44 protein-coding genes and 2 pseudogenes (2 of these 46 running past the window's edge) are annotated in these 57,671 nt (G+C 37.9%); 12 read left to right on the top strand and 34 right to left on the bottom strand.

All coding sequences use genetic code 11. The features are described from left to right. Positions 1-834 carry the 3' portion of a peptide chain release factor 1 gene (prfA, locus tag ACFIKY_RS03070; protein WP_375644642.1) on the top strand. The gene continues 243 nt to the left of window position 1, outside the view, so the window shows 834 of its 1,077 coding nt (coding positions 244-1,077); its start codon lies off the left edge, out of view; its stop codon occupies positions 832-834. Continuing rightward, positions 831-1,697: a peptide chain release factor N(5)-glutamine methyltransferase gene (gene prmC, locus ACFIKY_RS03075; RefSeq protein ID WP_375661396.1), complete on the top strand. Its 867-nt coding sequence runs from the start codon at positions 831-833 to the stop codon at positions 1,695-1,697. Before prfA ends, prmC begins: the two co-directional genes overlap by 4 nt. Here the strand turns inward: prmC and nrdF are convergent. Genes nrdF through nrdH form a run of 4 tightly spaced genes read right to left on the bottom strand, consistent with a single transcriptional unit; the run spans position 1,694 to position 5,434 of the window. Further along, positions 1,694-2,668: a class 1b ribonucleoside-diphosphate reductase subunit beta gene (gene nrdF / locus ACFIKY_RS03080; protein ID WP_375652621.1), complete on the bottom strand. Its 975-nt coding sequence runs from the start codon at positions 2,666-2,668 to the stop codon at positions 1,694-1,696. The genes prmC and nrdF overlap by 4 nt on opposite strands. A gap of 11 nt (positions 2,669-2,679) precedes the next feature. After that, on the bottom strand, positions 2,680-4,830 hold the full coding sequence (nrdE, locus tag ACFIKY_RS03085; RefSeq protein ID WP_375636004.1) for a class 1b ribonucleoside-diphosphate reductase subunit alpha: 2,151 nt from the start codon (positions 4,828-4,830) through the stop codon (positions 2,680-2,682). Beyond that, positions 4,812-5,210 (bottom strand): class Ib ribonucleoside-diphosphate reductase assembly flavoprotein NrdI, encoded by a 399-nt coding sequence (gene nrdI, locus ACFIKY_RS03090; protein ID WP_375636005.1) that lies wholly within the window; start codon positions 5,208-5,210, stop codon positions 4,812-4,814. Before nrdI ends, nrdE begins: the two co-directional genes overlap by 19 nt. Continuing rightward, positions 5,210-5,434 (bottom strand): glutaredoxin-like protein NrdH, encoded by a 225-nt coding sequence (gene nrdH / locus ACFIKY_RS03095; RefSeq protein WP_375644644.1) that lies wholly within the window; start codon positions 5,432-5,434, stop codon positions 5,210-5,212. Before nrdH ends, nrdI begins: the two co-directional genes overlap by 1 nt. 679 nt (positions 5,435-6,113) lie before the next feature. Between nrdH and ACFIKY_RS03100 the strand changes: the two genes are divergently transcribed. From ACFIKY_RS03100 to ACFIKY_RS03110, 3 genes are read left to right on the top strand one after another with little or no spacing between them, the layout of a single operon-like run. Next, entirely contained in the window at positions 6,114-6,866 is a 753-nt protein-coding gene (locus ACFIKY_RS03100) for an ABC transporter ATP-binding protein (RefSeq protein WP_375636007.1), read from the top strand. A gap of 3 nt (positions 6,867-6,869) precedes the next feature. After that, complete coding sequence (locus tag ACFIKY_RS03105; RefSeq protein ID WP_375636008.1) at positions 6,870-7,739, top strand: metal ABC transporter permease; 870 nt, start codon at positions 6,870-6,872, stop codon at positions 7,737-7,739. Positions 7,740-7,748: 9 nt separating this feature from the next. Then, the gene (locus tag ACFIKY_RS03110; protein ID WP_375636009.1) at positions 7,749-8,666 is read left to right on the top strand and encodes a metal ABC transporter solute-binding protein, Zn/Mn family; all 918 of its coding nucleotides are present in this window, start codon (positions 7,749-7,751) and stop codon (positions 8,664-8,666) included. A 911-nt stretch (positions 8,667-9,577) separates the two neighbouring features. Here ACFIKY_RS03110 and ACFIKY_RS03115 read toward each other — a convergent pair. The 7 genes from ACFIKY_RS03115 to ACFIKY_RS03145 form a co-directional block, all read right to left on the bottom strand. Continuing rightward, positions 9,578-10,624 carry a sn-glycerol-3-phosphate import ATP-binding protein UgpC gene (locus ACFIKY_RS03115; RefSeq protein ID WP_375636010.1) on the bottom strand — a complete coding sequence of 349 codons (1,047 nt, stop codon included), beginning with the start codon at positions 10,622-10,624 and terminating at the stop codon, positions 9,578-9,580. 2 nt (positions 10,625-10,626) lie between these two features. After that, entirely contained in the window at positions 10,627-11,478 is an 852-nt protein-coding gene (ugpE, locus tag ACFIKY_RS03120; protein ID WP_375636011.1) for a sn-glycerol-3-phosphate ABC transporter permease UgpE, read from the bottom strand. Between the two features lie 10 nt (positions 11,479-11,488). Continuing rightward, a complete protein-coding gene (ugpA, locus tag ACFIKY_RS03125) occupies positions 11,489-12,373 on the bottom strand; it encodes a sn-glycerol-3-phosphate ABC transporter permease UgpA (protein ID WP_012754601.1) in 885 nt (294 codons plus the stop codon). 95 nt (positions 12,374-12,468) lie between these two features. Then, complete coding sequence (gene ugpB / locus ACFIKY_RS03130) at positions 12,469-13,803, bottom strand: sn-glycerol-3-phosphate ABC transporter substrate-binding protein UgpB (protein ID WP_375661397.1); 1,335 nt, start codon at positions 13,801-13,803, stop codon at positions 12,469-12,471. A 928-nt stretch (positions 13,804-14,731) separates the two neighbouring features. Continuing rightward, complete coding sequence (locus ACFIKY_RS03135) at positions 14,732-15,454, bottom strand: glycerophosphodiester phosphodiesterase (RefSeq protein ID WP_375636013.1); 723 nt, start codon at positions 15,452-15,454, stop codon at positions 14,732-14,734. 76 nt (positions 15,455-15,530) lie between these two features. Next, positions 15,531-17,087, bottom strand: coding sequence for a glutamine-hydrolyzing GMP synthase (gene guaA, locus ACFIKY_RS03140; protein WP_208438601.1), 1,557 nt, complete (start codon positions 17,085-17,087; stop codon positions 15,531-15,533). Between the two features lie 132 nt (positions 17,088-17,219). Then, positions 17,220-18,506: an RsmB/NOP family class I SAM-dependent RNA methyltransferase gene (locus tag ACFIKY_RS03145; protein WP_375636014.1), complete on the bottom strand. Its 1,287-nt coding sequence runs from the start codon at positions 18,504-18,506 to the stop codon at positions 17,220-17,222. A 495-nt stretch (positions 18,507-19,001) separates the two neighbouring features. Here ACFIKY_RS03145 and ACFIKY_RS03150 point away from each other — a divergent pair, with 495 nt between their 5' ends. Further along, positions 19,002-19,148 (top strand): hypothetical protein, encoded by a 147-nt coding sequence (locus ACFIKY_RS03150; protein ID WP_273722522.1) that lies wholly within the window; start codon positions 19,002-19,004, stop codon positions 19,146-19,148. A gap of 189 nt (positions 19,149-19,337) precedes the next feature. Here ACFIKY_RS03150 and guaB read toward each other — a convergent pair whose 3' ends face one another. The 3 genes from guaB to ACFIKY_RS03165 all read right to left on the bottom strand — a co-directional run bounded on the left by guaB (position 19,338) and on the right by ACFIKY_RS03165 (position 24,341). Further along, on the bottom strand, positions 19,338-20,837 hold the full coding sequence (gene guaB, locus ACFIKY_RS03155) for an IMP dehydrogenase (protein ID WP_375636015.1): 1,500 nt from the start codon (positions 20,835-20,837) through the stop codon (positions 19,338-19,340). A gap of 144 nt (positions 20,838-20,981) precedes the next feature. Beyond that, positions 20,982-22,553: a phospholipase D family protein gene (locus ACFIKY_RS03160; RefSeq protein WP_375636016.1), complete on the bottom strand. Its 1,572-nt coding sequence runs from the start codon at positions 22,551-22,553 to the stop codon at positions 20,982-20,984. Between the two features lie 402 nt (positions 22,554-22,955). Next, complete coding sequence (locus tag ACFIKY_RS03165) at positions 22,956-24,341, bottom strand: sigma-54-dependent transcriptional regulator (protein WP_375636017.1); 1,386 nt, start codon at positions 24,339-24,341, stop codon at positions 22,956-22,958. Positions 24,342-24,594: 253 nt separating this feature from the next. Here ACFIKY_RS03165 and ACFIKY_RS03170 point away from each other — a divergent pair, with 253 nt between their 5' ends. Next, positions 24,595-24,954: a hypothetical protein gene (locus tag ACFIKY_RS03170; RefSeq protein WP_375661398.1), complete on the top strand. Its 360-nt coding sequence runs from the start codon at positions 24,595-24,597 to the stop codon at positions 24,952-24,954. A 268-nt stretch (positions 24,955-25,222) separates the two neighbouring features. On the opposite strand, the gene ACFIKY_RS03175 is transcribed toward ACFIKY_RS03170, so the two are convergent. Together ACFIKY_RS03175 and ACFIKY_RS03180 are read right to left on the bottom strand one after the other, a co-directional pair. Further along, positions 25,223-26,215, bottom strand: a complete 993-nt coding sequence (locus ACFIKY_RS03175; RefSeq protein ID WP_375636019.1) for an SIS domain-containing protein — start codon at positions 26,213-26,215, stop codon at positions 25,223-25,225. Positions 26,216-26,254: 39 nt separating this feature from the next. After that, positions 26,255-27,145 (bottom strand): UTP--glucose-1-phosphate uridylyltransferase, encoded by an 891-nt coding sequence (locus ACFIKY_RS03180; protein WP_375636020.1) that lies wholly within the window; start codon positions 27,143-27,145, stop codon positions 26,255-26,257. Positions 27,146-27,410: 265 nt separating this feature from the next. On the opposite strand from ACFIKY_RS03180, the gene ACFIKY_RS03185 reads away from it, so the two are divergent. Beyond that, a complete protein-coding gene (locus tag ACFIKY_RS03185) occupies positions 27,411-28,667 on the top strand; it encodes a lytic murein transglycosylase (RefSeq protein WP_375652619.1) in 1,257 nt (418 codons plus the stop codon). 14 nt (positions 28,668-28,681) lie between these two features. Next, complete coding sequence (locus ACFIKY_RS03190; RefSeq protein WP_375636022.1) at positions 28,682-29,758, top strand: SGNH family hydrolase; 1,077 nt, start codon at positions 28,682-28,684, stop codon at positions 29,756-29,758. A gap of 162 nt (positions 29,759-29,920) precedes the next feature. Here the strand turns inward: ACFIKY_RS03190 and ACFIKY_RS03195 are convergent, their stop codons facing one another. After that, on the bottom strand, positions 29,921-31,945 hold the full coding sequence (locus tag ACFIKY_RS03195; RefSeq protein WP_375661399.1) for a M3 family metallopeptidase: 2,025 nt from the start codon (positions 31,943-31,945) through the stop codon (positions 29,921-29,923). A gap of 542 nt (positions 31,946-32,487) precedes the next feature. On the opposite strand from ACFIKY_RS03195, the gene mgtE reads away from it, so the two are divergent. The 3 genes from mgtE to ppa all read left to right on the top strand — a co-directional run bounded on the left by mgtE (position 32,488) and on the right by ppa (position 37,578). Beyond that, positions 32,488-33,864 carry a magnesium transporter gene (gene mgtE, locus ACFIKY_RS03200; RefSeq protein ID WP_012754587.1) on the top strand — a complete coding sequence of 459 codons (1,377 nt, stop codon included), beginning with the start codon at positions 32,488-32,490 and terminating at the stop codon, positions 33,862-33,864. 1,277 nt (positions 33,865-35,141) lie between these two features. Continuing rightward, a complete protein-coding gene (gene typA, locus ACFIKY_RS03205; protein WP_375644652.1) occupies positions 35,142-36,968 on the top strand; it encodes a translational GTPase TypA in 1,827 nt (608 codons plus the stop codon). A 79-nt stretch (positions 36,969-37,047) separates the two neighbouring features. Further along, on the top strand, positions 37,048-37,578 hold the full coding sequence (ppa, locus tag ACFIKY_RS03210) for an inorganic diphosphatase (protein WP_375644653.1): 531 nt from the start codon (positions 37,048-37,050) through the stop codon (positions 37,576-37,578). A 54-nt stretch (positions 37,579-37,632) separates the two neighbouring features. Here ppa and ACFIKY_RS03215 read toward each other — a convergent pair whose 3' ends face one another. From ACFIKY_RS03215 to ACFIKY_RS03290, 17 genes and pseudogenes are all read right to left on the bottom strand, one after another. Further along, on the bottom strand, positions 37,633-37,947 hold the full coding sequence (locus ACFIKY_RS03215) for a DUF167 domain-containing protein (RefSeq protein ID WP_012754584.1): 315 nt from the start codon (positions 37,945-37,947) through the stop codon (positions 37,633-37,635). Positions 37,948-37,969: 22 nt separating this feature from the next. Beyond that, a complete protein-coding gene (locus ACFIKY_RS03220; RefSeq protein WP_375636026.1) occupies positions 37,970-38,263 on the bottom strand; it encodes a YggT family protein in 294 nt (97 codons plus the stop codon). 333 nt (positions 38,264-38,596) lie between these two features. Then, positions 38,597-39,157, bottom strand: a complete 561-nt coding sequence (locus ACFIKY_RS03225) for an invasion associated locus B family protein (RefSeq protein WP_012754582.1) — start codon at positions 39,155-39,157, stop codon at positions 38,597-38,599. Positions 39,158-39,256: 99 nt separating this feature from the next. Further along, positions 39,257-39,778, bottom strand: coding sequence for an RNA pyrophosphohydrolase (locus ACFIKY_RS03230; protein ID WP_375636027.1), 522 nt, complete (start codon positions 39,776-39,778; stop codon positions 39,257-39,259). Positions 39,779-39,817: 39 nt separating this feature from the next. Further along, a complete protein-coding gene (locus ACFIKY_RS03235; RefSeq protein ID WP_375644656.1) occupies positions 39,818-41,128 on the bottom strand; it encodes a S41 family peptidase in 1,311 nt (436 codons plus the stop codon). After that, the gene (locus tag ACFIKY_RS03240; protein WP_375636029.1) at positions 41,118-42,398 is read right to left on the bottom strand and encodes a murein hydrolase activator EnvC family protein; all 1,281 of its coding nucleotides are present in this window, start codon (positions 42,396-42,398) and stop codon (positions 41,118-41,120) included. The genes ACFIKY_RS03235 and ACFIKY_RS03240 overlap by 11 nt, the downstream gene beginning before the upstream one ends. A 96-nt stretch (positions 42,399-42,494) precedes the next feature. Then, complete coding sequence (gene rlmH / locus ACFIKY_RS03245) at positions 42,495-42,977, bottom strand: 23S rRNA (pseudouridine(1915)-N(3))-methyltransferase RlmH (protein ID WP_375636030.1); 483 nt, start codon at positions 42,975-42,977, stop codon at positions 42,495-42,497. Between the two features lies 1 nt (position 42,978). Then, complete coding sequence (rsfS, locus tag ACFIKY_RS03250; RefSeq protein ID WP_375636031.1) at positions 42,979-43,422, bottom strand: ribosome silencing factor; 444 nt, start codon at positions 43,420-43,422, stop codon at positions 42,979-42,981. Positions 43,423-43,475: 53 nt separating this feature from the next. Continuing rightward, complete coding sequence (locus tag ACFIKY_RS03255; protein ID WP_012754576.1) at positions 43,476-44,069, bottom strand: nicotinate-nucleotide adenylyltransferase; 594 nt, start codon at positions 44,067-44,069, stop codon at positions 43,476-43,478. A 29-nt stretch (positions 44,070-44,098) separates the two neighbouring features. Beyond that, positions 44,099-45,355, bottom strand: coding sequence for a glutamate-5-semialdehyde dehydrogenase (locus tag ACFIKY_RS03260; protein WP_375636032.1), 1,257 nt, complete (start codon positions 45,353-45,355; stop codon positions 44,099-44,101). A 45-nt stretch (positions 45,356-45,400) separates the two neighbouring features. Continuing rightward, positions 45,401-46,540 (bottom strand): glutamate 5-kinase, encoded by a 1,140-nt coding sequence (proB, locus tag ACFIKY_RS03265; protein ID WP_375636033.1) that lies wholly within the window; start codon positions 46,538-46,540, stop codon positions 45,401-45,403. A gap of 1 nt (position 46,541) precedes the next feature. Further along, positions 46,542-47,567 carry a GTPase ObgE gene (gene obgE / locus ACFIKY_RS03270; protein ID WP_375636034.1) on the bottom strand — a complete coding sequence of 342 codons (1,026 nt, stop codon included), beginning with the start codon at positions 47,565-47,567 and terminating at the stop codon, positions 46,542-46,544. A 172-nt stretch (positions 47,568-47,739) separates the two neighbouring features. Beyond that, the gene (locus ACFIKY_RS03275) at positions 47,740-48,468 is read right to left on the bottom strand and encodes an RlmE family RNA methyltransferase (protein ID WP_273790641.1); all 729 of its coding nucleotides are present in this window, start codon (positions 48,466-48,468) and stop codon (positions 47,740-47,742) included. 29 nt (positions 48,469-48,497) lie between these two features. Then, on the bottom strand, positions 48,498-49,808 hold the full coding sequence (locus ACFIKY_RS03280; protein WP_375636035.1) for a Ppx/GppA phosphatase family protein: 1,311 nt from the start codon (positions 49,806-49,808) through the stop codon (positions 48,498-48,500). A 947-nt stretch (positions 49,809-50,755) separates the two neighbouring features. Beyond that, positions 50,756-51,358, bottom strand: coding sequence for an invasion associated locus B family protein (locus tag ACFIKY_RS03285; RefSeq protein ID WP_375636036.1), 603 nt, complete (start codon positions 51,356-51,358; stop codon positions 50,756-50,758). Then, positions 51,355-52,614 (bottom strand): annotated as a pseudogene (locus ACFIKY_RS09390) (Vomp family autotransporter); the annotation flags it as partial. The gene ACFIKY_RS03285 and the pseudogene ACFIKY_RS09390, both read right to left, overlap by 4 nt. 30 nt (positions 52,615-52,644) lie before the next feature. Next, positions 52,645-57,671: pseudogene (locus tag ACFIKY_RS03290) on the bottom strand (hypothetical protein); its annotated part runs 3,823 nt beyond the window's last position; the annotation flags it as partial.

Raw genomic sequence — 57,671 nt, forward strand, 5'->3', positions numbered from 1 at the left:
GAGCTACCATTGTTATATAAAAAAGTAGAGCAATTTGAAAAAGAACTCCAGATTCTGCTTTTGCCTAAAGATGTTGCTGATGAAAAAAACGCTATTGTTGAAATTCGAGCAGGAACGGGTGGATCAGAAGCAGCACTTTTTTCCGGTGATCTTTTCCGTATGTATGAACGTTATGCCCATGCTCACCATTGGACAGTAGAAGTTATTTCACTCAGTGAGGGAGAAGTTGGCGGATATAAAGAGATTATTGCTACTATCTCAGGAAAAGGTGTCTTTTCTAAATTGAAATATGAATCAGGGGTTCACCGTGTGCAACGCATCCCCGAAACAGAAACCGGTGGACGTATCCATACATCTGCTGCTACCGTTGCAGTCCTTCCGGAGGCTGAAGAAATTGATATTGATATTCGCCCTGAAGATATTCGTATTGACACAATGCGTGCATCTGGAGCAGGAGGACAGCATGTTAATACAACGGATTCAGCTGTTCGTATCACGCATATTCCAACAGGAATTATGGTCGTACAAGCAGAAAAATCACAACATCAAAACCGAGCACGAGCCCTTCAAATTTTACGGGCACGCTTATTCGATATCGAACGACAAAAAGCGGAAAGTGAACGTTCAGCTTCTCGTAAAAGCCAAGTTGGTTCTGGTGATCGTTCAGAACGTATTCGTACCTATAATTTTCCACAAGGACGTGTCACGGATCACCGTATTAATCTAACCTTGTATAAGCTTGATCGCATTCTAGAGGGAGATCTTGATGAGCTTCTTCATGCACTCATCTCAGATCATCAAACAACACTGCTTATGGAAATGGATAATAATTGAGCGAATATTCTTTCAAGAATGTCATCCAACGAATGCAAGAAAAATTGCGCACGAAAGGAATTGCTGAAGCCGATCTCGATGCGAAAATACTCGTTGAATGGATAACAGGAATAAATGCTGCTGAAAGAATTTCTAAACCAGATATGCATCTGTCTTCTGAGCATATTATACAAATAGAACAGGCTCTACAACGGCGTATTGCAGGAGAACCTGTCTACCGTATTATAGGAGCACGAGAATTTTATGGTATATCTTTTGCATTGTCTCAAGAGACGTTAGAACCTCGTCCTGATACAGAAGCGCTAATAGATCTTGTTCTCCCTTTTCTCCAAAAACAGGTCGAAAATTCGAGAAGAACAAGATTCCTTGATATGGGAACAGGAAGTGGCGCCATTGCCATTACACTCCTTAAACAAATTCCCCAATCCTATGCGGTGGCAGTCGATATTTCTGAAGATGCCCTTAAAACAGCGAAAAAAAATGCAAAAAACGCTGAAGTAGCACACCGCTTCACACCTCTTCTTAGCGACTGGTTTGATGCGGTCGCAGATCGCTTTGATTTCATTGTTTCCAATCCACCTTATATTCCCGCACAAGATATCGAAAAACTTGCAAAAGAAGTGCGCTTACATGACCCATTACGCGCCCTGATAGGAGGGGAAGATGGACTTGATTTTTATCGAAAACTCGCCCATGAATCAGCCCACTACTTAAAAGAAAACGGCTATGTCGCTGTTGAAATTGGTTACTCTCAAGAAAATGAAGTCTGTAATTTATTTGAAAAAAATGGTTTTCAATGTTTAGAAGTGCGTAAAGATCTAAGTGGAATACCCCGCGCACTTCTATTTGCATGCAAACATTAAAATTCCCAATCATCATCCGTGGTAGCAACCGCCTTGCCAATGACATAAGAAGAACCTGCCCCTGAAAAAAAGTCATGATTTTCATCAGAGTTTGGTGATAAAGCTGCCAAAATAGCGGGATTAACACGACAAACCTCAGGGGGAAAAAGAGCTTCAAAACCTAAATTCATTAAAGCCTTGTTAGCATTATAATGAAGAAAAATTTTAACATCTTCTGTCAATCCAAGTGCATCATAAAGATCTTCAGTATATTTGCACTCGATATTATAAAGATCAAAGAGCAGGTTAAAAGCAAAATCTTTAATTTCTTTCTTTTTGGCTTCATCAAGCTTTGCAAAGCCCAATTGGAATTTATAACCTATATAATAACCATGGACTGCTTCATCACGAATGATTAATCGAATGAGATCTGCTGTATTGGTCAACTTAGCGCGACTGGCCCAATACATGGGCAAATAAAAACCAGAATAAAATAAAAAGCTTTCCAGCAAAGTCGAAGCAATTTTTTTCTTAAGTGGATCATTTGCTTCATAACGCTCAAGTACTAATCTAGCCTTTTTCTGCAAATGAATATTTTCTTCTGACCATCTAAACGCATCATCAACTTCTACCGTCGAACAAAGGGTTGAAAAAATAGAGGAATAAGAACGTGCATGAACCGCTTCCATGAAAGCAATATTCGTCAACACTGCCTCCTCATGCTCTGTTATTGCATCAGCCAGAAGCGAAATGGCTCCAACAGTATTTTGAATTGTATCTAAAAGCGTTAGTCCTGTAAAAACACGAATTGTTAATTTACGTTCTTCATCTGTTAAGCTTGACCATGAGGGAATATCATTGGAAAGTGGAACCTTCTCAGGTAACCAAAAGTTCCCAGTTAAGCGGTTCCATACTTCAAGATCTTTCTCATCATGTAATCTATTCCAATTAACAGCGCACACAACAGGATTTTTGGTTGCAATCTTTGTCATATGATGATCTCCTATAAACTGCACGAAACACAGCCATCAACTTCTGTTCCACTTAATGCTACTTGCCGTAATCGTACATAGTAAATACTCTTTATACCCTTTTTCCAGGCATAAATTTGTGCGCGGTTAATATCACGTGTGGTAGCGGTATCAGGAAAAAATAATGTCAATGAAAGACCTTGATCAACATGCTGTGTTGCTGCAGCATAGGTATCTATAATTTTTTCAGGACCAATCTCATAAGCATCTTGGTAAAAATTCAAATTCGTATTATCCATATAAGGAGCGGGATAATAAACGCGTCCAATTTTTCCTTCTTTGCGAATTTCAATTTTTGAAGCAATTGGATGAATAGAAGAAGTGGCATGATTAATATAGGAAATAGATCCCGTAGGTGGAACTGCCTGCAAATTACGGTTATAAAGCCCATACTCAATGACTAATTTTTTGAGTTCCTGCCAATCCTTTTGATCTGGGATAACAATATTGTTCCGTGCAAAAAGCTCTTGCACAAGCGCAAATTGCGGTTTCCATTCTTTTTCAATATATTTTTCGAAAAAACGTCCATCTGCATAAGCTGATTTTTCAAACCCTGCAAACATTTCTTGACGTTCACGTGCAATCAAATTGGAAGCCCGTATGGCGTGATATGTCACAATATAAAAATATATATTGGTAAAATCTATCGCTTCTGGAGATCCATAATAGATCTGTTCACGCGCTAGAAACCCGTGCAAATTCATTTGTCCCAAACCAATCGCATGACTTTCAGCATTGCCTTTCGCAATGGAAGGCACACAGGCAATATTGCTCATATCCGAAACCGCAGTAAGGGCACGAACAGCAGATTCCACGGTCTGTCCGAAATCAGGACTTTCCATTGCTTTGGCAATATTCATGGATCCAAGATTACAGGATATATCACTTCCAATCGTGCGATAAGTTAAATCTGTCTCCAGTTCACTTGCCTCACTCACCTGCAAAATTTCTGAACATAAATTGCTCATACTTATGCGCCCAGCTATTGGGTTCGATCGATTAGCAGTATCCTCAAATAAAATATAGGGATAACCCGACTCAAATTGAATTTCCGCTAATGTCTGGAAAAAAACGCGTGCACTTATTTTCTTTTTACGAATCTTTGCATTATCAACAAAAGAACGATAATGCTCCGTTAAAGAAATATCGCTAAAGGGCTTACCTGTCACACGCTCGATATCATAAGATGAGAAGAGATACATATCCTCATTATTCCGTGCAAGCTCAAAAGTAATATCAGGAATAACGACACCAAGCGAAAGCGTTTTGATTCTAACTTTTTCATCAGCATTTTCACGCTTTGTATCCAAAAACTTCATAATATCTAAATGGTGAGCATGCAAATAAACAGCTCCAGCCCCCTGTCTTGCCCCAAGCTGATTGGCGTAAGAAAAAGAATCTTCCAAGAGTTTCATCACCGGTAAGACTCCTGAGGACTGATTTTCTATTTGCTTAATTGGTGCCCCAGCTTCCCGCAAATTCGTTAAACAAAGCGCCACACCTCCACCACGTTTTGAAAGCTGCAAAGCCGAATTAACCGAACGACCTATCGATTCCATATTATCTTCAACACGTAGCAAAAAACACGAAACCAATTCACCACGTTGTTTTTTCCCAGCATTTAAAAATGTCGGTGTTGCCGGCTGAAAACGTCCTGTAATAATTTCATCCACAAAACTTTCAGCAAGAGCTTTATTCCCTTGTGCCAAATATAAAGCTACAAGACAAACACGATCTTCATAACGTTCAAGATAACGTTTCCCATCAAAAGTCTTTAATGTATAGCTGGTATAGTACTTAAATGCGCCTAAAAAGGTAGGAAAACGAAACTTAAATGCATAAGCACGTTTAAAAAGCTTTTTAATAAAAGAAAAATCATAAAGCCCAAATAAAGCTTTTTCATAATAACCTTCTTCTATTAAGTAGTCTATTTTTTCCTTCAGGTTATGAAAAAAAACTGTATTTTGATTAACATGCTGAAGAAAATATTGCCGTGCGGCAAGCCTATCCATATCAAATTGAATATGACCATTTTCATCATAAAGATTAAGCATTGCATTCAGCGCATGATAATCAGTAATCTGATCCGATTTCTGCGATTGCCCTATACCAATTGTTTCCAAAATCTTTCCAATCCCTTTTTTACATAAATAACGTCTTCATCAGTTCCACGCAGCTCAAAACGATAAAGGCAAGGTACACAACATTTTTCAGCAATGATTTTACTTGCTAAATTATAATAACAACCAAAATTACGATTCCCACCACCAATGACACCACGAATTAATTTTCGGTTCTCAGCTTCATTAAGAAAATGGATAACGGCTTTCGGCACTGCTCCTCTTCCTTCACCATCTGCATATGTAGGAACAACCAGTACATAAGGTTCACCAACCAATGCAGAAGGCTTTCTTTTATCAATTTTGAAGAGTCGTTGACCAAGTTGCGAGACAAAATGTTCTGTATTACCCGTTGCACTCGAATAATAAACAATAAGCCCCATTAAGCACAAAGACCACTAATCATATCTGGTCTAAAACCAGACCAATGATTTTCACCACAAACAACGACAGGAACCTGACGATACCCCAGAGATTGAACAAAATTGTATGCTTGTTCATCACAAGAAATATCAACAACACGATAATGAATGCCTTTTGCATCAAAAGCGCGGCGTGTAGCATCACATTGGACACAAGATGGTTTGCTATAAATAGTGATCGACATTTTCTTCAACTTTCACAATTCCAAACAATCAACCCTAAAAGGTCAATCTAATAATTTTATAAGTACTCAAGAATAACAAAAAACAGAAATTGTACGCAAAACATGTGGTTACTTTCAAATAGTACACAGCTTCTTGAACATAACAGAATTCCTCATCAAATAACTTCAAAGACTATGATGAGAATAAGCGATTATTCTATAACTTAAATGGCAAAGCCCCCCAGTTATAAAACAATCTTTTGCTTGCATTACAATTCCCTCCTGCTGTCTAAAAACTAACGTTCTAAACTACCGTTTTTCAAGAGCTCTGTTTTACTCTTTTACGGCAAAAATCAATTACAAAAACGAAAGGAATCCTTCCAAAAGAGATCCTTCAGCAAAAACACTGCTATGCCCTTGGTCAATAAACTCTTTACAATAATGGAAATAACTTAGATACCAAACGAAACACACTAACACCCTCTCTTGTGCTTATTTAGAATCACCAATCATTTTGATACTATATATAGTATATACTCTCTCTCTTTCGTCAAGGTGAATTCAATTATTATTTTTAATTTTCCACGATCTTCACACTAAAATTTTCAGTCCTCAAAACTATGTAATAATATAACATTTTATTGACAAACGTTATATTATTACATAGTTTTCAAAATAATAAGCAACGATGGTAAAAAATATGGATCTGCACTTCAATAAGACAACATTAGGCTATGGAAATAGAATAGCAATAAAGAACTTTTCAGCAAAGTTAAAAGCTGGTTCATTGGTCGCAATAACAGGCGATAATGGCGCTGGAAAATCGACACTGCTAAAAGCCATCGCCGGATTGATTAAACCTCTTAAGGGAAAAATTACAAAACCAAAAAAAAGCCGTATTGCTTATCTTTCTCAGCAATGTGATGTAGATCAAACATTTCCAATTGATGTGAAAACGCTTGTAAAAACAGGACTGTGGTCTTTTTGTGGATTATGGAAAAGCCAGCGCCTTTATGATTCTAAGATTCAAAATGCGCTTGAAACGGTTGGGCTTACAGAACTAGCACCCCGTTCGCTTGAAACATTATCAGGCGGGCAATTACAACGCGCTCTTTTTGCACGTATCATTGTGCAAGATGCCAATATTATTTTGCTTGATGAACCTTTCAATGGTGTAGATCATAATACCCAAAAAGACCTTCTTACACTGATCACATACTGGCAACAGCAAGGACGCACAGTTCTCGCAGCACTCCATAACCCTCTCATCGTGCAAGAATTTTTCCCCCAAATGATTCAAATTAATCAACAAAACGCCTTTTATGGAAAAACAACACAGTTTTTTAACAACACTATTCATCACGTTATGCCACCTCTCACATCCAATTCTTTTCCTATTAGCGCACAAAAACAAAATCTTCCCATCAATGATCCTCTCTTTCTTAGGTTATAAGACGTGTATGCATTTTTTCTTGCCCCCTTTGTTGATTTCCAATTTATGCAAAACGCCCTTATCGGTTCTATTTTCCTGTCTATTAGCGCTTGTCCTGTTGGTGTATTTTTGATGCTCCGTGGAATGAGCTTGATAGGAGATGCTATCTCTCATGCCATTCTTCCTGGTGTTGCAACTGCTTTTCTGATTTGTGGCTTTTCCCTCATATCTATGACACTTGGTGGCATCTTCGCTGGTATTATTGTTGCTTTAGCAACCATTTTAATTTCACGAAATAGCTTTCAGAAAGAAGATGCATCCATGACCGTCTTTTATCTTATTGCACTCGCGGCAGGTGTCATTATTATCTCACTAAAAGACTCAACAATTGAGCTGCTTCATCTCTTATTCGGATCGGTTCTTGCACTTGATGCACAAGCCCTTTGGTTAATCACTATTATAATGCTGATTACACTATGCAGCCTTTGTATTTTTTGGCGTGCACTTGTTTTAGAAAGCTTTGACCCCCTCTTTTTTAAATCACTCTCTCCGTTGAGTAAATATATTCATATTTCATTGCTTGGACTTGTGGTGTTGAATCTGGTTGGAGGCTTTCAATCACTAGGAACATTACTTTCCGTTGGCATTATGATGATTCCAGCTATTACAGCCCGTTTTTGGTTTTCACGGCTAGGCCCTATTTGCGCGCTTTCCACTCTTTTTGGAATCATTTCTAGCGTATGTGGTCTCCTGCTTTCTTTTCATCTTTCTCTTCCCTCCGGCCCTGCTATCATCATTGCCGCAGGATTTATTTATCTTTTTTCCTGCTTGATAAGTCCACGTGGCTTTATTGTAACATGGTTTCCCCACCTCTTTTATACCTCCTCACTTTAAGGAAAAAATGTGCCTAAGTTTACTCAAAAATTTGTTCTTCTTGGAGCTTTATTGCTTTCCCTTTCTCCATTTTCTGCTTCTGCAAACAATAAAATCAAAGTTGTTGCGAGCTTTTCTATTCTCGCAGATCTCGTAAAAAATGTAGGAGACAACCATATCTCTATGACCACTTTTGTAGGTCCCAATGCGAATACCCACACTTATGAACCTACCCCCCATGATGCTCAAGCTCTTAGAAATGCTCAAATTATTTTCATCAACGGACTTCATTTAGAAGGATTCATTGATCGCCTCATTACAGCAAGCGGTACAAAAGCACTTCTTGTCAAAGTTAGCGCTAACATTCCCTCCCTCAAAATGAAAAATCAAGAACATAATGCCCATCACCACCATAGCGTTATTGATCCACACGCTTGGCAAACAATTCCCAATGTCAAAATCTATGTGAAGAATATCGCTGCTGCTTTTTGTAAAATCGATCCACAATCCTGCACCAGCTACAAAAAAAATGCCGAAACCTACATCCAAAAACTTAAAATAGCACAAGATACCCTGAAAACAAAAATTGCTACCATCCCTAAAGATAAACGTATCATTATCACATCTCATAACGCCTTTGGCTATTTTGCCAAAGAATATGGTTTTACTATCCTTGCTCCCCAAAATGCTTCAACAGAAGCTGAAGCAACCGCAGCCGATGTTGCTAAACTTATCAAACAAATTAAGGCGAATAAAGCAGCTGCACTATTCGTTGAAAATATCTCTAATCCTCGGCTCATAAAACAGATTGCAAAAGAAACAGGTTTAAAAATTGGTGGGACTCTTTATTCTGATGCATTGTCAAATAAAAATGGCCCTGCAGCAACTTATCTCGATATGATGGAACATAATGTGAATACCATCATTGATGCCATCACAAAACATTAAGATTTTCTACAAAAGAGATAAAAAAGCGTTCATAAAATCGTAAGTCTATGATTATATTACTAATGATACCCAACATCTATAATTGATAATATTGATATAAAATAAAGTTACTTTTACAGAGAAATTTATACTCAATAGATGCTAAGATAGATAAAGTAAGTGGATTTATTGCCTCATGATGCCCAGATCGTCAGCGGCATCATTCTATTTTCCAACGCTTCTTTTACAATAACTCTCGACACTTGAAACGATTCATAAGAAGCATTTGGGGTCTCTTTCTTAAAGTATTTTTATCTACCCAACTCCATTTATAACATACAAGTAGAATGAGTGTATGAATAAAAACCACTTGAAGAAAAAATGCCTCTTATAGGATCTCTGAAACCATTTAAGATCATATAGTCAGCAGTAAAATAGAATATGCCTATTCTCGTACAGACTATTTAGAACAGCGTCGTATTTTTTGGATCAAATAGACTTCTTATGTTAGGGATCAAAGCTACGATATGGGGCGCATCCCCTCTCATCTGTGAATTATTGTTTCCCTCTATTTCTCTCATTTACTTTTTATAAGTTACATAAATTATTACATCAAGAAACACATGATAATATATTGTTTTTTATGAGCAAAATATGGTTAATCAATGGTTATTTTATATTGATATTTTTTTATAGTGAAAATGATTTTATTATGTTTGAGATTTGAAAATAATATTCTTCTCACAGACCGTGAAAATGCATATTTTCTTCATATAAATGTTTTGACATTCTCAGCGCCATGGGACAATGGATCATTACCAAAACTTTTAAAATTTTGTTTTTAATCCCATCGGTTACAACCTGATTTTGTAAATGCAATCGAGAAAATCGAAACGCAACATAAAAGAAAGTCGTGTCACATCAATTAATGCTTACTTACTATTTGTACGCTTTCCAGTGTTTTTGTTAAAAGTATGAAAATTCTGATGAGCGACAGTGAAACTTAGTTTTTGCCCATAGTCGTGTGTCAAGCGTTCTTTTATTTCAATCGTAAAGATGATATTATTCCAACGCGTTAAAACATGGCAACCTGTTCCGATAGGCTTGATAAGCTCAATTTTTGTGTGAAAGACAGGTCCTTTATCTGGATGTTCGCCCAATAAGATTATTTCAGGTCTGAATGCTAAAAGATCAGTTTCTTCGCCATAAGAAAATGAATGCCCTAAATGTTGTTCTAAGACATGGCGATCAAGAAAATTCATAGGAGGAGAACCAATAAAATCAGCAACAAATGTTGTTGCTGGAGTGTCGTAAATTTCCATTGGTGTTCCAATTTGCTCGATAGCTCCTTTATTCAAAACGACTATTCTATCAGCTAATGTCATAGCTTCTAGTTGATCATGGGTAACATAGAGGCTGGTCGTTCCTAATGAACGCTGTAGTGTTTTTATTTCAATACACATTTGCGCCCGCAATTTTGCATCAAGATTTGAAAGAGGTTCATCAAAGAGAAAAACACGGGGTTGACGTACAATCACACGCCCCATTGCAACACGCTGACGTTGTCCTCCTGATAATTGTCGTGGCTTACGATCAAGAAATGATTCTATCTCCAAAAGTTTTGCAGCATGTGCGATGCGTTTTTTAATTTCTTCTTTAGGAGTTTTACGATTTTTAAGACCATATTCTAAGTTTCCACGAACTGTCATATGGGGATAAAGAGCATAATTTTGAAAAACCATAGCAATATCACGATCAGCTGGTTCACGATCATTGATACGTTCGTTATCAATACATAATTCACCTGAGGTAACTTGTTCAAGTCCTGCTATAATACGCAATAAGGTTGATTTTCCGCACCCTGAAGGACCGACAAGAACAAGAAGTTCTTTATCAGCAACAGTTAAGTTTAAATCATCAATGACCAGAATGCCGTTGTCATACCGTTTTTTTATATTTGATAACTGGATTATGGCCATAATTACTTCTCCGTTTCAATAAGGCCTTTGATAAAAAGCCGTTGCATGAAGATAACAACAAGAACAGGGGGAACCATGGCAACAACCGATACTGCCATGAGTATATTCCATTGAGGATCATGTTGAAGTGATTCGACAATAAGCTGTTTTAAAATAATAAGGATCGTTTGATGATTTTGATCCGTTGTGATGATAAGAGGCCAAAGATATTGTATCCATCCATAAATAAACATAATGATAAATAAAGCAGCGATATTGCTTTTACTAAGAGGAAGAAGAATATCCTTAAAAAATTTAACTGGACCTGCACCATCAACACGTGCCGCCTCTAAGAGTTCATCTGGAATAGTCAAAAAAAACTGGCGAAATAAAAATGTAGCGGTTGCAGATGCAATAAGTGGAATAATCATTCCACTATAGGTGTCGATCATCCCCAATTTCGCAACAACCTCATAGGTTGGAAGAATACGAACTTCGACAGGGAGCATCAATGTAACAAAAATAAGAACAAAAGCAGTTTTTCGGAAAGGAAAACGCATATAAACAATTGCATAAGCAGATAAAAGTGAAATAATAATTTTTCCAATACTAATCCCTAGAGCCATAATGAGTGAATTCATTAAGAGTGGCCAGAGGTTGGGAAGACCGAGTTGTGCAAGGCCATCACCAAAGATTGTTTTATAATTTTCCAAAGCATATTTCCCAGGTAAAAGAGGAAGTGTTCCCGAGTTGAATGCTGCTGAACTATGGGTTGATGCAATGATAGCAACGTAAACTGGAAAGCAAATAATGATAATGCCAATAATGAGAGTAATATGGGTTAGAAATTTCAAAATAGGGCGATTTTCAACCATAATTTACTTCCTAATATTGTACACGACGCTCAATCCAGCGAAACTGAATAAAGGTTAAGACAATAACCATCAACATCAATATTGTTGACTGTGCTGCTGATGCACCGATTATTTGATTTCTAAAGCCATCGTCATATACTTTATAGACGAGGATGCTCGTTGCACGCGCAGGACCTCCAGAAGTTGTATTATCAATAATACCAAAGGTATCAAACATAACATAATTGACATTGACAATAAGAAGGAAAAACGTCGTTGGTGAAATTTGCGGGAAGACTACAGTCCAAAATCGTTTAAAGGGACCAGCACCATCAATGGCGGCTGCTTCTATTTGAGAACGCGGAACAGACTGAAGACCTGTAAGAAAAAAGAGAAAATTGTAAGAAATTTGTTTCCAACTAGCCGCTATGACAATAAGAATCATTGCTTGAGTGCCATTAATACGATAATTCCATAGCACCCCTATTTTCTCGAGAAGAAAAGGGATAATTCCGATGGTGGGATGAAAGATAAACAGCCATAATATACCTGCCAATACTGGAGCAACAGCATAGGGCCAGAGCAAAAGCATTGTATAAGCCTTTTTTGCACGGATGACACGATCAACACAGACAGCTAAGAGAAGTGATATTGTCATTGAAGCGACAGTAACTGAGATGGAAAATACTGCGGTTGTAAGAAGTGATTGCAGATAAGTAGGATCAGAAAGAACGGTTAGATAATTTTCAAAACCAATAAAGGTTGTTGTAAAGCCAAAAGGGTCTTCACGCTCAAAAGATGATTTTATTGCTTGAGCAGCAGGCCAAAAGAAAAACAAAAAAGTCACAAGAAGCTGAGGGAAAAGCAGTCCGTAAGAAAGTAGACTATTTTTAAAATATGCATGTTTTTCTTGCATTCGTAGGGCTCTTTAAATGTAGAGACTTTAAAAAGATAAACAAAAAGAACTCAACTGTTTTTGTTGAGTCTTTAATGTTTAACAATAAAACGAGATTAATGATTAGATTTTTCAAATTCACGCAAGAGTTTATTTCCACGTTCAACGGTCTCATCTAAACCATCTTTCGGTGTTTTTGAACCACTAAGAACAGCTTCCAACTCTTGATCAAGAATGGCACGGATTTGTGGTAAATTACCAAATCTTATCCCTTTCGAGTTAACTGTTGGTGGATTAAGATTAATCTGTTTGATAGCTATATCCGCACCTGGCGTTTTTTCATAGAAATGTTGTTTTTTGCTCAATTCATAAGTCGCTTTTGTGGTTGGAAGATAACCTGTTTCCTGATGCCATTTTGCTTGGTTTTCTGTTTTTGAAAGAAATTTAAGAAAAGCGGCTGCCCCTGCATATTCCTTTGGGGTATGTCCCTTAAACGCCCAAATAGAAGCTCCCCCAATAACTGAATTTTGTGGTGTTCCTTCTGCATCCTTATAATACGGTAGCATACCAACTCCCACATCAAACTGAGCTTCCGAAACAATTCCAGCACGTGATCCTGAAGATTGCATAAAAATTGCACAATTTTGTGCCATAAACATTGGTGTTGAATCTAATGCACCTGCTGGACCACCATAACGGAAAATACCTTGATCAGACCACTTTTTCAGGTCAGTCCACATACGCACTTGTAAAGGTCCATTAAATGTAAGTTCTGAATCAAGTCCTTTAAAGCCATTTTCCTTCGTTCCAAAAGGAACATTATGCAACGCTGAAAAATTTTCTATACCAATCCATTGAGCAGCATAAGCCATCGTAAAACCGCAAGTTGCCGCTTTAGTCTCAAGAATTTTTTTGGAAAAGTCTTCTATATCTTGCCACGTTTTAGGAGGATGTTCCGGATCAAGCCCTGCTTTTTTAAAGATATCTTTGTTATAATAAAGAATGGGAGTTGAAATATTAAATGGCATAGAGATGATACGTCCCTGTTCATCGGAGTAATAACCACTAATAGCAGGGAAATAATCTGTAGGATCAAATTCTTGTTTTGTATCAGCCATAAGTTGATAAAATGGATAGATTGCGCCTTTTGCAGCCATCATAGTTCCAGTACCAACGTCATAAATTTGGGCAAGCACTGGTTGTTTCTTTCCACGAAATGCTGCAATGAGTGAAATCAACCCCTCTTCATATTCGCCGCGAAATGAAGGAACAACTTTATACTCTGATTGACTTGCATTAAAATCGTTAATGAGACTTTCAGTTTGCTTTCCTAATTCACCACTCATAGAATGCCAAAAGCTGATTTTTGTCTGCGCAAAACTTGCTGTTATTCCCGCTGTAGACATTATGATAGCAACCGTGGCCGCTATGGAAAGATAAAAACGACTCATGGCTCACCCTTTCTGAAGTGATGGAATACAAACTACCCCTAAATTTATAGTATTACACATGAACATGCTATGACAGTTTTATTTCAGAAATATATTCTCTCATTTAAACAGGAACCACCAAAAGGTCAAATGAATTTGTTTAAATTTATTCGTTTTCTTTTATAAGCTTTCTTATGTATTAACGAGATACGCGTTTGTAACTATCTGAAAAAAGTGAGATGGCTTAAATAAGCAAAGTCAATTGGTAAAAAGATATAGATCGTAAATGTCATTCAATGACTATTCTAATATCTGGATTTACTTTTTTTAAAAAGAATTATTTATTCTTTTGCTATTTGTCTTATAACTTTCGGCTTATAACTTTAACACGATGTTGCTACTGAATTTAACGAAGAGACAAATAGAATTTTTCTTAAAACTACGAAAATCATTTTGAAACGCTTAATAGTTCCTTTCCTGTAGTGAGATCACGCTCCTCACGCAAAACAAAATGACATTGTATTACCAATTTCCATGCTGTTAAAAAATCTTTCAATACATCTACATTTCATGATAGCTCCTATAAAATAAGCCATAAAGCCTCTCCACTAAATTATATAAGACTTTTTGTATGCCATCATATGAGCCCCTAATGCTTCAACAAGTCTTGCATTTGAAATACGTTAAATAAATATTTTTATTCTTTTCTCAATAATTTTTTATCCACACACCAACCCTGCTTGTAATGTGTAAACGAATGATTTTGATTGATTCATTGTAAAAAGATTTGAAATAAGAAAATCTTACGTATTAAGATCTCTTATTCATATGAATAAACCATTAATTATCATTATAAATCAATGTATTATTGTTATATATTAGATAATTTTTCTTCTTTCATTACGCTAGCTTTATGAGGATATATAGTTCCCTTTGTATTGATGTATTTTTACCTTTGTGCACGCAATTGCAATGCGAGATCGGGTTGATCTGTCGTAATATAATGTACAGGCATGTCAAGCCAATGTGATAACCGAGCTTTTCCATTAATTGTCCATACCCCTACAGTAAAACCAGCCTCAAGAGCTGATTCAATAAAGTCCTGTGAAACAATGGAGCCATCTAAACTTAGATCAGAATAACCTAATTGCTTCCATACAGAAAAATGACGGTACATATCACCTTCAAGATTATCAACACATGGACCAGATGGTATTCCTGCTTCAATAAAAGGACGAAGGATCAAAGGATCAAAACTAATTGCAGAAACCCGTTCTGATAAATTTCGGCTTTTTATTAGCGCAAGCGCTTTTTGGGATAATATTGTTTCACGCTCCACTTCACCACATGTCTTGATTTCAAGATGCAATGCAATATTCGTTGGTGCTAAAAGATCAAGCACCTCTTCTAATAAGGGAGGTGCTTCTTGGCTTCCTTTTACGCAGAGTTGTTTGCGTGTTTCATTATCAATGTCGTGAATATACCCCTTTTTTCCAACCAATTGGTCTAGACGGAAGTCGTGAAAGACAACCACTTCACCGCTTTTCAGCAAATGAACGTCGCATTCAACTTCATCAACACCTAACGCTATAGCATTATTAAATGCCGAAAGAGTATTTTCAGGATAAAGATGAGCTCCGCCACGGTGTGCAACAATTTTTTTCTCAGACATGCAAAATTCCACACTTCTCAATTTTAAACGATATTAGCGTACAGATTGCCAGATAAAGGCTTATCCTTCATTTTAATTATTCCCATTCAATAGTACTAGGAGGCTTTGAGGTTACATCATATACAACACGATTAATCCCTCTAACTTCGTTAATAATACGTGCTGCCGTCTTACCTAAAAACGCCATATCATAGGGATAAAAATCAGCAGTCATTCCATCTACAGATGTGACGGCACGAAGAGCACAAACAAATTCATAAGTGCGACCATCCCCCATCACGCCAACAGTTTGAACAGGAAGAAGAACAGCAAAAGCTTGCCAAATTTCGTCATAAAGACCGGCTTTACGGATTTCCTCAAGATAAATAGCATCTGCTTCACGTAAAATTTCTAATTTTTCACGGGTCACAGTACCTGGACAGCGAATTGCAAGACCTGGACCTGGAAAAGGATGGCGACCAATAAACTGCTCTGGTAATCCTAACTCTCGCCCTAGCAAGCGAACCTCATCCTTAAAGAGCTCACGCAACGGTTCTACAAGTTGCATATTCATCTGTTCTGGCAGCCCACCCACATTATGATGGCTTTTAATGGTTACCGTTTTACCAATAGCAGACACACTCTCAATAACATCTGGATAAAGTGTTCCTTGTGCTAAGAACTCTGCACCTCCTATTTTTTTAGTTTCTTCTTCAAAAACTTCAATAAAAAGGCGACCAATCGTTTTGCGCTTTTTTTCTGGATCTGTCTCACCCTCTAAAGCATTAAGAAATATATCGGCAGCATTAACGTGAATAAGCTCTATATTATAATGATCACGAAAGAGCGTGAGAACTTCTTCAGCTTCATTCTTGCGCATCAGTCCATGGTCTACCAAAATGCATGTCAGTTGATCTCCTATGGCTTCATGAAGGAGTACCGCTACAACAGATGAATCCACCCCCCCTGAAAGACCACAAATCACACGACTTTTCCCAACTTTTTGTCGTATCGTAGCAATTGCCTGCTCACGATAAGAAGCCATTGACCAACCACCTTTAATAGCAGAGATTTTATGAATAAAGTTTTGCAAAAGTTTTGTACCATCTGGTGTATGGATAACTTCAGGATGAAACTGTACTGCATAAAAATGTCTTTTTTCATCAGCAATAGCCGCATAGGGAGCTCCGTTTGAGGTCCCTATGACACGAAAACCTTCTGGTAAAGCTGCCACACGGTCACCATGGCTCATCCATACTTGATAACGAGAACCTTTTTCCCACACTCCATCAAAAAGAGCACTCTCTTCTTGCACTTCCAAAAAAGCACGCCCAAATTCACGCTCATGTCCAGCTTCAACCTTTCCTCCAAGCTGAACACACATGACTTGTTCACCATAGCAAATACCCAGAATCGGAATACCCGCCTCAAAAATTTCCATTGGAGCACGCGGAGAGCCCTCATCAATAACGGAATAAGGACTCCCTGATAAAATAATAGCTTTAGGATTTATGCGGCGCACAGCTTCTAAAGCCAATTGAAAAGGAGCAATTTCACAATATACCCCCATTGCTCGTACCCGTCGTGCAATAAGTTGTGTAACTTGTGAACCAAAGTCAATAATAAGAACCGTGTCTGGATGTGATATGCTCATAGAAAACCAATCAACAATTGTAAAAGAAAACTCATGCGAGTTATGATTCAATCTTTCTTTTTTCACAAGCCTATTTTCTTAAGAAAAAGATTATTCTCGTAAAATTTATGATAAAAAATGCAAAAATATGGATCAATGTTTTTTTTGCAACACAGATAAAAAGAACCCATCTGTTTGTGTTGTGGCCGTCGACAAAGTAAGTCCATAATTTGAAAAAACTGGTTGCACAGGAGAAAAACTAAAATGTTTCTGCCAAAGCGCTGGCATATCTATTGGAGCAAAATGAGAATGTTGTTGAAGGAAACGGGAAATTTGTTCCTCATTTTCATCTGTAAAGAGAGAACAGGTAATATAGACTAGGCGCCCATTTGGCTTAAGATAAGCTATCGCTTCATTCAAAATAGATCTCTGTTCTGTTTGGCGTTGTTTCACCTGTTCTAATGTTAAACGCCATTTCGCATCTGGACGACGACGCCATGTTCCTGTCCCACTACATGGTGCATCTAGTAGAACTCTATCCATCTGACCTGTTAATGGTTTTAATTCTTCTCTTTGCACTCGTATTTGTACATTACGAACACCAGCGCGTCGAAGACGATCAAAAATAGGAGCCAAACGAGCTTTGTCTGAATCATAAGCATAAATTTGCCCACGATTGTTCATATCGGAAGCTAAAGCTAATGTTTTACCCCCAGCACCTGCGCAATAATCTAATACCTGCATGCTTTCTCGCGCTTCCACAAGGTGAGCAACAATTTGAGATCCTAAATCCTGTATTTCAAAGTGTCCTTTTTGAAAAGCTGGTTCCACTTGAACATTAGGATGACGGTTAAACTTTTCAATCGGTGCAATTCTCAAAGCTTGCTCAAACCATGGCAAAGATTTAAGTTTGGTTTTTGCTAATTCTTTCAACACCTTTTCTGGTGTTGCCTTTAAGTTATTTACCCGTAGGTCTAAAGAAGGACGCGTTGCTAACGCAGCCGCTTCAGTGATCCAATTATCACCAAATAAAGGACGCAGATGCGCTTGACACCATTGCGGAATATCACCACGAATATAGTCTGGAGCATCCACTAATTGCTGACCTTGCCACGATTTACGCTGTTTAGCTCCTAATAACTGCGGCGCAAACCGATCTTCTGCTAACTCACCGTCAATTTGCTCCAGCGTCATTTTTCCAGAATCTAATAAGGCACCAAAAACGATATCTCGGATATCATCACTCTCCATACGCCATTGTAAAGAATAGCGTCGTCTTAAAACATCATAAACGATTGTGCCAATAGCTGCGCGATCACCTGCTCCAGCAAAGCGATGAGAAAGCCCCCAATCCTTTAAAGCTTCTCCTACTGGGCGATGCTTCATTTCTATCTCTTTGAGAACATCTATTGCTGCTTGCAAACGCCCACCTAATCGCATTCATTTCTCCCATTAAAATAATAAAATCTTAAATCATCTAAAAAAATAATATTATCTTCTTCTTGCCAATAAAACCTTCTCAAAACCATTAAAATGATCTGATCATACTTTTTATAAGATCCAATATTAGAGTATCTAGATTTTTCCTTTCATCTTCTGCCCATTCACTTTTTATCCCTCTACCTCTTATACTAAAAGATACGCAGCCATCCATAAAGAACTTATTTCCGCCATGCATTACGAAAAAACAAACTCCTTAATTATTGCGTAAAATAAAATTTACGAGGATTATCTGAATAACAGAAAAAATCAAATATCTCCCATCTTTTTAGGGCTATCCATCTGAAAAAATAGAAAAAATCTTCTCATAAAATTAAACACGTCCATCTTACGTTCACCAAAAAATTAACTTTTTAGAAAATGCTTGGAACCACTATTTGGCATGACCGTTTTTACTCTACTGGCAACTGCCAGACAATTTAAAAGGAGAAAATAATGACTTATAATAATGGAAAAACAACTTCATCTAAAAGCCGTCATAACACAATGCCCTCAAACAACGGAAAGAAATCCGTCCAAAGTGATCAGACAAACACTCGCCAACGTGCGTCAAAGACAGGACGGAAGACTACAAAAAGTTAATTCTAATTTTATATAACTTATTTCATATAGTCTTAACAGAAAGAATTAGAGTTTTGACCTCTAATTCTTTCCTTTTTGGGATTATTACACCAAATCACAAACAGAAAAAAGCGCAGTCTCTCTTTCTTGTTCTCGGAAGATTTTATATTTATGCGATATGACATTATGCTCTTATATCTTTAAATATCTTTAAACTGGCCCACGATAGTTTGGACTCTCCCGTGTGATAGAAACATCATGCGTATGACTTTCATGGAGTCCCGCATTCGTAATACGTACAAACATTGCTTTTTCACGAAACTCTACGAGATCTTTTGCTCCAACATACCCCATTGAAGCACGAAGTCCACCAGCAAGCTGATGTAGAACTGATGCTATAGGCCCTTTATAAGCCACCTGCCCCTCCACACCTTCAGGAACCAACTTAAGTTCATCACGAACATCATCTTGAAAATAGCGATCTGCCGATCCTCGTGCCATAGCACCAACAGATCCCATACCACGATAGGCTTTAAAAGATCGACCTTGATAAAGATAAACTTCACCAGGACTTTCTTCTGTACCTGCTAAAAGAGATCCAATCATCGCTGCACAAGCCCCACCAGCTAAAGCTTTAGCAAAATCACCTGATGCTTTGATTCCACCATCTGCAATAATGGGAATGCCCGCTTTTTCAGCAACTTCTGCGGCATTCATAATGGCTGCAAGTTGAGGAACACCGACACCAGCAACTATACGCGTTGTGCAAATAGAGCCAGGACCAATACCAACTTTTACCGCATCTGCACCACTGTCAATCAATGCCTGCGTTGCTTGAGCGGTTGCTACGTTCCCAGCAATAACAGCTGGAGAGGAAGCCATCTTTTTAATTCGTTCAACAGTTTCTAGCACATGTTGAGAATGTCCATGCGCTGTATCAATGACCAACACATCAACACCCGCGTCTATGAGGCGTTCAGCACGCTCAATCCCTCCATTCCCAACACTACTGGCCGCTGCAGCACGCAAGCGCCCTTGAGAATCTTTAGCAGCATTTGGATTTAATTTTGCTTTTTCAATATCCTTAACTGTTATCAGTCCGACACAACGATTTTGTTCATCCACAACTAATAATTTTTCAATACGATGATGATGTAAAAGATATTTTGCTTCATTAAGTTGGACATTTTCACGCACTGTGATCAAATTTTCATGCGTCATTAATTCATAAATTTTTTGTTTTGGATCTGATGCGAAACGGACATCTCTATTGGTCAAAATGCCAACAAGTCGTCCCGCTGTCTCACCTTTAACACTATTTTCAACAACCGGAATACCTGAAATGCCATGAGAGCGCATCAAAGATTTCGCTTCTTCAAGTGTTGCATCTGGTCCAATTGTGACTGGATTAACAACCATACCAGATTCAAACTTTTTTACTTGGCGGACTTCTTCTGCCTGTTCTGCAGGAGACATATTACGATGAATAACCCCAAGACCTCCAGCTTGAGCCATAGCAATTGCCAAACGCGATTCTGTTACCGTATCCATTGCAGCAGAAAGCAATGGCAAATTGAGCTTAATATCCGCTGCAATGCGCGTACTGAGATCCACTTGACTAGGCATAACAAGAGAATGACCGGGCTGTAAAAGTACATCATCAAAAGTCAGTGCCAATGCACCTGTCCCCGTTTCAACAATCTTTGCCATAGCAAAATTCCTTTTATAATAAAACACCGCAAGGAGCTTTAAAATACAACTGCGGTTCTCATACATGGTAGATTGGCAAAAAATTATGCCATGCTACAAACAAAATGAAAAGAAAAATAAATATTTTTTTTGGTTTATAAAAATTTACAATTGTGATTCAATAGGTAACCAACTTATTATTTTTGCAAATGCGCGACGCCAAAAACTGCTTTCTGGCTCATGGTCAATGCTATATTTTTTTTCATTTTCAATAAAATCCCAATAAATACGATTATTATTACCAAGACGCAGATGATAGCTCATTTCCCCTGTGGTTTCTTCAGAAAACAACAAATCTAATCTTGCTGTAATGGGAGCACATTCAAAAAGAATGCCCATTTCTGTATTTAATGATGCTGATCTTGGATCAAAATTTAAAGATCCAATAAAAGCTGTTTTACGATCAATTAAAAAAGCTTTGGCATGTAAACTTGCCTTACTCGATCGAAACAACCGTAACCCATGGGTGTTGCCCTCCGCTTTTAATTCATAAAGCTTAACACCACTTTTCAACAACGCCTTACGATACGATACATAACCACCATGCACCAATGCTACATCAGTAGCTGCTAAAGAATTCGTCAGAATTTTGACATCAACACCCTTTGAAACCAAATTACTAAAATTCTGCGTTCCAACCTTACCAGGAACAAAATAAGGTGACGTAATCTGAACCGTTTTTTGGGCATTTCCAATAACCTTTGAAAGTGCCTTCATAAGCCAATTGCTTGCTTTTTTACGCAATGCTTTTTCTGGAGGGTCAGAAAGAACAACAACTTTGTCTGCTAAAAATAACCGCCTTCCTGTTTGAATAAAACAATCAAAATTAATGTGCTCTTTGACATAATCTAAATAAACCTTTGCAACCTTGGAATCCCGAAATTTTTGTAATTTATCCTTCCAATAGCTAAGATCACTTGCGCTTTTAGGAACAACCAAAGTATGAATTGGCAAAACAACAGCACTATTCCAAAAATCATCAAAAATACTTTCCACCTTTTTAACAGAAGGTCCGATTAACATCAAATCTAAATCTCGAAAATGGGATTCTTCACCAGCATCAAAATAAGAATCTGCAAGATTACGTCCTCCTACAAAAGCGATTCTACCATCAACAATAAAAGCTTTATTATGCATTCTACGTGTAACAGTAATCGCCCGTAATATAATCTCTAAACCACGACGTAATCCACCTTTACGCGATCGTCCTGGATTAAACACTCTCACCTCGATATGAGGATGTTTATCTAGCGCAATATAAGCTGGATCACGTGCTTGAGCATTAATATCATCCAAAAGAAGCCGTACCCGAACACCCCGATCCGCTGCCTTAACTATTTCACTTAATAATAGACGCCCTGTTAAATCATCATCCCAAATATAATACATCAGATCAAGGCTACGCCCAGCCTCTGCAGCTCCTATTGCACGAACACAAAACGCATCCAAATTGCTGATAATGAGGGAAAGGGCATCTTTATCAATCCCCAATCCATTTTCTTCCTCAGCTAATTGACTAATGATACGATCAAGCTTAGTTTCATCTTTCTGAATAGGTAGCGCATAAGAACATTGCCCCCTAGCATTTTTCATAAAACGCCCATAGGTGTAGATTGCCAACATAGATGCAATAAAAAAAAAGAGGACAAAACCAATAACAATATGTAAAAGAGTCAAAGAGGACAAACTTTCTATTTTAAGCTATCGCATCATCAGTAATGCAAACGATAATACTAATCACTTTATCTTAACCGTGTAGCAGATAAAATGCCACCTCTTGCTTAAGAGAGTATAAATTTAATATTAATGATACAAAAATTTTAGCGGTAGTATTTAAAAGTTTTTAAAAATGCTTCTCTGCTTTAATAAATGTAAACTCAACTAAAATTGTATAAACTGAAACAGACGATTAAAATAGTCACATAAAATTTATATTTGATTTAAATCTACAAAATCATCCTCTATAGATAAATTTTACAATAAATGATTGTTTTCTTAAGCCCCCCCACGGACTTTATCAAAATCCACTCTATTTTTTTGAAACTCATACTTGTCATGAAGAGAGATTTGTTATGAATTTTACTTTCTTTCTTGATTTCTTATTGCTCGCAATTCTTCCATTTTTCTATAAAGTGTAGAGCGACCAATATGAAGGCGGCGCGCAATCTCACTCATATGTCCTTTATAATGTTTAACCGCTTTCTCGATAATATCATGTTCCATCTCTGCAAAAGTACGCACATGCCCATCAGTATTCAAAAATTTTATAGATTCTTGTTCATTATCTTCTTGCATATTATCCTCAATGATATTGGGAACATTCATTAATGGATTTCCCATTAATTGCGGAAAATCTCGAACAGTTAATAACGGTCCTTCACTGAGTAAAATCGCACGAAATAAAAAGTTTTCAAGCTCATTTTTATTACCAGGCCAATCATACTGCATAAGCAAGGAAAGAGCAGATCCTGCTAAACCATGGACATGTGACCGCCCTGTTTCGGTGATAATACGATCAATCAAACGTTGTGTGATCTCTGGAAAATCATCCCTTAATTCTCGTAAAGCAGGGACGCTAATAGACAAGTGAGAAAATTGTTCAAACAAACTATGCAAAAAAAAGTTCTCTTTAACCAAATCCTTTAAACGCGATGTTGAAATCGCAATGATCCGAAAAGGGAAAAAATCTCCTTTTGTATCCCTTTCCCTTTCTTTAAGGTAATGAGCAAACCGTTTTTGCTGTATGGGCTCAAGTCGATCAATATCACAAAGGCAAAGTGTCCCTTTTTCAAGAGAAGAAACCAATGGTAGGAATTCTTTAAACCACTGCTGATTTTCTTCTTCTGGATCAACGATGGCTGAACATTGAAAGCGAATAAAAACACCTTCCGAGAATAATCCCTCATGATGAATAATCCGAGCTAATGTCTCACGTCCTGTTCCAACTTCCCCCTCTATCAAAAGATTCTGTAAAGAAGTTGCTGCTTGTCTCGATTGTTCTAACACTACCTGCATAGCTCTACTTTTTATGCAAAGATCAGAAAACCGTAAATGATTCTCTTTTTTTCGCCGAATATCTCGAACTTCATGCTCCAAGGCAGAAATAAGAGCAAGAATATCCAAAGTAACCCTTACGCGTAATAATGTTACTGGGTGGATCCAATAATCAATAGCTCCAGCTGTTAAAGCCTTCTGGAGTAAATTCTGATTCTCTTGTTGTGCTATAACGACAATAGGAACAGAAACACCAGCAACTCTAATCATTTTAATCAAATCGCTCACACTCAAATCACTCATAACGACATCAAGGAGTGCAAGCACAATGTTTTTACGCCTGTGTAAAAGATCAATCGTACGGAGACCATTTTCTGCTTCAATGACACGATAACCAAAACCTCGCAGCATAGCAGAAAGTTCTATACGTCTTCCATAATCTTCACTCGCAACAAGAATGGGACCAACCATAATGTCAATAATCTCCTTTGAGACTACTCAGCAGCTTAATATAAAAATTGTTGTAAACCATAAGAAATATTTCACCTCTTGTGTTTCACTTACGAACTTCATCAAGCTATTAATTAAATACAACATTAAGGCATTTTTTTCCATTTTTTTGCTTTTTCATTGATTTTCATCAAATTTTTCATATTGACTCATGGAGTAATTTAATAATGTTATAAAAACTAGAGAGCAAAATAATCTAAATAGAGTGCAATAAATGAAACATACCTATCATATTTTATGTCTTACAACTACCACCTTGCTGTTAAGTGCCTGTAGCTTTTCGCAATATTATAACTCAAATATGTCAACTGGAATTGATGGAAAATGGGTTGATGAGAATGGTATTATTTCTTCTTTCCACAATGGTGTTTTTGAAACGCGTGCAGCAGATACAGAAGAAAAACTATCAGAAGGGGCATATAATTATCTCAATGCCCAAAATATAGAAATTGAAATACGCTCTATTCTCCGTGGAACAATTTCTAGAGTCAATTGTACAATGTCATATGACGCCACACAACTTCTCTGCACCTCACATACAGGAGCACAGTTTTTCCTTAAGCGGAAATCTTAAACAACGTACAAGGGAAGCCTCTCTTAAGAACAGAGGGGGCACATACATTAAGCAGGAGGCGATCCTTTCTCCTCCTGATAGAAAATCCTCTCTAAAATACGCAAAGAGACTAATATAATCTTTATCCTGAAAATTTTCTAAACAGCGTAAAATAACCATTTTCTTCCACAGAATATCAGTAAAGTCACCTCACAATAAAACTGTGACTTTGTATCATTCAATCTATTTTAACCTAAAATAACATTTTATTTGATAGGGAAACTTTAATCTAGGCAGCGCCAATGCGCAAAAGATCATGAAAATGAACAATTCCTATCGGTTTTTTATCTTCAACCACGAAAAATGCACCAATATGATGATCATTAATGAAAGCTGTTGCTGCACCAACAAGTGTATTTGGTTTTACAACTTTAGGAGCCTTGGTCATCACCTCGTCAACATTAAATTTTGATAAATTAAAATGCATGTTACGTGCAAGATCGCCATCGGTTACAATTCCGATTAGTTCGCCTTCTTGATTCACAACACCAACACAACCAAAATGCTTTTCCACCAAAACATTCATCGCTTCAATCATAGATGTTCCCTGCATAACCAAAGGAATATTATCACCCTCGTGCATAATATCACACACGTATTTAAGGCTTGCACCAAGAGAACCACCAGGATGATATATTTTGAAATCCGTTGCGGTAAAACCACGCATTTCTAAAAGAGAAACCGCTAATGCATCTCCCATTGCCAATTGCATAATTGTTGAAGTGGTAGGAGCAAGCCCATGGGGGCAAGCCTCTTCTATCTTTGGTAATAATAAAACAATGTCAGCTTGTCGTCCTAATACAGAGCACTCACTTGATGTCATCGCAAGAAGGGGGATACGAAAACGCGCCGCATAACTGATAATACCACTTAACTCTTGAGTTTCACCAGACCATGATAAAGCAAGAATAACATCATCAGATCCAATCATACCAAGATCACCATGATTGGCTTCTGCAGCGTGAACAAAAAAGGCAGGCGTTCCAGTTGAGGCTAGGGTTGCTGCAATTTTTGTCCCTATATGACCACTTTTCCCAAGACCAGTAATTACCACATGTCCACGAGCATTTCTAATAGTTTGAACAGCCGCTTCAAAAGAAGAAGAAAGACTTCCCAGAAGAGCTTTTTCAAGGACTTCAAGCCCCTGCTTTTCACTGGCAAGTGTTTTAAGCGCTGATGCAACAGCACCTTGCAAAGCCATATGAGGAGACGGTGTTATCATAATCAAATTCGATCAATAAAATTAAATGAGAGATCTATATTATTTTTCAACATTAATGGTTTCCAGTAAATTTTTCAATGAGGCAGAAACATGGCTGTGCATATCAGCGCGTGCCAAAGAAAATGCAACGTTGGCTTCAATAAAACCAGCTTTAGAACCGCAATCAAAAGTGCGCCCTTCTACTTGCAACCCCCAAAAATCTTGTTCATTTGAAAGCCGTATCATAGCATCTGTTAATTGAATTTCATTTCCTGTTCCTCGTTCTTGAGTGGAAAGAATATTAAAAATTTCTGGCTGCAAAATATAACGTCCATTGATGTACAAATTTGATGGTGCCGTTCCTAGCACTGGTTTTTCTACCATTTTTGTGATTTTAAAACCATTGGCAATCTGTTTACCTTTGCCAACTATACCGTATTTATGTGCTTCCTCAAGATCGCATTCCTGAACTGCAATAATATTTCCCCCCCCCACCTTTTCATAAAGACGAATCATCTCAGAAAGACATCCCTTTTTGGCTTGAATCAGCATATCGGGTAATAACAAAGCAAAAGGTTCCCCTGCAACTAATTCACGCGCACACCAAAGAGCATGCCCTAATCCCAAAGGTTGCTGTTGCCGAGTGAAAGAAGTTGACCCTGGTAATGGCTGTAAACGGTATAAATGTGCAAGATCTTCTTTCTTTCCACATTCAGCAAGTGTCGTGTATAATTCAACTTGCGCATCAAAATAATCCTCAATGACTGCTTTGTTACGTCCAGTCACAAAAATAAAATGCTCAATACCAGCCTCCCTCGCCTCATCCACGACATATTGAATAACAGGTTTATCAACAACTGTTAGCATTTCTTTAGGAATTGTTTTTGTCGCAGGAAGAAAACGCGTACCAAGACCTGCTACTGGAAATACAGCTTTCCGGATTTTACGCACACTCATCCTCCTCAATGAATTCATATATTTTTTGTTTTATTTAACATATGTTTTTACGAAATGGTAAAAAAGATATCTTATTGTTTTGATTATCATTATAATGGACAATCAAAAATGTAAAAGAGAATATGAGAATTTATTGCAAAGATTAAAATGAATTATTTATTTTAGTTTTCTCCTCTTCTTGATCATATTATCGATTCAACTAAATACAAGATAAAGTTATTGCACATCTAATAAATTGAATATTAATGGGGATTTCAAAATGCAAAAAACAGAATTGAAGACTTTCTCTTTTTTAGAGAAGTCAATAACTTGGAGAACTCTTCTCACTGGCTCTGCCGTTATTTTTTCTGCTTTTTTAATGTTTTTTGTATCCCTTTCATATGCTGATAGCGGATTTAAACACTGGATTAAAGAATTTAAAAAAATAGCTATTTCTCACAATATTACCCCTTCTACGTTTCATATGGCATTTAAAGGTGTTAATGCCATTGATCCAGAAGTTCTAAAAAGCGCCGCATACCAACCAGAATTTGTTGCTCCTTCATGGAACTATTTCGATAATCGTATCCATGATATTGCAATTGTAGAAGGACGGCGCCAAACTCAAAAATGGAACAAATGGCTTCTTCAAATTGAAAAACGTTTTGGTGTTGACCGCAATATTCTGCTTGCTATTTGGTCAATGGAAAGCAACTATGGGAAAGTTTTAGCCAATAAAAGTGTAATGCGTGATACCATTCGCTCTCTTGCAACTCTAGCCTATGCTGATAAAAAACGTGCAAAATATGCACATACACAGCTGATTGCTGCTATGAAAATTTTACAAAGTGGCGAAATTAAACGCTCTCAACTCACTGGATCTTGGGCCGGTGCATTGGGGCATACACAATTTATTCCAAGCAGTTATCTCGCCTATGCAGTTGATATGGACCAGGATGGACGGCGTGATATCTGGAACTCTGTTCCAGATGCTCTGGCTACTGCTGCTAACCTTCTCCACAAAAATGGCTGGCAACCTAATCTTATTTGGGGAGTAGAGGTAAAAGTGCCGCAGGGGAAAAACCTTCCTGAAGGGTGGTATTCCTTTGAGCAATGGAAAAAATTAGGTGTAAAACACGCAAATGGGCATCCTCTTCCTACATTAGCTGAACAAGCAATATTAAAATATCCAGATGGAGCAAAAGGACCTATATTTTTAGTCACAAAAAATTTCTTTGTTCTGAAACATTATAATAATGCAGATCGTTATGCGTTTGCTGTTGCTCTTCTTGCTGATCGCATCGCTGGACATCCTGGATTGGTGCATGATTGGCAAAGACCTTTTCAACCTCTTACTTTCCAAGAATGCAAAGAACTGCAATCTCGCTTAAGTGCACTGGGTTATTATAAAGGGAATGTTGATGGAAAAATCGGAACAGCTTCTCGCAAAGCAATTAAAGCCTTTCAACTACGTCACGGTCTAAAAGCAAATGGATATCCATCATCTCAAGTGCTTTTTCTCCTGCGCAAACAATAATGGAGACTAAGGTTTTGTCTTCTGTTCGCCTGATATACTTGACATTATTGCTATTTTCACTTTCTATTGTGGGGCTCATACAGCCATCCCCAAGTAAAGCAACGAACTTCTTCAAATGGTTATCACAACATAACAAACAGACGCAACAACCACCGCAAATTATAGAACAAAAAATAGACAAGCCGCAAAAAAAGATCGTAACACAAAAAAATATACAAAAGCTAAAAAATGAGAATGCAAAGCGCATTCTTGTCATAGGGGATTTTACAGCTTCTGCTGTTGCCGATGCACTTAAGAAGTTTTTTATAAATAATAGCGATATCGTTATCATGAACAACGCAATGCCAGCTTCCGGCTTAGTTCGAACGGATTATTATTCTTGGCAAAGCAATATTTCTAAACTCATTGATCAAAATAACCCCGATGTTATTATCATGATGATCGGTGCAAATGATAATCAACCAATCACAGACTCTTATAGCACAATTAACACAGATCAATCAGAATGGATGCACATCTACAAACAAAGAATTATCGAAATTGCTGAAAGTCTTCATGCCTCTGGAAAATCATGGATATGGATAAGTCAGCCTTCTTTTGGAAATGACCTTTTGACACAAAAAATGAAAATTTTTAATGCGCTCTACAAACAAGAAACAGAAACAGCAGGAGGATATTTCCTCGATATCTGGAGCGGCTTTAGTGATGAAGAAGGAAATTTTTCTTTTTCAGGCTATGATATTAATGGAAAAATAACCAAATTACGCACCAATAATGGCATGCATTTCACCTCTGAAGGAAAGAAAAAACTTGCCTCTTATTTAGAAAAACCATTGAAAAATATTTTAAATTTTTATGCCTTTTCTCATGAAAATCCTTACTCAACCGATCAAGTTATTCAAAAACTTATACAAGAATCAGAGAATAAAGAGCGGAGTAATATTATGCGTCAGCCTCCAATGAGCCTCGATGATATGGCACAACAAAACACTCACCTTTTAGGCAAAAGAAAGTCAAGTTTTATAAAAAAATCATGGTTTCCATCAAATGGGCATCAAAAAGATCGAGCTGATAATTTTTCTTTCCCATAATGTCTCTTTAAAATACAAAATCTAATTTCCTCCGTAAACAAAAAGCAAATAAGATAAAAAACTCTGTTTACAGAGCTATGGTGAAGAGAAAATTTGCATAAATCACAACTGCATTTTTCGAATAATATGAAAACGGCATGGTATTAACCATACCGTTATATCTTATAGTCCACGTTTGTTAATCATTGCCTCTGGTAAAGGCATCCGTCCCCGAAAAGCTTTATAAAGCTCCTCTGGATCACGACTTCCCCCAGCAGAGTAAATAAAACGTTTCAACTTATCAGCAAGCTCTGAATTAAAAACATCTCCCGTTTCTTCAAAAGCCTGAAAAGCATCAGCATCAAGGACTTCCGACCACATATAAGAATAGTAACCAGCGGCGTAACCATCACCTGAAAATATATGCGTAAAATGTGGAGGACGATGGCGCATAATAATTGTATCAGGCATTTGCAGCTTTTCTAATTCTTGGCGTTCAAACACTGTTGGATCAGTTACCTTTTGTCCTTTATGAAAAGCCATATCTACAAGAGCTGATGAAGTAAATTCAACTGCAGCAAAGCCAGCATTAAATGTCTGTGCTGACAAAACCTTATCCATTAATACTTGCGGCATAGGATGTCCTGTTTTTGCATGCGTAGCATAAGTTTGTAAAATCTTTGGTACAGTTAACCAATGTTCGTAAAGTTGAGAAGGCAGCTCAACAAAATCACGCGAAACCGATGTTCCCGATACAGATGGCCATGTGACATCAGAAAGCAAACCATGCAATGCATGCCCAAATTCGTGGAAAAGCGTACGCGCATCATCGAGTGATAAAAGAGCAACCTCCCCTTTAGAAGGTTTAGCAAAATTACAAACATTGTAGATAATAGGCTTTTGTCCGCCATCCAATTTATATTGTGATTGCAAGCTACTCATCCACGCACCGGACCGTTTTGAAGAACGTGCAAAATAATCACCAATGAAATGCCCAAGTAGACTTCCATCAGACTTTTTTACTTCCCACAAACGTGCATCAGGATGCCAAAGTGCAACAGCGTTTTTTTCTTCAAATGTAATGCCAAAGAGTTTTTCTGCTACCCCAAAAGCCGCTTTAATCATACGATCAAGCTGAAAATAATATTTAATCTCAGCGCTATCGAAAGAAAGTTTTTCAGTGCGAAGTTTTTCAGCATAATAACGCCAATCCCAAGCCGCTAAAGATTCATTGCTGCCCTGATTGTTGGCAAAATTTTGTAATTCAATTTGCTCAGTAGAAGCCTTCGCTCTTGCGCGCTCCCATACAGGCATAAGCAAATCCATAACGGAATCAACACTTTTAGCCATGGTATTATCGAGTTTCAAATCTGCGAAAGATTTATATCCTAATAATTTAGCCTGCTCATCTCGAAGCGCAACAATCTCTACAATAATTGTTTTATTATCATTCTTGTTATTATTTTCACCACGTTTAGCCCAAGCTTGGAATGCAACCTCACGCAAATCACGACGATCAGAGAATTTTAAAAAAGGTTCAACAATCGAACGTGCTAGTGTTAATGCATACGCTTCTTCATTACCTCTTTCACACGAAATTTCCTTCATTGAATCAATGAGATCTTGCGGTAAACCAGATAAGTCGGTCTGTTTTAAAAACAGAATCCATTCAGCTTCATCATTTAAGACATTTTGTCCAAAAGTAGCATTTAAAAAAGCAAGTCTTTCATTAATTTCCAAAAGCCGTTTCTTAGCTTTTTCATCGAGTTTTGCCCCACGACAAACAAACTTTTTCCACCATAATTCAAGAACACGTGTTGTTTCACTCTCAAATATGCCCAGCTGCGACTGTTTATAAAGCGCATCTATTTTCGCAAATATCCGTGCATCCATCATCATTTTTGAAGAATACCGAGAAAGTTTTACAACGAACTCTTGCTCTAGCTGTTGAATTAATACATTCGTATGAGCACTGGTGCGCAAGAAAAATATTGAACAGACACGATCAAGCGCTTTGCCACAAAGCTCAAAAGGCTGCAAAAAATTCTCAAGCGTTGGTGGTTCTTGCACCATCGCAATCGCCTCTAGTTCTTCTTCGGCTTCTTGAAGTGCCTGTTCAAAAGCGGGTTTAAAATCTTCATCCCTGATAGAAGAAAAATCAGGAAGACCTGAAAATCCCTTCCAGTCCAGCATTGCTGCTTTTGTCATAATACTTTATGTCTCCATTATAAATTTAAGCTGTAACGATTATCTTTACGACACAAATTGATAATATACTAAAACTATTTCGTGAGTTTCAAAACGACCTTTCCAAACGCTATTGAATAAAAAACTAGAAATCGTAAAATTCTTTCATTTCAAAACATATTATATTGGAGAAATAAAGATTATTCGCTCGCACACCACAATAGAATTGCATATTAATAAAAACACTTGAAGAAAGGCATAATCTCCACTCTTTACAAAATATTGCTGTAGATTCTTTTGAAAATCACAAAACTACATTAAAGAAATGATGGTAAAAATCAGAACTGATTTTTATATTATATTATCCTCAAATTAAGCTGTATTCTCGTTTTAGTGATTCAGAAACTTGTTTATAACTTATAATTCACCCTTGACTTTACTTCAAATATTAACAATTGGGAATATAGCTGGGGAGTTTTTTTTAAATCTTCCATAAACTTTTGTTTTTATCTCATCTATTATCTAGATTTACAACTCTCCAACTCTTCAGGAGGTACTTTATCATGACTGAAATTAAAACGACCTTCGACTTCAAAAATTTTTCTCCTGAAGCTCTCGCTGAAAAGTTAAAAAATCAGCATTTTGCAGACTCTATTGATATCATCAATGACCTCGATATCATGGAACGTGTAACCATTCTTAGTCTTCTGCCTCTTGATTATGTTATCGAACTTTTTGATAAACCCGAGCTTGAGCAACCTGCTTCCATCCTAGAACTTCTCCCTATAAATCGTGCTGTTGAAATTCTTGATGGCATGTCTGCCGATGCTGCTGCAGACGTCTTTCAAGAAATGGATAAAGAAACCCGCACACGACTTTATGCCTTGCTTAAACCCTTAACGCGCGCTGAACTTAAGAAACTCACCAGTTATCCTGATCATACAGCAGGGGCACTGATGACAACAGAGTTTATAGCCGTTCCTTCAAACTGGACTATACAAAAAACTTTGGATCACATTCGTGAGGTCGAGCGAACACGTGAAACCGTTTATACCAGCTATGTAATTGACCCTAAAACAGGTATTCTTCTCAAAGCTGTTTCACTGCGTAACCTTATTCTTGCCTCACCTGATGAACAAATTCTTAATGTCCCTACCCATGACTCGCCCATTACAATATCGCCCTTCACACATCATGAAGACATCGCACGCCTTTTCCAGCGCCATGATCTTCTCTCTGTGCCTGTAGTTGATGAAAGTAACCATGTCATTGGCATTGTAACCGTCGATGACGTGCTTGATACTATGGTTGATGAGATGAATGAAGATGCCTATAAATTTGGGGGTATGGAAGCGCTTAATAAGCCCTATATGCAAATTAAGTTTCCTGAAATGATGAAAAAACGCGGCGGATGGCTCGCTTTACTCTTTGTCGGTGAAATGCTGACAGCAAGTGCTATGCAACATTTCGAAACAGAACTCGAAAAAGCGATTATTCTTACACTGTTCATACCTCTCATTATGAGCTCAGGAGGAAATTCCGGCTCACAGGCTACATCCCTTATTATCCGTGCATTGGCTTTACGTGAACTCACGTTGAAAGACTGGTGGAAAGTGTTCATTCGTGAAATTCCAACAGGACTATCTCTTGGTCTCTTACTCGGAATTATTGGCATTACGCGCATTGCTCTTTGGCAACAATTCGGTATCTACGACTATGGGCAACATTGGATTGCTGTTTCGACAACAGTAGGTACAGCTTTAGTCGGAATCGTTACCTTTGGTTCTCTTTCTGGATCTATGCTGCCTTTTATTCTTAAAGGTTTAAAATTTGATCCAGCAAGTGCTTCTGCGCCTTTTGTGGCAACTTTAGTAGATGTCATGGGCATTATAATCTATTTTTCTGTAGCTTCCATCATTTTGTCAGGAACTCTTCTTTAAACATGTAAAGTAAAAACTCTTTCTTCTGGAAAGACTTTGTCATGTAACCTAAGATCTTTCCAGAAGAGAATAAGCTCCATTAATTTATTTTCTAGCGCATCGCTCCATAGACAATTTATTATTTTTATTGAATAACAGCTCCGAATATCGTAAATTTGCCTCATCATAAAGCTTCTCATATTAAATGAATCAAAGTTATCTTCTTGCCTGTCACAAACGAGATTGGTGTATAGCTAAAAACTATTCAAGAAAAAATTAAATACTTCTTTATATCCTCTCTCTCGCATCAAAAACTGTTGCAATATTGACAGCTGAGAAAGAATAATAATGATATGCTCAATAGGCTTTATATTTCTTCACAACGGTGTTGATAGTATACTATTCGCGTATATTATATCATTTATGAGCCCTATCATGAAATGGATGTAGTGTACGTTCAAAAATCTCTCTTAAGTACATGAATATGCAACAACAAGTCTATTCTGTTTAAAGCGTTCTGTTTGGCATGAAACGCATACTCCTATTAGAGAATGCGATTAACAAAAGTGTGAGGCAATGCACTATCTTCATGGTTTTAAAGATATTGCTTAGATGCTTTTGAAAGCATAAATTTGTCTTAACGGCAAAGATAAGAATTTTCTTTTGATGCCTTCATATTCCTTCTAAATAAGACTGTATTCCGGTTTCATAAATAAATAAATAAAACAGATATAACTATTGACCCAATCTGGCATACAAAAGCTAGAACTTCTTATAAAATGCTTAATCGTCTCAATATTTACCTCAAATACACGGTTGCATTAGATCTGGATTTTGATTGACAAGTTATAGAAATAGAATAAGAAAAAGCTTTATTAGAATAAAAATGTCGTACAATCGTCAATAAATTGGCTATGGATTGAGAGATCTTCCGGATTTTTATCAATCTCTTTGCAAAACTACAACAATAATACAGCTAGCTTTATACTTACTTATTCTTACAAGCGTTCATATAAATTCCTTACATCATATTGATAAAAATCAAATTGACAGTGATTTTTATGGACAATTCTTAGCTCGAGAATAAAACATCCGTACTATAAAAAACTTTTTACGAAGCTCCAGTAATTGAAGCTTAATAGAGCCTTAAAGACTTGGATGAATAGTTTTACCATAAAAATATTACCTCCATCTTCCAAAATTATAAAAAAACATGTAAAAGGTTTTGTAATAGTCAGGCAAAGAATGTAAAGACTCTGCCTCAAATGAAATTTCATTAAACGAAAAGAAGAAAATTTATGCAATTGCGTAACATTGCCATCATTGCCCACGTTGACCATGGGAAAACAACGCTTGTAGACGGACTACTCAAGCAATCAGGAAACTTCCGTGATAATCAGCGTACAAGTGAACGTATGATGGATTCAAACGATATTGAAAAAGAACGCGGAATTACAATCCTAGCGAAAGTGACATCTGTTGTTTGGAAAGATACTCGAATTAATATTGTTGATACACCAGGGCACGCCGACTTTGGTGGAGAAGTTGAACGCATTCTAAATATGGTTGATGGAGCCATTGTACTTGTTGATGCTGCTGAAGGACCAATGCCACAAACAAAATTTGTCGTTGGCAAAGCATTGAAAGTGGGATTGCGCCCTATTGTTGCTATTAATAAAATTGACCGACCTGATGCACGCGTTGATGAAGTCATTAATGAGGTTTTTGACCTTTTCGCTGCTCTTGATGCAACAGACGAACAGCTTGATTTTCCTATTCTTTATGGATCTGGACGCGATGGATGGATGGCTGAAGCCCCCGAGGGACCAAAAGATCAGGGATTAAGTCCTTTATTTGATCTTGTGACGCAGCATGTCCCTTCTCCTAGTGTAGCAGAAGGACCGTTTCGCATGATTGGAACTATTCTTGAAGCAGATCCGTTTTTGGGACGAATTATTACAGGGCGGATTCATTCTGGCTCTCTAAGACCCAACCAAAATGTCAAGGTTCTTGGACAAGATGGAAAACTTTTAGAAACTGGGCGTATTTCAAAGATTTTAGCATTTCGTGGCTTAGAACGGCAACCTATTGAAGAAGGAAGTGCTGGTGATATTGTTGCGATTGCAGGTCTACAAAAAGGTACCGTTGCTGATACTTTCTGTGATCCTACTGTTAATGAACCCCTTACTGCCCAACCAATTGATCCTCCTACTGTTACTATGAGTTTTCTCGTCAACGATAGTCCCCTTGCTGGAACTGAAGGCGATAAAGTAACAAGTCGTGTCATTCGTGACCGATTGTTAAAAGAAGCAGAAGGCAACGTCGCTCTTAAAATTGAAGAATCAGCCGATAAAGATTCTTTCTACGTTTCAGGACGAGGAGAATTACAGCTTGCAGTTCTCATTGAAAATATGCGCCGTGAAGGATTTGAGCTTAGTGTTTCACGCCCACGTGTTGTTATGCAAAAAGATGAAAATGGAATAACTCTTGAACCAATCGAAGAAGTTGTTATCGATGTTGATGAAGAATATTCCGGTACTGTTGTACAAAAAATGTCTGAACGTAAGGGCGAAATGGTGGAATTACGCCCTTCTGGGGGTAATCGTGTCCGACTTGTTTTTTATGCGCCAACCAGAGGACTCATTGGTTATCAATCTGAACTTTTAACGGATACACGTGGTACAGCAATTATGAATCGCCTTTTCCATGCTTATGAACCTTATAAAGGAGACATTGCTGGTCGCGTTAATGGTGTTATGATTTCAAATGACAATGGTGAATCTGTCGCTTATGCTCTTTTTAATCTTGAAGATCGTGGACCTATGATCATCGATGCGGGTGTGAAAGTCTATCAAGGTATGATTATTGGCATCCACTCACGAGATAATGACCTAGAAGTTAATGTGTTAAAAGGAAAAAAACTCACCAATATGCGCGCTTCCGGAAAAGATGAAGCCGTAAAGCTAACGCCTCCCATTAGAATGACATTAGAACGTGCCTTATCGTGGATACAAGATGATGAACTTGTGGAGGTAACCCCTAAAAATATTCGTCTCCGCAAACTCTATCTTGATCCTAATGAACGTAAACGTTTTGAAAAAACACGTGCATCAATTTTAAGCTAATTTGATAATCTCTTTGGTAAAATATTTATAAAATATTTAATTGTATTGAGCCTCACTATATCCCAGAAAGGATGTCTCTATGAATATTAAGGAAATACCTGTAGGCAAAAATCCACCAGAAGATATTAACGTTATTGTGGAAGTCTCCCTTGGTGGTCAACCAATAAAATATGAGATGGATAAAAAGTCGGGCGCATTATTTGTTGACCGTTTTCTTCATACATCAATGGTTTATCCTGGAAATTACGGTTTTGTCCCTCATACACTTTCAGATGATGGTGATCCTATTGATGTCCTTATCTGTAATACCCGTCCACTTATGCCTGGTTGTGTTATCAATGTTTGCCCCATCGGAGCTCTGATGATGGAAGATGATGGTGGTAAAGATGAAAAAATTATTGCCATTCCCACTCCAAAATTAACAAAACGCTATATTAATATTCATGACTATACAGATCTTCCCGAGATTACACTCAAACAAATTGAACATTTCTTCAAGCATTACAAAGATCTGGAACCTGGAAAATGGGCTAAAATTGAAGGATGGCGTGATAAAAACTTTGCTCATGAATTAATTAAGAAAGCTGTTGAGCGCAATAAAAAAATATAACGATTTTAATAAAATAAAGCCTGTTTTTTTAATAGGCTTTATTATTTATTTTTTCTACGAGATGCAATCTCTAAAGGATTGCCATATCTGCTTTAGCTCTTCTAAATGTGTTGAAAAGTAAAGTTGTTTGTAGCGAGATATTGCGCCGTTTTTCAGAGAAATAGAAGAAGATGGTATTTTCCACTGCTTCGCAAGAAATTTAATGAGAGCTTTATTCGCTTTTCCATCTTCAGGAACAGCACGAAGGCGTATAACCAGATATTGTTTTTCACCGTCCCTACATTCAACCCCTATTATTTTGTCAACGGATGATTTAGGAATGAGATATACAAACAAAATCAAGTTATTTTTATCAACTTGATAAAACATGTATTCGCCTCAAGTAATATTTCTATAAATACATGTTTGCGTAAATGCGCCACATGAAAGTACGAATAAAATAAATAATAATGAACACTACAATAGGTGAAATATCAATTGTCCCAAAATTTGGTAAAATTTGCCGTACACGGCTTAGAACAGGATTTGTAAGACGATTTAGAAAGCTTCCTATCAAAACAACAAAGCGATTGCGCGAATTTATGATATTAAAGACATAAAGCCAAGAAAAAATGACACTAGCGATTAAAATATCAATATAAATATCAAAAATCAAATCAATCGTTCGAAGCAATGCATAAATCATGCGTCATCCCTTTCAATCAAGGAAACAGAAGAGCGTATAGAAAACCTTCATTAAAGCAGGTTTGTGTATCAAAAAATGGTTTTATACTTCAATACTCTTTTTCTTGAATAAAAACCAGACATCTAAATTCTTCATCTCTCTATTTAATGACGATGCAGCTAGAAAACAAATATCAAAATTAAAAATAGCACATGAAAATAGAAGAAACAGCAAAAAAGTCTGAATATCCCTTATAGGATTAATCTTAAACCTCATCGTTTTAATTATTAATATATAAAAAACAAACTAACTAAAAACGGCCTTTTAAAGGCCGCTTTTATTTTATTTTTAAAATTATTTCTGCAAAGCAGTCAAACGGTTAAGAGCACTGCTAAAACCATTGAGCTGAACAAATAAATCATTCAAAGCTGGTTCACCTGCAGCAGCAATTGTCATTGCCAACTTTAACTGTTTTCCAGAACGTAAAGCTGCTACGTGATTTTTGTCAAAAACGACAGGAACCATGCAACCTGCTGGTACACAAGTCCGAATACCAGTTTCGATAACAGCTTTTCCCTCATCAACTTGTAAACGAACAGGCTTAGAAACCAAAATACCAAAAGGAACTGTTAAATTACCAGATACAACACCCTCAGCATTGAGAATAAGGCTCATAGCCACAACAACACGCCCCTGCTCATTTACTTCTTGACGGTGCATAAAACAAATTCTTTTCCCTTCTTGTATACCACAATTAATAGTCCACAAACCGTAGGTTTCAGTCAAAGAAGAAGCTCCATTTGGCAATGTCGCTGCCGCATCTTTTGATGCAGGAGTTTTTGAATTTGTCGCAAATGCAACAGATGAAATACTCAAGAGAGTAAAAACTATAAGTAAATTAAATAATTTTTTCATTTTATATTCCTGTTCTTTACATAAAAGAGAAACATGTTTATTATTTATAAATGATATAAAGCGTCTTAATAAAAAAGCTTTCTCATAATCATATAGCTTTTATAATGGTCTAAGGCTACCTCGAAATTCGCTGACAACTTTCATATAGACATGTTTTTTAAAAGAAACAGCGATCAACGGAAGGGTTTCTAGATCAATCCATTTCCATTGATCGAATTCCGCTTTATTGCCATCTGGTGGCGGATTAATCGCAATTTCAGAAAGCTTTCCCGTAAACTGGAAAGCAAACCACTTTTGTATTTGTCCACGATATTTATTGCTTAATGTACACCCAATAAGTTCTTGTGGAAAATCATAGTGGAACCAATTTTGTGCTTCTTTAATCAACTTTACAGATCGAATACCCGTTTCTTCATAAAGTTCACGATATGCTGCATCTAACGGTTTTTCATCTTCATCAATCCCTCCTTGAGGAAGCTGCCAACGATGAGATATCTCGGTCTCTGCATGAATAGGCGTCATTAAACGACGCCCAACCCAAACTTTACCCTCATGATTAAAGACAACAATCCCAACACATTTGCGATATGGAAGAATCTTCAAATTAATACCTGCATCCATTTAATATTCCTCAAAATCGCAAGCTATAGATATCATTTCTCACTTTAACACATCCTTATTGGGATCTGGTGGAAATGCTGCATTTGCCATTTCACCTCGTAACAGCTTATAGGCCTCATTCAATTGAATATCATCTTTAGGGTCTTTCGGAACAAAAGCAGCTGAACCAGATCCTTTATTACTCTCTCGTTTTCCTTTGATATGTCCTTTTAATGCAGACTCACCAACTTTTACATCATAACCCTTATATTTTTCAGGGAGTGGTTGCTCTACAATAATATCAGGCGTGATCCCTGTTCCTTGAATAGAAGTGCCAGATGGCGTGTAATAAAGTGCTGTTGTTAAGCGTAAAGCTCCATTTTCACCCAAAGGAATAATTGTTTGAACAGATCCTTTACCAAAAGACTGCGTCCCTAAAATTGTTGCACGACGATGATCTTGTAATGCACCCGCAACAATTTCAGAAGCACTTGCCGAACCACCATTAATAAGGACAATGAGCGGTTTTCCATGGATAACATCACCTGGCTTCGCATCAAACCTTATCACATCACTCTTTTTGCGCCCACGAGTCGACACAATTTCACCTTTATTGAGAAAAGCACTCGAAACATTAACAGCTTGATCTAAAAGCCCACCAGGATTAAGTCGCAAATCAAGAACGTAACCTTTTAGCTTATCTTCAGGAATTTTAGATTGGATATCTTTAATTGCCGCCAGAAGATTACCTAATGTCTGCTCAGAAAACTGGATAACTCTTAAATATCCAATATCGCCCTCAACCCGATACTTCACCGCTTTTACCTTGATAATATCACGAACAATCTTCACTTCAAATGGCTTATCAACGCCAGAACGAATAATTGTTAAGGTAATTGGTGTTCCAGGAGCACCTCGCATCTTATTAACAGCTTCATTCAATGTTTGACCATTCGTTTGTACATCATCAATTTTTGAAATAAGGTCTCCTGCTAAAATACCTGCTTTTGAAGCGGGAGTATCATCCATTGGTGAAACAACTTTAATCAAGTTTTTTTCCATAGTGACCTCAATACCAAGACCTCCGAACTCTCCTTTCGTAGAATCCCGCATATCCTTGGCTTCTTCAGCATTCAAATAAGATGAATGAGGGTCCAGTGATGTGAGCATGCCATTGATAGCATTTTCAATGAGCTTTTTATCATCTGGAACTGTAACGTACTGCATACGCACGCGCTCAAAAACATCGCCAAATATAGCTAGCTTTTTATATGCATTATCTTCATTATTCGCAGCAACAGACTGCACCATAATCATTGAACAGGCGCCGAGCAATACCCCAGCGACCAAAAGAATAACTTTACGAATCATTTTGGCTCCTTCTTATTTTTTCAGTCTGCCACCAAGGAGTTGGATTTACAGGTTTTCCCTGCTTTCTAAACTCAATGTAAAGCATTGGAGAAGTTTTTCCTATATCCAATGCAACACTGTTTGAAATAAATTGCATCTCCATTATACCCAGAGGCTCACCAGAAAGGACAAACTGCCCCTGTTTTACATTAATTCTCGACATTCCAGTAAGAATAATATGATAACCATTTCCAACATTAAGAATAATTAACTGTCCGTAAGAACGAAATGGCCCAGCAAAAGCAACAAAAGCATCTACAGGTGATATAACAACAGCTCCTGACTCTGTTTCTATCGTTTCACCAAAGCGCGTAATCTGCGAATTTTTGTTAGAGCGATGTATTCTTTTTCCTGAAACAGGAAAAAGTAAAGAACCTTTTCGGCTTTCAAAATTGGACTGTTCTAACAATTGCAAACTTTTCCGTACCTGTACTGATGCATCAGAGCTAAGTTTTGACTGACGGTCGAGCTCTAAAATCAATTCTTCCAAAGACTGCGCTTTTTTAGCAAGAGCAATATTTTTTTGTTGCTGTTCTGTAAGTTCTTTTTCTGATTTTTTTTGTAGTTTGTTTTTTTTGTCTAATAAAAGCTCTAGACGTTTTCGCTGCTCTGCTTGATTTTGCAGTTTTGTCTTTAATGCCGTATATTCCGTAGTAATGGAATTACTCAAATTGGTCAACTCCTTGAGTTTCTGTGTTAAATCTCGTGTTTTCTCTTGCATCTGAGGAATAACAGTACCTAATAAAACAGAACTACGTATAGAAGCCAACGCGTCCTCTGGCTGTATCATAAGAGCAGGAGGCGGATTCAATCCCATACGTTCCAAAATTGCAAGAACTTCCGCAAATTCAGTGCGACGATTTTTTAAACTTTGATAGACTTGTACCCGCTCTTCTATCATTTTTTTAAGCTTTTCTTCCCTTTTAGCAATATCATCTGCTACTGTACGTTCTTCTTTAGCCGCCTTTATGAGTGCATCACTCAAAACACGTTGATCTTTTTTTAAATGCTCAACCTGATGCGTAAGAAAAGCAACACGCTCACGCGAAAGTGAAATGTTTTGGCGAATTTCTCCTAATTCTTTATGTGCTTCCGTACTCCTCATTGTATCTTCCGCATGCGATACAGAAAAGCAAAAAAACATACTCAAGAGCAAAATGACAAATATCACGCACTCCCCATATAAATATAGCATCTTTCTATGAAGAAGCTTTTTCATTTGCCCAACCATGACACCTCATCGTATACATTAGAGATGCTTTAAATGGTGTCAGCTAAAACAATATTAATAAATATATAAATAAGTGCTAAAAATTGCACAAAAATATTAAAAACGATGATACGGATGATTATTTTCGATTGTCACAGCGCGGTAAAGTTGTTCTGTAAGAAGAATACGTGCGATTTGATGTGGCCACGTCATCAAACCAAAAGATAAAAGAAAATCAGCATGCTTCCTTATTTGTTCATTATGTCCATCAGGTCCTCCCAAAGCAATGACGACATCTCGAATGCCTTCATCACGATAACACCTCAATTTTTCAGAAAAAGAAATTGAAGAAATCGATTCTCCACGCTCATCTAACACAATTAATCGACATTTTTCAGGTAAAAATTCAATAAGTCTTCTCCCCTCTTCCTCCATACGTTGACACGCTGTTTGAGCACGACTTTCTGGTATCTCTTGTAATTTTTTTAAATGAAAGCCTACAACTCCAGAAATTTTAGAAAAACGATCCAAATAATGCTGAACTAATTTTTGCTCCGCCCCACTTTTCATACGACCAACCGCAAAAATAGAAATTTGCATTTTAATGATCTCCGAAGAGAAGCAAAGCTGTATCGTTTAAATCCGGAGTCATCCATATTTTTTCTAAATTATAAAAAAGGCGAATTTCTGGACGAAAAAGATGAATGATAATATCACCTGTATCAATCAATACCCAATCACCTCCAGCAAGCCCTTCTACACGCGCAAGCCCCTGCCCATTATTTTTCCAAGTATGTAATAAATGATCAGCAACAGAAGATACATGACGCTGCGAATTTGCTGAAGCTATGACCATATAATCAGCCAAAGATGACTTCCCCCGAATATCAATAGAAACAATATCTTCTGCTTTTGTATCTTCTAAGCTCTTGAGAATAACTTCAAGACTCTCTCTAACAGAAAAAACTTTTTTTTCTTTTGAAGGCATACTATCGTAAGAGTGTTTGTGTGCAATATTTTTCAGATCAATATCCTTTCTTATCATTGTGGAATCTAAAAAGAGATTTCTCTAAAGAGAAGCAGAATCTTATGAAATGTTCAAGAAAAATCATTCTTTTTCAAACGCAGGTTTGTTGAAGATTGAAAAGATAAAGGTCCATGCAAATAAGTCCAAACTGGTGGCTTGATAAAAGGTAATCGCTTACTTTCTCTCTCATCCAAACGAAAACGACGATAAATATGTGCCATAGGAGAAGAAAGTGCCGACCGATTGCCTAAAGGACGATCAATAATCGCAATAGGAAGCATAGAAACGATATCATGCCATCGATACCAATGATGTATCGTCGTAAAACTATCTGCCCCCATAATCCATACAAAATTTACGCCACTGTAATGGGTAAGAATATGAAAAATTGTATCTATTGATACTTTGCTCCCTATAGCCTGTTCAAAACCTGTTAAGCGAATTTTTGGATGGTCAATAAGTTTAAAACTTAATTGCATTCTCTCCTCTAAAGAGAGCAACTGTGTACGATCCTTTAAAGGATTTCCTGGAGTGATCATCCACCATAACTGATCAAGATGCAAACGCCGAATGGCAATTTTTGCAACAAGAAGATGCCCTGCATGCGGTGGATTAAAGGAACCACCAAAAAGACCCACAACATTGGATCTTTCAACATGTGGCATACAATTTTTCCATGGAAAAAATGGTGTTCTCAAGCTCTAACCTGACCATTTCCTTTAACATGATATTGAAATGAAGTTAGCTGTTCAACACCTATCGGGCCACGTGCATGCATTTTTCCTGTTGCAATACCAATTTCCATTCCAAAACCAAATTCACCTCCATCAGCAAATTGTGTGGACGCATTGTGCAGCAAAATAGCTGAATCTAAATGATTAAAAAAATTCTTCACCACTTCCAAATCCTCAGCAATAATCGATTCCGTATGTCCTGATGAATAACGCTTGATATGAGAAATGGCTCCCTCAACACCCTCAACCGTTTTAACAGAAAGAATAGCATCAAGATATTCATGCGACCAATCTTCTTCAGAAGCTAATTTGACATCTGGCATAAGAAAAACAATATCTTCTGTAGCACGAATTTCACACCCCTTCTCCTGTAAAGCAGTTAAAACAGGAAGAAACTTTTTTAATGCCTGACTGTCAATGAGAACTGTCTCAACAGCACCGCATATCCCTGTCCGCCGCAACTTTGCATTTAAAACAATATTGCGTGCCATATCTAAATCTGCCGATTTATCAATATAAATATGACAAAGTCCCTCCAAATGAGCAAAAATTGGAACACGTGCATCAGACTGAACGCGGGCAACAAGGCTCTTTCCACCACGTGGTACTATCACATCAATCGCTCCATCCAATCCTTTGAGCATTTCCCCAACGGCAGCGCGATCTGTCGTTCCAACCATTTGAATAGCATCTTTGGGTAAACCAGAGCGCTCTAAACCTTGTACCAAAGCTACATGAAGAGCATGAGAAGAATGAAAGCTATCCGAACCACCACGCAAAATCGCAGCATTGCCTGCTTTTAAGCACAAAGAACTCGCATCAACTGTAACATTTGGACGACTTTCATAAATAATACCAATCACACCAAGAGGTGTTCGTACACGACTTATATGAAGCCCATTTGGACGTTTCCACGCGCTCATGACCTGTCCAACAGGATCAGATAAACGAGCAACTTGGCGAACACTGTCTATCATTGCACGTAAACGCAAGTCATCTAATTTTAGCCGATCAATCATTGCAGCTTTCAAATTATTCTGAGCAGCATTCTCTAAATCTTGACAATTCGCCCGTAAAATCTCATCTGACTGAGCCTCCAGACTTAAAGCGATCATTTCCAATGCATTGTTCTTTTGCTCAGAAGAAGCAACAGCCAACGCTGCAGCGGCATAGCGCGCTTTTTGTCCCATATCTTTCATTTGTTCTTCTAAAGTCATCGTATCATCCACTCTGCCAAAACAATAAAAACAAAAGTAACTTTTTTAAACAGAATTGGTCAAGCAACGTACAATCATATCATTACGATGCACCATAGCAGAGCGCGCCTCATACCCAAGAATAGCTTCAATTTCTTCACTTTTATGTCCTATAATGCGTACAGCCTCATCTTTGTCATAGCTTACAAGTCCACGCGCAATCTCAACTCCATCTGTACCAACAATTGCAACCGTATCCCCACGCTGGAAATTTCCCTCAACGGCAATAACCCCTGCAGCTAATAACGATTTTCCTGTTTCAAGGGCCCTAATGGCTCCTTGATCAATCGTCAAAACACCAGATGGATCTAAATGACCAGAAATCCATGTTTTCCAAGCACTGACAGATTTCTTACTTGCCGCAAAAAAACTCTTACGTTCACCTTTGTCAATTGCAGCAAGGGGATTCATACGCTTGCCTGAGGTGATAATCATCGCCGTTCCAGCAGCATTAGCGATTTTTCCGGCATCAAGCTTAGTCTTCATTCCTCCCCGTGAAAACTCTGAAGCAGCAACATCTGCCATTTTTTCGATATCATGCGTAATGGATGCAACAAAAGGTATAAATTCAGCCGTAGGATCACTATGGGGAGACTTTGTATAAAGACCATCAATATCAGATAAAAGTATTAAAAGATCTGCCCTCACCATTGTTGCCACACGTGCAGCTAAACGATCATTATCACCATAACGAATTTCAGTTGTTGCAACAGTATCATTCTCATTAATAACAGGCACAGCTCCCAAATATAAAAGCATCTCAATCGTTGCACGTGCATTGAGATAACGCCTTCGCTCCTCCGTATCAAATAAAGTGAGCAAAATTTGGCCTGTTTTGAGCCCATGTTGAGCAAGCGCATCACCATAGGTTTTTGCTAACTCAATTTGCCCCAAAGCAGCACATGCCTGACTTTCTTCCAATTTCAAAACGCCCTTAGGAAGCTGTAGCAATGTCCTTCCTAAAGCAATAGCGCCTGAAGACACCAACAATATCTCTACGCCTTTTTTGTGCAATTCAACAACATCACTGATCAAGCTTTTAAGCCATTCAACCCGTAAACCTGTCTGAGGATCAACCAAAAGGGCAGATCCAATCTTGACCACAATACGTTTATAGTGTGTAAGTTTTTGCGATCCAACAGCCATCTCAATCAACCTTGCTATCCCCACTGATCTCCTCTTTGCTTGACATTTCAATAATATGTGCACCAGCCCGCAGCACATTTTCTAAACCTTCGCGGCTAACCGCAGAAAACATCATAACAGGTTGACCCGCAGCTCTTTGCAAAGCTTCTTGTTTCGTTTTACGCTCTTCAATTGTCAGAGTATCTATCTGGCTTAAAGCGACAATTTCAGTCTTATCACTTAGATTATTTCCATATGCCTCAAGTTCATGACGCACAATTTGATATGCTTTTGCTACATCTTCTTCTTGAGAAGAAATCAGATGAAGCAGTACGCGACAACGTTCTACATGTCCTAAAAAACGATCTCCAATTCCCACACCTTCATGCGCTCCTTCAATTAATCCTGGAATATCAGCCAAAACAAATTCACGACCATCAATACGTACAACACCAAGATGAGGATGTAGAGTGGTAAAAGGATAACCTGCAACTTTTGGTTTTGCAGCCGTTACAGAAGCTAAAAAAGTTGATTTTCCAGCATTAGGTAAACCAACAAGCCCAGCATCAGCAATTAATTTCAAGCGAAGCCATACTGCGCGCTCTTCTCCAGCCAAACCTGGATTTGCACGACGCGGTGCCCGATTTGTCGATGTTGTAAAATGAAGATTACCAAAACCGCCATTCCCTCCTTTTGCAAGACGATAGCGCTGCCCCACTTCCGTTAAATCACAGATTAACGTTGTATTATCTTCTTCAAAAATTTGCGTCCCAACCGGAACTTTAAGGATGACATCGTCACCCTTTTCACCCGTCATATTACGACCCTTGCCATTCCCCCCTGTTTTTGCTTTAAAATGCTGTTGGTAGCGATAATCAATCAGCGTGTTAAGCCCATCAACAACAAGAGCCCAAACATCACCACCCCGTCCTCCATTCCCTCCATCAGGTCCCCCAAATTCTATGAATTTTTCACGACGAAATGATACTGCTCCAGAACCTCCATTACCAGAACGAATATAAACCTTAGCTTGATCAAGAAATTTCATTGGAAGCACTCTCTGAGGAATCAATCTCTCTACCTCTATAGGCAATACATTAGTTTTACCAGTTTTTCATCATTGATAACAGAAAAACTGTCAATATCGCCGATAACTCTTTGAGAAAAAATCATCACATCTAAATAGGTTAAGTAAAGTTAAATCTTCTTAAAAGAAGGCGCTATTCTTGTATTTTTGTTTTTCCCTTAAATTCAAGTGCTAGAAGATAAAGCTCTACTGATTCTGATCGGCTTGCAGGCGGTTTAACATGATAGACTTTTTTAAAATGCTGTTTTAGTATTGTGAGAAGAGTGTTTTCTGCTCCTCCTTGAAAAGCCTTTGCTAAAAAATGTCCCCCAGGCTTAAGAACCGAAAGAGCAAAATCAGCCGCAACTTCACATAAATAAATCGTTCTTAAATGATCCGTCTGACGATGACCTGTTGTTGGCGCTGCCATATCAGAAAGAACCACATCCGGTTTTGTCCCTAAAGTTTCAATTAATTTCTGCGGTGCATCTGTATGCAAAAAATCCATTTCCAACATGGCAACTCTAGGCAATGGATCAACATGTAAATAATCAATACCAACAACGCTAGGATCTTCATCACTTGACCCTACTATACGCTCAGCCACCTGACACCATCCCCCAGGTGCTGCTCCTAGATCAATAACCTTTTGACCTTTTTTCAAAAACCTATAACGCTCATTAATTTCAATGAGTTTATAAGCCGCACGCGAACGATAACCATCTACTTTTGATTGATGGACATAAGGATCATTCAGATGCCTCTCTAACCATCGTCGTGATGAAGCTTTAATGGTTCCTGCTTTCTTTTTTACGCGCTGATATAATTCATGTGACCCTGAACCTCCGTAGCCACCCCTCGGTGTTTTTGTTGTTTTTTTCATCGTTATTCATTGTCTCCATATTTAATTCTCTAACGCTTGAAATCTCCGCTCTTTCTATGACGACACCATACCCTATCGCGTAACATCAGCTCTATCAAAATTCCTTCCCTTAATCCACGATCAGCAACTCTTAAACGCTGACTTGGCCAAACTTCCCGAATAACATCTAAAATTGCACAACCAGCTAAAACTAAATCTGCTCTCTCGCGCCCAATAAAAGGACTTACGACACGTTTTTCTATATCCCATGACAATAGGCGTTTTGTCATAAGAGTAATGTCTGCATCATTCATCCAAATGCCATCCACTTTTTTCCTATCATAACGCTCTAAATTAAGATACATTCCTGCTAAAGTCGTAACTGTACCGGAGGTTCCCAAAAGATGAAACTTCGAACCTTGCGCTAACTCTCCTAATTTATGACGATCTGAAAAATTATTTAATAACCCTCGCACATAGCTTTTCATTTTTTCAAAATCATCTAAGCTAATATCATTCCCTCCAAAACGTTCAGAAAGCGTAACAACACCAACAGGAAGAGAAGTCCAAGCGATAATTTGTCTAGCTAAACGAAAAGAACGCTTTTGAGAAACATCAAGTAGCACAATTTCTGATGATCCCCCTCCAATATCAAAAAGCACAATTGCGTCAGTATTTGGTTCAATAAGTGTACTACACCCTGTAACAGCAAAACGCGCTTCTGTTTGCCGATCAACAATTTCCAATTCAAGACCTGTCTCCTCCAAAACACGCTGAATAAAATGTTTACCATTTTCTGCAGAACGACAAGCTTCTGTTGCAATCAAGCGATAACGCTTAATATGCCTTTGTTTTAGCTTTAAATGACAAATCTTTAATGCTTCAATCGCACGATCCATAGCTCGTGTATTAAGAAAACCATTATTTATTAAACCTTCTCCCAATCTTACAATACGAGAAAAAGCATCAACAACACGAAAATATCCAGGCTTACTGGGAGATGCGATAAGAAGACGACAATTATTCGTTCCGAGATCAAGTGCTGCATAAAGAGGTGGAGACTTTACTGGAGGGAACCGTCGAAGAAAAGGCGCTTTGAGTTTTTTTGTTTTTTGAGCACCTATCATTATCTGACTATGAAACTCAAAAGCTGTCTCAGATTGAACAAAAGCCTGTTTCTGTTCATAATGTTTTTTTCTCTGTTGTCTCTTTATATCAACAAAAACAGAGTATGATTCTGTTCGTGACAATGCAGAACGATTATTTGTATTACTACCGCACTGATCATACAACTGATCTGCTTTGGTATCGTATATTTCTCCTCGCTTTAACTCTTTTGAACCATAGTTTAACGGGGTCATTTCTCTTATCCCTTGAGCGTTCCCCCCAATAAATAAACGCGAAAACTCTTCTTCTCATTCCTAAATAAAGCAATAATGCAGCATCAAAAATGCAGCATCAAATGATAAATACAAGAAATCATTCTTTCTTTGCCTATCATTAAAATTTTCTAAACTAGCATCATTCAGATTTTTGTATAATCTTTTGGTTGTTTCCGTGAAATCATGCTTCTCTTTATGAACTTAAAACTATAAATTAATCGTTTACGTTCGCATCAATTTTTATAAATTTTGCTCTTTTCTTTATACCATTTACACGGAGCACACTTCTATTGTAACAAACCTACATTATCATACTATTTGCTGACTCTTAAGGTCACAACAACCTATACATTAGTACGGTTTATAAAAAATTTTTTCTTTTTTCAATCTCGTTATCCACACACGAGCCTTATTTGTTGTATGCAATGAAATGGCTTTGATTATGCTGGAATAAAAGTTCCATAATACTACAAAATGCAATTACAATAGCTGTTATTTTGTGAATACCAATTAAAACTATCGTTCAAAAAATTCTCTAGGATTATAAATTTATCTGAAAAATATTAATGCTTAATCAGACCGCTCTAAAAATCCATTTAAAGCTTTAAAAAAGAATTTAGCCTACTTATTATTGTAAGGAATCTATCTTTTTAATTATTTTAAATCGAGTATTTCTAATCTTTTTTACTTCTAATAACTCACGAAACCACTCTTTAAGCTTTATGGAAAATACTAACTTTATTTTCTATTACATATAAAGAACTTATTGTGACTTTATATTCATAAAACTCTCACTCTTTCCAATAAATCAGCTCGATGTCATATTATATAAAAATTCTTACTTATTTGACCTTATAATTTACACTCAAAAATATAATACAACGATTTATGAAAAAATGACTCTTGTTAAAAATACTCGATGGATTCTAAGGACGTAAAGAATTAAGTGCTGCATTTAACCCTTTAAATGGTACAGTAAAAGAAAATACCTTTCCTTCTTTAAGTTTATAGGAAATACGTACTTTATTGTCCTGCTCTATTTGTTTAGTCAAAACCGGCCCTACAGGCGATTGTGCCAAACAAACGGTTTCATTGCATTGCGTATAATGAATAAGAACAGGTTTTTTAACACCTTTTACAAACATTTGAATCGGAACATTTATATCAGAATTTGGCAATGTTCGAAAAAGCATCACTGCTTGACCACTTGTCGTAGACACAAGAGACCAACTAAAAATGGTATTTCCTTCTTGATCATGAACAGTCTGTGTCACATTACATATACCTTGCTTATGTTTAAGCTTTTGTTTTTCGTCACAAATCAAAGTCCAGTCATAAAACTGCATAATAATTCGACGTGTTTCACCAGGTTCTCCCTTAGGTATCGATAAGTGCGGTGGATGCACTGTATAAATATTATTGTTCTCGTTAGCAAAGCTTTTGCTCTTGCCTATTAAGGCAAGAGCAAACAGAACCTTTACTAAAATACTTCTCTTTTTTACAATAACAGCCATTTTTTCTATTATCATCTCAACCTCAGAGTAATTCCAGCACCTATCCCCCAGTGACCTCCAGCACTCGTAATAGATACATTCGAGCGAATATTTCCATCTTCAGATGTATAACCAGCCCCAATAGCAAATGCGGATTGACTGCGCCACAAACCACTACCAAATGAAACACTTAAAGATCCTGGTATATCATAGTAACGTAAGTTGGACACCGCTAAACCAATCGCTGCTGCTTGTCTTGCTTCCTTGCGAACATCCTCAATAGCATAATTTAACGTCTCAAACTTCATATCCGTATAGGATTTCGCCTCGTTAACGCCATTATTAACTATAGTATTGACTTTCTCATCCGTATACTTATTGGCATCTTCAAGAACCGTCTTCATCTGCTGTTCTGTGTAATCATGTAACTGACCTCCATTAACAGCTTCTTTCGAATCCTTTTCAATCTTTCCATCCGCTACATTGTCTATTAACACTGGAGAACTATCATCTCCACCAACTAACGTAACTGTATTGGTCTTTTTACCTGTTTCATCTTTATCATATTGTACAGATCCATCCGTAACTTTAGTTTCAATATCCTTGACCTGATCTGTAATCATCTGCTGGGTTTCCCAAAGCTGACCTCCATTAACTGCTTCTTTGGAATCTTTGTCTACCTTACCGTCCTCTACATTGATAATCTTACTAGGACTCTTAACGCCCTGATCATCAACGTGAGAAGCATCATAGCTTCCTTTTTCTTCATTCCAATTCAGACCATTAGACGCAACATCCTTTTCAACTTCTTTTATACGATCGTTGATAGTGCTCATGCTGTCATTAACAACATCAAATGCTTCAGAGACATTATTACGCTCCTCTTTATCACCTTTCGTACCATCCTCATTGAAAACCTGAACGTAGAATTTGGGTCCTTGCCAGTTTCCTTCCTTATCATAACCAGCTCCTCCACCAAAATATGAGGCAAAGCTCTGTTGAAGAGTATAAATCTGACCTCCATTAATCGCATCCGTCGAATCTTCTGATATCTTTCCTTCCGCAAGGAACGTGATCTTGCTGTTGTCCTTTTTACCTTCCTTCTCATGCTGTGCTACAAACGCACCCGCATCATCACTCCACAACAACGCATTTTGCTCAATATTTTCTGAAATCTCATTATGAAGATTCTTGAAGACCTTATTGATACCGGCAAACGCGGCTGCAATGCTATCATAATCCTCCTCTTCAAAGCTGCCATCTTCTTGGAAAGTCATTAGCTTGAAACCTGGAAGAACCCAGCCATCACCATCATACTTAGCATCACCACCAAAATACTTTGCTAGCGACTGATTCAGATCATAAATCTGTCCACCATTAACCGCATCACTCGAGCCTGATGCTATAGAACCAGCCGAAAGTGATGTGATCTTGCTGTTTTCTTGCGTCACTACAACTTTGCCGTCGTCTCCTTCTTCCCTCTTTTCATGCTGCGCTACAAAGGCATGGGCTTTATCACTCCATAACAAGGAATCATGCGCAACTCCTTCTGAGACTTCCTTAATGCGAGCGTTCACAGTCTTGATATTATCATCAAGACCTGCAAAAGCGGTGCCAACACCTTGGAACGAACTCTCTGTCACAACTCCATCTGTGGCAATGTGCGATAATTTATAGGTTGGCTGTGTAAGAGATCCATTTGTAAATGCAGCATCTCCACCTAAGAACTTGGCAACATCCTCACCGATTGTATTAACCTGACCACCCGTGATTGCATCATGTGAATCCTTGGCAATCTTACCATCAGCAACATTATGGAGACCTACAGCTGTCTTATCTGTAGCTTTTCCTAAAGTCACATTCGCATAATCAATTTTACCATCCTTTTTATCGTAATGAACAACTGCTGATTCATCAGACTGAAGACTGTTGGAAAGATCCGTTAAACCTTTCTCAAGCTGACCTTTGTTAACGGCTTCATTATCCTTGGTCGCTGCCTTCACACCAGAAAGAGTCCGATCCGTACCTGCCTTATTGGCAATATTGATTTCACTGCCTTCTACTTCTTTACCAATATTGATAACCTTTGTCTTTTCATCCTGCTTAACAAGGCTATCGCCTACGACTTTGCTAATCTCCTTGTTAATCTCATTATGAATGTTCGTGAAAGAACTGCCAACGCCTGCAAACGCTTCCGCTACACTATTATAGCTCTGCTCTTCAACAGCACTACCATCTTCCTTGATTGTTTTAACCTTGAAACTAGGAGCAGTCCATTTCCCATCCTTATAGACAGCACCACCACCTAAAGACGTAGCAACCACAGTGCCCAAGGTATGAAGCTGTGAGCCATTAACGGCGTCTGTTGAAGTTTCACTGACAGCTCCAGCTGCAAGAGACGTTATCTTGCTGTTTTCTTGTGTCACTACAACTGTGCTGTCTTCTTTTTCTTCCTTCTTTTCATGCTGCGCTACAAAGGCATGGACTTTATCACTCCACAACAAGGCATCACCTTTAACCTCTTTCGAAATATCATCGATCTTTTGGGTAAACTTATTTTCTACATTCGTTAGATGCGTATTCACATTCTTGACACTCGTATCAAGACCAGCAAAAGCTGAACCAACATCGTTGTAGGGCTTTTCTGTTGCCGTACCATCTTCAGCAACATTTGAGATCTTATAAGTCGGAGCTGTAAAAGCACCATCTGCAAATGTTGCACCACCACCAAAATAGGTAGCAACGGTATTGCCTAGTGAATGAAGCTGGTCACCATTTACAGCATCATGTGAATCCTTGGCTATCTTACCAGCCGCAACATTATGCAATGCAACAGTGCCTGTTTTGGGATCTCCAAAAGTCACACTATTCTTATTAATTTTAGGTGCTGTTCTGGTAAGTGTACTGACCTCTTCTGAAGCTTCTTCCTCATCATAAAGAACTGCCACAGAACGCACTTCTTCAATGTCATCAGAAAGTTTTGTCACATTCTCATCAAGCTGTCCCTTGTTAACTGCTTCGTCGTTCTTTTCTGCATCCTTCACACCAGAAAGTGTCCGCGCCGTATTTTTATTATCGGCAAGAGTAATCACACCACCCTCTTTTTCGCCACCAATCTTGATTATTTTCTGCTCTTCATTCCACTTAACAAGACTATTACTTACCACATTAGTAATATCGTTTTTAACATTCGTGAAAGATGTACCAACATCAGCCAAAGCTTCTGCAACAGTATTATACTTCTTCTCTTCTTCAGTACCATCATCCTTAACAGTCTTAATCGTGAAAGTAGGAGCAATCCATTTGCCTTCTTTATCATATCCAGCACCACCGCCAAAATAACTACCAACCATTTCACTCATAGAATAAATCTGAGAGCCATTAATGGCGTCCGTTGAATCTGCTGCAATCTTGCCAGCCGCAAGCGATGTGATCTTGCTGTTTTCTTGCGTCACTACAACTTTGCCGTCGTCTTTTTCTTCCCTCTTTTCATGCTGCGCGACAAAGGCATGGGCTGTATCACTCCATAACAAGGAATCCTGAGCAACACCTTCAGACACTTCCTTAATGCGAGCGTTCACAGTTTTGATATTTGTATCAAGTCCTTCAAAGGCAGAACCAACATCGTTGTATGACTTTTCTGTTGCCGTACCATCTGTAGTAATACTGGATAAATTATAGATCGGTCCTTTAAAAATACCTTTCTCAAATGAGGCATTACCACCTAAAAATTTGGCAACATCCTCACCGATTGTGTTAACCTGACCACCCGTGATTACATCACGTGAATCCTTGGCAATCTTACCAGCGGCAACATTATGCAATGCAACCTGACCCTTGCTCGGATCTCCAAAAGTCACACTGTTTTGTTTCGCTTTAGGTGCTGTTCTGGTAAGTGTACTGACCTCTTCTGTATCTTCTTCCGTATCGTAGAAAACTGCTACAGAACGCACGTCATTAATTTCATTCGTAAGTGCATTCACATTTCTATCAAGCTGGGCTTTGTTAACCGCTTCGTCGCCCTTTTCTGCATCCTTCACGCCAGAGAGAATTCGAGCCTTACTATCCTTATCTGCAACAGTGATTGTCGTACCATCTTTTTCGCCACCAATCTTGATCAGTTTCTTCTCTTCATTCCACTTAACAAGACTATCACTTCTCATAGTGTTAATCTCATTATGAACACTCTGGAAAGAATTACCAACACTAGAAAAAGCATCCGCTACATTCTGATAAGTCTCATCAGTAATATGGCCATCAGAACCGATTTGTTTGACCTTGAAAGTAGGAGCTATCCATGCGCCTTCTTTATTATATCCAGCGCCACCGCCAAAATAACTACCAACCATTTCACTCATAGAATAAATCTGAGAGCCATTAACGGCATCTGTGGAATCTGCTGTAATCTTGCCAGCCGCAAGCGATGTGATCTTGCTGTTTTCTTGCGTCACTACAACTTTGCCGTCGTCGTCTTTTTCCTTCTTTTCATGCTGTGCTACAAAAGCATGGGATTTATCATTCCATAACAAAGAATCCTGAGCAACACCTTCAGAGACTTCCTTAATGCGAGCGTTCACAGTTTTGATATTTGTATCAAGTCCTTCAAAGGCAGAACCAACATTGGTGTGTGATTTATCTGTTACCTTACCATCTTTATCAATATTCGATAAGTTATAGTTTGGAGCTTGCCATTCGCCCTTCTCATTATAACCAGCACCGCCACCAAAATAGCCAGCAAACTGTTTTCGAAGATCATAAATCTGACCACCCGTAATCGCATCGCTCGAACCTACCACAATAGAACCATCAGCCAGCGATGTGATCTTGCTGTTTTCTTGTGTCACTACAACTGTGCCGTCGGCTTGTTCTTCCTTCTTTTCATGCTGCGCTACAAAGGCATGGGCTGTATCATTCCATAACAAGGAATCTTGTGCAACTCCCTCTGAAACTTCCTTAATGCGAGCGTTCACATTCTTGATATTATCATCAAGTCCTTTAAAGGCAGAACCAACATCGGTATGCGATTTATCTGTTACCTTACCGTCTGTAGAAACTGTCGATAAGTCATACTTTAATCCTTTAAAGTTTTTGCCATCAAAGGATACAGCGCCACCTAAAAGCTTTGATAAATCATCTGTGATGCTATGAAGCTGTCCACCCGTAACCGCATCGCTCGAACCTGATACTATAGAACCATCAGCCAGCGATGTGATCTTGCCGTTTGTCTTTTCACCTTCTTTTCCATGCAATGCTACAAAGGCTTTTGCACTTTCATCCCACAACAAAGCATCGCCTTGAACTTCTTGCGTAATATTCGTTAGTTTTTCAGTAAAATTTTTGACCTCATTCGTTAGATGTGTATTCACATTCTTGACACTCGTATCAAGATCAGAAAAGGCTGAACCAACATCGTTATGTGATTTAGTCGTTACCTTACCATCGTCAGAAACATTTGAGATGTTATAAGTCGGAGCTGTAAAAGCACCATCTACAAATGTTGAACCACCACCAAAATATGTCGCAACGTTATTGCCTAGTGAATGAAGCTGGTCACCATTTACAGCATCATGTGAATCCTTGGCAATCTTACCAGCCGCAACATTATGCAATCCAACAGTGCCTGTTTTGGGATCACCAAAAGTCACACTGTTTTGTTTCGCTTTAGGTGCTGTTCTGGTAAGTGTATTGACCTCTTCTGTATCTTCTTCTATATCGTAGAAAACTGCTACTGAACGCACGTCTTTAATTTCATTCGTAAGTGTATTCACATTTCTATCAAGCTGGGCTTTATTAACCGCTTCGTCGTCCTTTTCTGCATCCTTCACGCCAGAGAGAGTTCGAGCCTTACTATCCTTATCAGCAACAGTGATTGTCGTACCATCTTTTTCGCCACCAATCTTGATCAGTTTCTTCTCTTCATTCCACTTAACAAGACTATCACCTTTTACATTGGTAATATCGTTTTTAATATTCGTGAAAGATGTACCAACATCAGCAAAAGCTTCTGCAACAGTAGTATACTTCTTCTCTTCTTCAGTACCATCATCCTTAACCGATTTAACCGTGAATGTAGGAGCAGTCCATGCACCATTCTCATACTTGGCGCCACCGCCTAAAGACGTAGCAACCCCTGTGCCCAAGGTATGAAGCTGTGAGCCATTAACGGCATCTGTGGAATCTTTCGTAATATCTCCTGCGGCAAGAAACGTTATCTTGCTGTTTTCTTGTGTCACTACAACTTTGCCGTCGTCTCCTTTTTCCTGCTTTTCATGACGGGCGACAAAGGCATGAGATTTATCATTCCATAACAAGGAATCATGCGCAACTCCTTGAGACACTTCCTTAATGC

The sequence above is a fragment of the Bartonella sp. CR127HXZ genome, from assembly GCF_042194555.1.
GTDB lineage: Bacteria > Pseudomonadota > Alphaproteobacteria > Rhizobiales > Rhizobiaceae > Bartonella > Bartonella grahamii.

Coding starts and splice junctions, on each gene's coding strand:
- nrdF (WP_375652621.1), bottom strand. CDS start 2,668: ATGACAAAGATTGCAACCAAAAATCCTGTTGTGTGCGCTGTTAATTGG.
- nrdI (WP_375636005.1), bottom strand. CDS start 5,210: ATGGGGCTTATTGTTTATTATTCGAGTGCAACGGGTAATACAGAACAT.
- nrdH (WP_375644644.1), bottom strand. CDS start 5,434: ATGTCGATCACTATTTATAGCAAACCATCTTGTGTCCAATGTGATGCT.
- ACFIKY_RS03100 (WP_375636007.1), top strand. CDS start 6,114: ATGGATCTGCACTTCAATAAGACAACATTAGGCTATGGAAATAGAATA.
- ACFIKY_RS03115 (WP_375636010.1), bottom strand. CDS start 10,624: ATGGCCATAATCCAGTTATCAAATATAAAAAAACGGTATGACAACGGC.
- ugpE (WP_375636011.1), bottom strand. CDS start 11,478: ATGGTTGAAAATCGCCCTATTTTGAAATTTCTAACCCATATTACTCTC.
- ugpA (WP_012754601.1), bottom strand. CDS start 12,373: ATGCAAGAAAAACATGCATATTTTAAAAATAGTCTACTTTCTTACGGA.
- ugpB (WP_375661397.1), bottom strand. CDS start 13,803: ATGAGTCGTTTTTATCTTTCCATAGCGGCCACGGTTGCTATCATAATG.
- ACFIKY_RS03135 (WP_375636013.1), bottom strand. CDS start 15,454: ATGTCTGAGAAAAAAATTGTTGCACACCGTGGCGGAGCTCATCTTTAT.
- guaA (WP_208438601.1), bottom strand. CDS start 17,087: ATGAGCATATCACATCCAGACACGGTTCTTATTATTGACTTTGGTTCA.
- ACFIKY_RS03145 (WP_375636014.1), bottom strand. CDS start 18,506: ATGCGATTAGGTGGGCGTTTGCAAGCAGCAATAGATGTTCTCAAAGAG.
- ACFIKY_RS03150 (WP_273722522.1), top strand. CDS start 19,002: ATGACTTATAATAATGGAAAAACAACTTCATCTAAAAGCCGTCATAAC.
- guaB (WP_375636015.1), bottom strand. CDS start 20,837: ATGGCAAAGATTGTTGAAACGGGGACAGGTGCATTGGCACTGACTTTT.
- ACFIKY_RS03165 (WP_375636017.1), bottom strand. CDS start 24,341: ATGGTTGGTCCCATTCTTGTTGCGAGTGAAGATTATGGAAGACGTATA.
- ACFIKY_RS03170 (WP_375661398.1), top strand. CDS start 24,595: ATGAAACATACCTATCATATTTTATGTCTTACAACTACCACCTTGCTG.
- ACFIKY_RS03175 (WP_375636019.1), bottom strand. CDS start 26,215: ATGATAACACCGTCTCCTCATATGGCTTTGCAAGGTGCTGTTGCATCA.
- ACFIKY_RS03185 (WP_375652619.1), top strand. CDS start 27,411: ATGCAAAAAACAGAATTGAAGACTTTCTCTTTTTTAGAGAAGTCAATA.
- ACFIKY_RS03195 (WP_375661399.1), bottom strand. CDS start 31,945: ATGACAAAAGCAGCAATGCTGGACTGGAAGGGATTTTCAGGTCTTCCT.
- mgtE (WP_012754587.1), top strand. CDS start 32,488: ATGACTGAAATTAAAACGACCTTCGACTTCAAAAATTTTTCTCCTGAA.
- typA (WP_375644652.1), top strand. CDS start 35,142: ATGCAATTGCGTAACATTGCCATCATTGCCCACGTTGACCATGGGAAA.
- ppa (WP_375644653.1), top strand. CDS start 37,048: ATGAATATTAAGGAAATACCTGTAGGCAAAAATCCACCAGAAGATATT.
- ACFIKY_RS03215 (WP_012754584.1), bottom strand. CDS start 37,947: ATGTTTTATCAAGTTGATAAAAATAACTTGATTTTGTTTGTATATCTC.
- ACFIKY_RS03220 (WP_375636026.1), bottom strand. CDS start 38,263: ATGATTTATGCATTGCTTCGAACGATTGATTTGATTTTTGATATTTAT.
- ACFIKY_RS03225 (WP_012754582.1), bottom strand. CDS start 39,157: ATGAAAAAATTATTTAATTTACTTATAGTTTTTACTCTCTTGAGTATT.
- ACFIKY_RS03230 (WP_375636027.1), bottom strand. CDS start 39,778: ATGGATGCAGGTATTAATTTGAAGATTCTTCCATATCGCAAATGTGTT.
- ACFIKY_RS03235 (WP_375644656.1), bottom strand. CDS start 41,128: ATGATTCGTAAAGTTATTCTTTTGGTCGCTGGGGTATTGCTCGGCGCC.
- ACFIKY_RS03240 (WP_375636029.1), bottom strand. CDS start 42,398: ATGGTTGGGCAAATGAAAAAGCTTCTTCATAGAAAGATGCTATATTTA.
- rlmH (WP_375636030.1), bottom strand. CDS start 42,977: ATGCAAATTTCTATTTTTGCGGTTGGTCGTATGAAAAGTGGGGCGGAG.
- rsfS (WP_375636031.1), bottom strand. CDS start 43,422: ATGATAAGAAAGGATATTGATCTGAAAAATATTGCACACAAACACTCT.
- ACFIKY_RS03255 (WP_012754576.1), bottom strand. CDS start 44,069: ATGCCACATGTTGAAAGATCCAATGTTGTGGGTCTTTTTGGTGGTTCC.
- ACFIKY_RS03260 (WP_375636032.1), bottom strand. CDS start 45,355: ATGACTTTAGAAGAACAAATGAAAGATATGGGACAAAAAGCGCGCTAT.
- proB (WP_375636033.1), bottom strand. CDS start 46,540: ATGGCTGTTGGATCGCAAAAACTTACACACTATAAACGTATTGTGGTC.
- obgE (WP_375636034.1), bottom strand. CDS start 47,567: ATGAAATTTCTTGATCAAGCTAAGGTTTATATTCGTTCTGGTAATGGA.
- ACFIKY_RS03275 (WP_273790641.1), bottom strand. CDS start 48,468: ATGAAAAAAACAACAAAAACACCGAGGGGTGGCTACGGAGGTTCAGGG.
- ACFIKY_RS03280 (WP_375636035.1), bottom strand. CDS start 49,808: ATGACCCCGTTAAACTATGGTTCAAAAGAGTTAAAGCGAGGAGAAATA.
- ACFIKY_RS03285 (WP_375636036.1), bottom strand. CDS start 51,358: ATGATAATAGAAAAAATGGCTGTTATTGTAAAAAAGAGAAGTATTTTA.